This window comes from Pseudomonas sp. NPDC088414 (genome assembly GCF_044753325.1).
Lineage (GTDB): Bacteria > Pseudomonadota > Gammaproteobacteria > Pseudomonadales > Pseudomonadaceae > Aquipseudomonas.
This window is the reverse complement of sequence record NZ_JBIVMY010000021.1, coordinates 57,672-98,556: the sequence shown is the minus strand read 5'-3', so window position 1 is coordinate 98,556 and position 40,885 is coordinate 57,672. Positions and strand designations below refer to the sequence as shown.

Annotated in this window: 39 protein-coding genes (1 of these 39 running past the window's edge); 24 read left to right on the top strand and 15 right to left on the bottom strand. The window is 61.7% G+C overall.

Annotated elements, in window-relative coordinates:
- Nucleotides 1-292: 292 nt before the first annotated feature.
- Nucleotides 293-1,180, top strand: coding sequence for a threonine/homoserine exporter RhtA (gene rhtA / locus ACIP8I_RS18310; RefSeq protein WP_367085214.1), 888 nt, complete (start codon nucleotides 293-295; stop codon nucleotides 1,178-1,180).
- Between the two features lie 169 nt (nucleotides 1,181-1,349).
- Nucleotides 1,350-1,631 (top strand): hypothetical protein, encoded by a 282-nt coding sequence (locus tag ACIP8I_RS18305; RefSeq protein ID WP_007965435.1) that lies wholly within the window; start codon nucleotides 1,350-1,352, stop codon nucleotides 1,629-1,631.
- A gap of 1 nt (nucleotide 1,632) precedes the next feature.
- Here the strand turns inward: ACIP8I_RS18305 and ACIP8I_RS18300 are convergent, their stop codons facing one another.
- Nucleotides 1,633-2,211, bottom strand: a complete 579-nt coding sequence (locus ACIP8I_RS18300; protein WP_400762854.1) for a TetR/AcrR family transcriptional regulator — start codon at nucleotides 2,209-2,211, stop codon at nucleotides 1,633-1,635.
- Nucleotides 2,212-2,303: 92 nt separating this feature from the next.
- On the opposite strand from ACIP8I_RS18300, the gene ACIP8I_RS18295 reads away from it, so the two are divergent.
- Nucleotides 2,304-3,032: an SDR family oxidoreductase gene (locus ACIP8I_RS18295; RefSeq protein WP_400762852.1), complete on the top strand. Its 729-nt coding sequence runs from the start codon at nucleotides 2,304-2,306 to the stop codon at nucleotides 3,030-3,032.
- Nucleotides 3,033-3,072: 40 nt separating this feature from the next.
- A complete protein-coding gene (locus ACIP8I_RS18290) occupies nucleotides 3,073-3,669 on the top strand; it encodes a 2-hydroxychromene-2-carboxylate isomerase (protein WP_400762850.1) in 597 nt (198 codons plus the stop codon).
- Between the two features lie 47 nt (nucleotides 3,670-3,716).
- On the opposite strand, the gene ACIP8I_RS18285 is transcribed toward ACIP8I_RS18290, so the two are convergent.
- The 4 genes from ACIP8I_RS18285 to ACIP8I_RS18270 form a co-directional block, all read right to left on the bottom strand.
- A complete protein-coding gene (locus ACIP8I_RS18285; protein WP_400762848.1) occupies nucleotides 3,717-5,525 on the bottom strand; it encodes an aminopeptidase P family protein in 1,809 nt (602 codons plus the stop codon).
- Nucleotides 5,526-5,581: 56 nt separating this feature from the next.
- A complete protein-coding gene (locus ACIP8I_RS18280) occupies nucleotides 5,582-6,748 on the bottom strand; it encodes an aminotransferase class V-fold PLP-dependent enzyme (RefSeq protein WP_400762846.1) in 1,167 nt (388 codons plus the stop codon).
- A gap of 205 nt (nucleotides 6,749-6,953) precedes the next feature.
- Nucleotides 6,954-7,568, bottom strand: a complete 615-nt coding sequence (locus ACIP8I_RS18275; protein WP_367085220.1) for a LysE family translocator — start codon at nucleotides 7,566-7,568, stop codon at nucleotides 6,954-6,956.
- A 101-nt stretch (nucleotides 7,569-7,669) separates the two neighbouring features.
- Nucleotides 7,670-7,927: a hypothetical protein gene (locus ACIP8I_RS18270; RefSeq protein WP_333989066.1), complete on the bottom strand. Its 258-nt coding sequence runs from the start codon at nucleotides 7,925-7,927 to the stop codon at nucleotides 7,670-7,672.
- A 392-nt stretch (nucleotides 7,928-8,319) separates the two neighbouring features.
- On the opposite strand from ACIP8I_RS18270, the gene msuE reads away from it, so the two are divergent.
- The 4 genes from msuE to ACIP8I_RS18250 all read left to right on the top strand — a co-directional run bounded on the left by msuE (nucleotide 8,320) and on the right by ACIP8I_RS18250 (nucleotide 12,477).
- On the top strand, nucleotides 8,320-8,883 hold the full coding sequence (msuE, locus tag ACIP8I_RS18265; RefSeq protein WP_047599911.1) for an FMN reductase: 564 nt from the start codon (nucleotides 8,320-8,322) through the stop codon (nucleotides 8,881-8,883).
- A gap of 10 nt (nucleotides 8,884-8,893) precedes the next feature.
- Complete coding sequence (gene ssuD / locus ACIP8I_RS18260; protein ID WP_367085221.1) at nucleotides 8,894-10,033, top strand: FMNH2-dependent alkanesulfonate monooxygenase; 1,140 nt, start codon at nucleotides 8,894-8,896, stop codon at nucleotides 10,031-10,033.
- A gap of 128 nt (nucleotides 10,034-10,161) precedes the next feature.
- The gene (locus tag ACIP8I_RS18255; RefSeq protein WP_400762843.1) at nucleotides 10,162-11,349 is read left to right on the top strand and encodes an acyl-CoA dehydrogenase family protein; all 1,188 of its coding nucleotides are present in this window, start codon (nucleotides 10,162-10,164) and stop codon (nucleotides 11,347-11,349) included.
- 24 nt (nucleotides 11,350-11,373) lie between these two features.
- Nucleotides 11,374-12,477, top strand: coding sequence for a sigma-54-dependent Fis family transcriptional regulator (locus ACIP8I_RS18250; RefSeq protein WP_003226649.1), 1,104 nt, complete (start codon nucleotides 11,374-11,376; stop codon nucleotides 12,475-12,477).
- Here ACIP8I_RS18250 and ACIP8I_RS18245 read toward each other — a convergent pair.
- Nucleotides 12,474-12,839: an antibiotic biosynthesis monooxygenase gene (locus ACIP8I_RS18245; RefSeq protein WP_400762841.1), complete on the bottom strand. Its 366-nt coding sequence runs from the start codon at nucleotides 12,837-12,839 to the stop codon at nucleotides 12,474-12,476. The two genes, ACIP8I_RS18250 and ACIP8I_RS18245, sit on opposite strands and share 4 nt — an antisense overlap.
- 95 nt (nucleotides 12,840-12,934) lie before the next feature.
- On the opposite strand from ACIP8I_RS18245, the gene soxR reads away from it, so the two are divergent.
- The 4 genes from soxR to ACIP8I_RS18225 all read left to right on the top strand — a co-directional run bounded on the left by soxR (nucleotide 12,935) and on the right by ACIP8I_RS18225 (nucleotide 16,035).
- A complete protein-coding gene (gene soxR, locus ACIP8I_RS18240) occupies nucleotides 12,935-13,384 on the top strand; it encodes a redox-sensitive transcriptional activator SoxR (protein ID WP_367085225.1) in 450 nt (149 codons plus the stop codon).
- A gap of 103 nt (nucleotides 13,385-13,487) precedes the next feature.
- Nucleotides 13,488-13,946, top strand: coding sequence for a VOC family protein (locus tag ACIP8I_RS18235; protein WP_007965461.1), 459 nt, complete (start codon nucleotides 13,488-13,490; stop codon nucleotides 13,944-13,946).
- Nucleotides 13,947-14,185: 239 nt separating this feature from the next.
- Complete coding sequence (locus ACIP8I_RS18230) at nucleotides 14,186-15,061, top strand: alpha/beta fold hydrolase (protein ID WP_400762839.1); 876 nt, start codon at nucleotides 14,186-14,188, stop codon at nucleotides 15,059-15,061.
- Between the two features lie 23 nt (nucleotides 15,062-15,084).
- On the top strand, nucleotides 15,085-16,035 hold the full coding sequence (locus tag ACIP8I_RS18225) for a LysR substrate-binding domain-containing protein (RefSeq protein ID WP_400762837.1): 951 nt from the start codon (nucleotides 15,085-15,087) through the stop codon (nucleotides 16,033-16,035).
- A gap of 123 nt (nucleotides 16,036-16,158) precedes the next feature.
- Here ACIP8I_RS18225 and leuD read toward each other — a convergent pair whose 3' ends face one another.
- Together leuD and leuC are read right to left on the bottom strand one after the other, a co-directional pair.
- A complete protein-coding gene (leuD, locus tag ACIP8I_RS18220; RefSeq protein WP_400762835.1) occupies nucleotides 16,159-16,773 on the bottom strand; it encodes a 3-isopropylmalate dehydratase small subunit in 615 nt (204 codons plus the stop codon).
- The gene (gene leuC, locus ACIP8I_RS18215) at nucleotides 16,770-18,188 is read right to left on the bottom strand and encodes a 3-isopropylmalate dehydratase large subunit (protein WP_400762833.1); all 1,419 of its coding nucleotides are present in this window, start codon (nucleotides 18,186-18,188) and stop codon (nucleotides 16,770-16,772) included. Before leuC ends, leuD begins: the two co-directional genes overlap by 4 nt.
- 408 nt (nucleotides 18,189-18,596) lie before the next feature.
- On the opposite strand from leuC, the gene ACIP8I_RS18210 reads away from it, so the two are divergent.
- From ACIP8I_RS18210 to ACIP8I_RS18175, 8 genes are read left to right on the top strand one after another with little or no spacing between them, the layout of a single operon-like run.
- Entirely contained in the window at nucleotides 18,597-19,787 is a 1,191-nt protein-coding gene (locus ACIP8I_RS18210; RefSeq protein WP_225135786.1) for a PepSY domain-containing protein, read from the top strand.
- Nucleotides 19,784-20,326 carry a thiamine pyrophosphate-binding protein gene (locus ACIP8I_RS18205; RefSeq protein WP_400762831.1) on the top strand — a complete coding sequence of 181 codons (543 nt, stop codon included), beginning with the start codon at nucleotides 19,784-19,786 and terminating at the stop codon, nucleotides 20,324-20,326. Before ACIP8I_RS18210 ends, ACIP8I_RS18205 begins: the two co-directional genes overlap by 4 nt.
- Entirely contained in the window at nucleotides 20,323-20,664 is a 342-nt protein-coding gene (locus ACIP8I_RS18200; protein ID WP_400762829.1) for a hypothetical protein, read from the top strand. The genes ACIP8I_RS18205 and ACIP8I_RS18200 overlap by 4 nt, the downstream gene beginning before the upstream one ends.
- On the top strand, nucleotides 20,661-21,236 hold the full coding sequence (locus tag ACIP8I_RS18195) for a DUF6162 family protein (RefSeq protein WP_400762827.1): 576 nt from the start codon (nucleotides 20,661-20,663) through the stop codon (nucleotides 21,234-21,236). The genes ACIP8I_RS18200 and ACIP8I_RS18195 overlap by 4 nt, the downstream gene beginning before the upstream one ends.
- A gap of 35 nt (nucleotides 21,237-21,271) precedes the next feature.
- Nucleotides 21,272-22,201 (top strand): metal ABC transporter substrate-binding protein, encoded by a 930-nt coding sequence (locus ACIP8I_RS18190; protein WP_400762825.1) that lies wholly within the window; start codon nucleotides 21,272-21,274, stop codon nucleotides 22,199-22,201.
- Nucleotides 22,198-23,046, top strand: coding sequence for a metal ABC transporter ATP-binding protein (locus ACIP8I_RS18185; RefSeq protein WP_400762823.1), 849 nt, complete (start codon nucleotides 22,198-22,200; stop codon nucleotides 23,044-23,046). Before ACIP8I_RS18190 ends, ACIP8I_RS18185 begins: the two co-directional genes overlap by 4 nt.
- Nucleotides 23,046-23,945, top strand: a complete 900-nt coding sequence (locus ACIP8I_RS18180) for a metal ABC transporter permease (protein WP_003226663.1) — start codon at nucleotides 23,046-23,048, stop codon at nucleotides 23,943-23,945. Before ACIP8I_RS18185 ends, ACIP8I_RS18180 begins: the two co-directional genes overlap by 1 nt.
- Nucleotides 23,946-24,851: a metal ABC transporter substrate-binding protein gene (locus ACIP8I_RS18175; protein WP_400762821.1), complete on the top strand. Its 906-nt coding sequence runs from the start codon at nucleotides 23,946-23,948 to the stop codon at nucleotides 24,849-24,851.
- Between the two features lie 176 nt (nucleotides 24,852-25,027).
- Here the strand turns inward: ACIP8I_RS18175 and ACIP8I_RS18170 are convergent, their stop codons facing one another.
- The 5 genes from ACIP8I_RS18170 to ACIP8I_RS18150 all read right to left on the bottom strand — a co-directional run bounded on the left by ACIP8I_RS18170 (nucleotide 25,028) and on the right by ACIP8I_RS18150 (nucleotide 29,603).
- Nucleotides 25,028-25,252, bottom strand: a complete 225-nt coding sequence (locus ACIP8I_RS18170) for an MbtH family protein (RefSeq protein WP_003226665.1) — start codon at nucleotides 25,250-25,252, stop codon at nucleotides 25,028-25,030.
- A gap of 83 nt (nucleotides 25,253-25,335) precedes the next feature.
- Entirely contained in the window at nucleotides 25,336-26,748 is a 1,413-nt protein-coding gene (locus tag ACIP8I_RS18165) for an aspartate aminotransferase family protein (protein WP_400762819.1), read from the bottom strand.
- A 143-nt stretch (nucleotides 26,749-26,891) separates the two neighbouring features.
- Nucleotides 26,892-27,377, bottom strand: a complete 486-nt coding sequence (locus ACIP8I_RS18160; protein ID WP_400762817.1) for a GNAT family N-acetyltransferase — start codon at nucleotides 27,375-27,377, stop codon at nucleotides 26,892-26,894.
- A gap of 223 nt (nucleotides 27,378-27,600) precedes the next feature.
- On the bottom strand, nucleotides 27,601-28,923 hold the full coding sequence (locus ACIP8I_RS18155; RefSeq protein ID WP_098964858.1) for an ATP-binding protein: 1,323 nt from the start codon (nucleotides 28,921-28,923) through the stop codon (nucleotides 27,601-27,603).
- Nucleotides 28,923-29,603 (bottom strand): response regulator, encoded by a 681-nt coding sequence (locus ACIP8I_RS18150; RefSeq protein ID WP_007969056.1) that lies wholly within the window; start codon nucleotides 29,601-29,603, stop codon nucleotides 28,923-28,925. Before ACIP8I_RS18150 ends, ACIP8I_RS18155 begins: the two co-directional genes overlap by 1 nt.
- 294 nt (nucleotides 29,604-29,897) lie before the next feature.
- Between ACIP8I_RS18150 and ACIP8I_RS18145 the strand changes: the two genes are divergently transcribed.
- From ACIP8I_RS18145 to dsbG, 4 genes are all read left to right on the top strand, one after another.
- Nucleotides 29,898-30,581, top strand: coding sequence for a hypothetical protein (locus ACIP8I_RS18145; protein WP_400762816.1), 684 nt, complete (start codon nucleotides 29,898-29,900; stop codon nucleotides 30,579-30,581).
- Between the two features lie 124 nt (nucleotides 30,582-30,705).
- On the top strand, nucleotides 30,706-32,439 hold the full coding sequence (gene dsbD, locus ACIP8I_RS18140; protein ID WP_400762814.1) for a protein-disulfide reductase DsbD: 1,734 nt from the start codon (nucleotides 30,706-30,708) through the stop codon (nucleotides 32,437-32,439).
- Nucleotides 32,440-33,309: a prolipoprotein diacylglyceryl transferase family protein gene (locus tag ACIP8I_RS18135; RefSeq protein ID WP_400762812.1), complete on the top strand. Its 870-nt coding sequence runs from the start codon at nucleotides 32,440-32,442 to the stop codon at nucleotides 33,307-33,309.
- Nucleotides 33,285-34,055, top strand: coding sequence for a thiol:disulfide interchange protein DsbG (dsbG, locus tag ACIP8I_RS18130; RefSeq protein WP_367085242.1), 771 nt, complete (start codon nucleotides 33,285-33,287; stop codon nucleotides 34,053-34,055). Before ACIP8I_RS18135 ends, dsbG begins: the two co-directional genes overlap by 25 nt.
- An 83-nt stretch (nucleotides 34,056-34,138) precedes the next feature.
- On the opposite strand, the gene ACIP8I_RS18125 is transcribed toward dsbG, so the two are convergent.
- Nucleotides 34,139-34,951: an alpha/beta fold hydrolase gene (locus tag ACIP8I_RS18125; protein ID WP_400762810.1), complete on the bottom strand. Its 813-nt coding sequence runs from the start codon at nucleotides 34,949-34,951 to the stop codon at nucleotides 34,139-34,141.
- Between the two features lie 228 nt (nucleotides 34,952-35,179).
- A protein-coding gene (locus tag ACIP8I_RS18120; RefSeq protein ID WP_400762808.1) for a non-ribosomal peptide synthetase crosses the window boundary here: on the bottom strand, nucleotides 35,180-40,885 show its 3' end. 7,293 nt of this gene lie beyond the right edge of the window; only the last 5,706 of its 12,999 coding nucleotides appear in the window; its start codon lies off the right edge, out of view; it ends in the stop codon at nucleotides 35,180-35,182.

The following is a 40,885-nucleotide window of genomic DNA, read 5'->3' as shown; positions in this document are numbered from 1 at the left end:
AAAGAGCCAAACATCACCGCCCTTCCAACCCCTTCCAGGCTTCGATGAACTGAAGCAAACCGCTGCCGAAAACTGCGTAACTCATTGAATCTCAAGGAGTTTTCCGTTTCGACTGCGCCGGAAGTGGGGCGAATTATAGACCTCCTGAATCTGCCGTCAACCGTTAATTTCAGTTTTCTATCAATGCACCGAAAAAGCCCGCTTCTATATAGACGCAACGGCAGCGAATGCGCAGTATATTGCCCAATAGGTAAAACATTACCCTGATCTCACCTTCGGATGATGCCTCGCAATGACAGACCAACCTCGCTCTCTGGCCTCAACGCTGTTCCCGGTTGGCCTTTTGTTAATAGCCATGGCATCCATCCAGTCTGGTGCCTCTCTGGCCAAGAGCATGTTCCCGGTGGTTGGCGCTCAAGGGACGACAACCCTGCGCCTGATCTTCGCCAGCGTGATCATGCTGTTACTGCTACGTCCGTGGCGCGCCAGGCTGACCGCTCAGTCCCTGCGCACGGTGATCGTTTACGGCATGGCGCTGGGCGGGATGAACTTCCTCTTCTATATGTCATTGCGCACCGTGCCGCTTGGCATTGCAGTTGCGTTGGAGTTCACGGGCCCGCTGGCCGTCGCCATCTACGCCTCTCGCCGCGCAATCGACTTTCTCTGGATTGCCTTGGCGGCAGTTGGCCTGCTGCTGTTGATCCCGACCGGAGCGACATCTGCGGGAATTGATCTGGTCGGTGCCGGTTATGCCTTGGGTGCCGGCGTATGCTGGGCGTTGTACATTCTGTTTGGCCAAAAAGCCGGTGCCGACAACGGCGTAACGACTGCGGCCCTGGGCGTGATGATTGCCGCACTGTTTGTCGCTCCGATCGGCATCGTGCATGCCGGCGCGGCATTACTCACCCCGTCGCTGATCCCGGTGGCCATCGGAGTCGCCATCCTCTCAACCGCTTTACCCTACACGCTGGAGATGGTCGCCCTCACCCGCATACCAGCCCGTACCTTCGGGACTTTGATGAGTATCGAACCGGCCTTTGGCGCGTTGTCCGGGCTGCTGTTCCTGCAGGAGTACCTCACGCTGTCACAATGGATGGCGATCCTGTGCATTATTCTGGCCTCTGTCGGAGCAACCATGACCATGGGCAGTAACGCCAAACCCGTTGTTGCGGCAGATTGAAACAGGATTTGACGAAGGTCTGGCAATTGGCGTTCATTTAGGCCATGTTTAGGCCCCTTAACTCAGTGCCAGGCATGGATTTTTTCGGACAGGGATATCAAACCGCTTAAAGCGCAGGCGAATACAGGCAGACCCGAGCGCCAGACTCGTGGCTACCATAAGGACGGTAATGAAACGAATTTTGATACTGATCGCTGTATTGGCAGTAGCGGGGTGCGCAGCCACCTCCAAGACTCAAGTGAAGCACGGTAAAAAAGGGCTGCACATCAACTGTTCCGGGCTGTCGTCCTCTTGGGACAAGTGCTACACCAGCGCCGCCAATGCTTGCGCCCCAAAGGGCTACAAAGTTATCGCCAAATCAGGGGACGCCGTGGAAGAGCCCGGCGACTACCCATTCGGGCTCAATCCGGCCGGTTATACCAGCCGCAGCATGATCGTCATTTGCAAATGAATCACTCTGGCTGCTCGCCTTGTCGAGCAGCCAGCTGACGCCCGATTTCCGCATGACTGGACTTCAATACCGTCCGTTGAATGTCCGGCGTCACCAGCATCCGCGCCACCACCAATGCGCCGACGCATTGCGACAGAATGGCCCACGCCAGGCTGTCGCTCTCCAGAATGTGTGCCCAACTGGTATGCAGCCGACAAATCCACAACTCCGCCTGCTCACGAACCTGATCATCTGAACGGGCGATTTCCGCACCCAGTGTCGGCAAAGCACAGCCCGATTCAGGCTGCTCCACGTGAGCCATGCTCAGGTACTGTTTAAGACAGCGTTCCAGCCGTTCACGGTCCTGCGCTCCCTGCCCTCCCAGTCGCTCAAGGCTCTGACACAGTTCGCGCTCGACGATGGCGGTGAACAGCTCGTTTTTCGACGAGAAGTGACTATAGAACGCCGCGCCACTCAGGCCGATAGCCTTCATCAAGCCATCAACACCAACTGTGGAAAAGCCTGAACGCTTGGCTGACAACGCGCTGCTGTTCAGCAATTTTTCTCGGGTTTCCAGTTTGTGACCGGCGGAATACCGCATGTGCTTACCCTCTTGATCGACCGCCTTGACGTTGTCCGGATCCTAGCATAACGTTCGTTCACTTAACGATCGTTTACTAAAGGGATCTACCCATGAATAACAAGAAGGTCGTGTTGGTGGTGGGTGCTGGCGATGCCACCGGTGGAGCGATTGCCAAGCGCTTTGCCAGAGAAGGTTTTATCGCTTGCGTCACCCGGCGCAGTGCCGACAAATTGCAGCCGCTGGTCGAGGCGATTCAGGCCGAGGGTGGCGAAGCTCACGGCTTTGCCTGCGATGCGCGCAAGGAGGAAGACGTCATTGCATTGATTGAAGAGATCGAAACCCGCCTCGGCCCGATCGAGGCGTTTGTCTTCAATATCGGCGCCAACGTGCCTTGCAGCATTCTTGAAGAAACTGCGCGCAAGTATTTCAAGATCTGGGAAATGGCCTGTTTCTCGGGTTTTCTCAATGCCCGCGAAGTGGCCAAGCGCATGGTCATGCGCCAGCGCGGCACCATTCTGTTCACTGGCGCCACCGCCGGGCTGCGCGGTGCTTCCGGATTTGCCGCGTTTGCCGGCGCCAAACACGGTATCCGTGCACTGGCACAAAGCATGGCGCGCGAGTTGGGCCCGATGAACATCCACGTCGCCCATGTAGTGGTCGATGGCGCGATCGATACCGACTTTATCCGTAACAGTTTCCCCGAGAAGTACGCGACCAAAGATCAGGACGGTATTCTCAATCCCGAACACATCGCCGAAAACTATTGGTATCTGCACAGTCAGCCACGGGATGCCTGGACCTTCGAGCTGGATCTGCGCCCATGGAACGAACGCTGGTAAACCCCGCCCCCTCCATAACAATAAAGAGAGCGCAGCGAAGATGACGAAAACCGTGGAGTTCTATTTCGACCTCGGCAGCCCTGCCACCTATCTGGCTTACACCCAGTTACCGAAAATATGTGCCGCAACTCAAAGCGAGCTGATCTACATCCCGATGCTGCTGGGCGGCGTGTTCAAGGCGACCGGCAACGCATCACCGGCAATGATTCCGGCGAAGGGCCGCTACATGTTTCAGGATCTCGATCGCTACGCCAAGCGCTATGGCGTTCCGCTGAAATTCAATCCGCACTTTCCGATCAACACGCTGATGCTGATGCGCGCGGTCACCGGCATCCAACTGCGCCAGCCGGAACGCTTTCACGCATTTATCGATTGTCTGTTCAAGGCATTGTGGGTGGAGGGACGACCTCTCGATGAGCCGGCAACTGTCGCTGCGGTATTGAGCGAACACGAATTCGATCCCAATGAAGTCTTGGCCCTGACTAACGACGAGTCGGTCAAGGCTGTACTCAAAGAGAATACCGAGACGGCGGTTAAACGCGGTGTGTTTGGTGCGCCGAGCATGTTTATCGGCAATCAGTTGTTCTTCGGTCAGGACCGCCTCGATTTCGTCGAAGAAGCCCTGCGTCAGGCTTAGAAAAAACAAAACCCGGACGCTGCCAGCAGCGCCCGGGTTTCAGCCTCTCAGATCGCCGCTGTGCGCGTGTTCAGCCACTCCAGCGCAGCGCCTTCCAGCAACGGGCTCAGACGCTCACGCACTTCGGCGTGATAGGCGTTGAACCACTGTTTCTCTTCCTGCGTCAGCAAGGACGGCTCCAGGCAGCGCGTGTCGATCGGGCACAGGGTCAGCGTTTCAAACTTGAGGAACTCACCGAACTCGCTGCTCCCCGCCTCGCGGTTCATTGCCAGGTTCTCGATGCGCACGCCCCAGCGACCCGGACGATAGGTGCCCGGTTCGATCGAGGTGATCATCCCCGGTTGCATCGCCGTTTGCGGTGCCGGTGCGGCCTGATAGGCGATCACCTGCGGGCCTTCGTGGACGTTGAGGAAATAGCCGACCCCATGACCGGTGCCATGACCGTAATCCACGCTTTCCGCCCAGATCGGTGCACGGGCAATGGCGTCGAGCAGCGGCGACAGAATGCCTTTGGGAAACTGCGCCCGCGACAGGGCAATCACGCCTTTGAGCACACGGGTGCAGTCACGCTTCTGTTCAGCCGTCGGCGTACCCACCGGCACCATTCGAGTGATGTCGGTCGTGCCGCCCAGGTACTGGCCGCCCGAGTCAATCAGCAGCAGGCCGTCGCCCTCGATCACCGCGTGTTCTTCTTCGGTGGCGTGATAGTGCGGCATCGCGCCATTGGCGTTAAACGCGGCGATGGTGTTGAAGCTCAGCGACACGTAATCCGGACGACGTTCGCGGGCAGCAGTGAGTTTTTCGTCGATGGTCAGCTCGGTGATACGTTCACGGCCCCAGGCCGATTCCAGCCAGGCGAAGAATTCGCACAAGGCCGCACCATCCTGCTCCATGGCCTTGCGAATGTGCTGTGCATCGGCCTCGCTCTTCTGCGATTTGGCGAGAGTGGTCGGGTTCAGCCCTTCAACCAGTTTCACCGCGCTGTCGAGGATATCCAGCAAACCCGTGGTTACCCGCGCCGGATCCACCAGCAGGCTCGCCCCGCTCGGCACGGCACGAAGGGCGTCGGCCACTTCGCGGTAATCGCGCAGGGTCACGCCGTCCTGCTCCAGCACCGCACGCAACTCGGCATCGACTTTGCTCAAGGCCACAAACAACGTTGCTTGCTGTTGATTGATCAACGCAAAAGAAACAAATACCGGGTTGAACGATACGTCGCCGCCGCGCAGGTTGAACAGCCAGGCGATGTCATCGAGGGTAGCGATGAAATGCCAGTCGGCACCGCGCTCGCGCAAGGTCTCACGCAGTTTGGAGAGTTTCTCGCCACGGCTGACCGTCGCTTGCGGTGGCAGATGCTGATAGATCGGCGCATTCGGCAGGCTCGGGCGGTCCGCCCAGACTTCATTCAACAGGTCGATGTCGGTGCGCAGACGCGCGCCGCGAGCCTCAAGCTTGCTGCTCAGCGTCCGCGCCGAAGCCACGGCCATCACCGCACCATCGACCGCCACCACACCACCTTCCGGTGTCTGCTCCGCCAGCCAGTCCAGCGGGCTCGGCTGCCCCGGTTGCAGCTTGACCAGCTCGATGCCGCTGCCCTTGAGTTCCTTGGTCGCTTGTTCCCAATAGCGACTGTCGGCCCAGACCCCGGCGAAATCAGCGGTGACAATCAAGGTACCGACCGAACCATGAAAGCCCGACAGCCATTGCCGCCCTTGCCAGTAACCCGGCAGGTATTCCGACAGATGCGGGTCGGCCGATGGCACCAGCAACGCATGAATGCCTTCGCGGCGCATCAGTTCACGGGTGTGCGCCAGGCGCTGGGGAACCGATCCTTCGGTCAAAGTCTGGGTACTCATCATGTCTCCTGCCAATCACTTCATCGTTATTGTTCGTAGCCGTGGAATTCGGCTGGTTAAAGCCCTGTCGCCCAGAATGCCGGGGCACTGGCGCAGGCGCCTTTGATCAGTGCTGCCGCCTGATCGACATCGTCGGCGGTGGTGAACCGGCCGAGGCTCAGGCGAATGGTGCGACCGGCCAGCCGGGCGTCGTGCCCCAGTGCCAGCAACACGTGAGAAGGCGTGTTGCTCGCCGAGTTGCAGGCCGAGGTCGCGGAAAAGGCGATCGACTGGCTCAAGGCCGCACTGTTGAATTCACCTTCGCTGAAGGTCAGGCTCAACGTGTGTGCGATGCGCTGGCTGGCGCTGCCGTTGAGGCGTACGCCCGGCAGACTCAGCAACTGTTCGAGCAGCCGTTCACGCAGCGCCACGATGGACTTTTTCTCGGCATCGAATTCAGCTGCGGCCAGGGCGAATGCCGCACCCATGCCGGCGATCTGATGCGTCGCCAGAGTCCCGGAGCGCAGCCCGCCCTCGTGACCGCCGCCATGAATCTGCGCCTGCAAACGCTGCTGCGCACGCGGGCCGACATACAACGCGCCGATCCCCTTGGGGCCGTAGAGCTTGTGCGCCGAAAACGACATCAAGTCCACTGGCCACTGCTGCAGATCAATCGCCACTTTGCCCGCACCCTGCGCGGCATCGACATGGAACAGCGCGCCACGGCCGCGCACCACTTCACCGATGGCCGGGATATCGTTGAGGGTGCCGAGTTCGTTGTTGACCAGCATCAGCGACACCAGAAAGGTGTCGTCGCGCATGGCTTCGCTGACCGCCTGCGGGGTGATCAGGCCATCGGCGTCCGGTACCAGATAGGTCACCGCGACGCCGGCATCCTGCAATTGCCGGGCGGTATCGAGAATGGCTTTGTGTTCGATCTGACTGGTAATGATGTGGCCGCCGGCAACGCCGCGGGCCTGGGCCACGCCCTTGAGGGCAAGGTTGTTGGACTCGGTGGCGCCGGAGGTCCAGACGATCTGCGCGGCCTCCGCACCGACCAGTTCGGCGACTTGCCGACGGGCGTGCTCGACCGTGTGCCGGGCCTGCTGGCCGAAAGCATGGGAGCTGGACGCCGGGTTGCCGAAGTTACCGTGAAAACCCAGACAATCGATAATCACCTGGATGACCCGCTCGTCCACCGGAGTGGTGGCGGCGTAATCGAAATACAACGGACGTTTATTCATAAAAGACTCGCAGAGCGTGTTCCGGGATCAGGAGGCTCGTGTCTGCAAACGGCACAGCGCAGCCTTGTGAGCTGCGCCTGGGTTCGAGACCGTCATCAATACCTGATCGGATGCCGTTAAAGAAGAACAACTTCATTTAAAAGTGCGTAGGAACGCTCCTGAAGCCGAGCTTAACAGGCATCGGGCCGGCGATTGAAGCAATGCGTCAGTGAAAGCTTTCGAGAAGTAACGGGTACAGCGAAATCACCAACAGCGCCGCCATGCCCCAGTTGAACACGCGCAACCAGCGCGGGTCCTTCAGCACATTACGCAGCAGCGTGCCGCACGCTGCCCAGACGCCGACGCTGGGCAGGTTGATGATGGCGAACACGGCAGCGATCACCACCACATTGGTGAAATAACCCTGCATCGGCGTGTAGGTGCTGATGGCACCGATGGCCATGATCCAGGCTTTGGGATTGACCCACTGAAACGCGGCGGCACCGAGATAACTGATCGGCTTGGCCTCGCCATCCACGCCATCGCCCACCGGGCCCGAATGAGCAATTTTCCACGCCAGATACAAAAGATACGCGGCGCCGAGATAGCGCAACACCGTGTAGAGAATCGGGTAAGTCTGGAACACCGCGCCCAGGCCAAAGCCCACCGCGACCACCAACACGAAGAAACCGCAGGTGATGCCGAGCATGTGAGGAATGGTGCGGTTGAAGCCGAAGTTCACGCCCGACGCCAGCAACATGGTGTTGTTCGGCCCCGGTGTAATCGAGGTGACAAGGGCAAACAGGGCAAAGCCCAACAGCAGGTCAAGCGAGAGGGTCATGGGAGCAATCCGTCAGGGGTCATTCAGGTGTTGACCCTATCGCACGGCGGCCCGCGAACCCACGGACAGTTACGCGAAAATTCGAGCAGTACAGTTTTCGATTAACTTGGACGACCGTGCAGCTGTATTGCACGCCCGGCGCTCATTTCAGCTTTCTTGTCGAATTGCGATTCGCCCAGCAGTGCGGCTTTCTTCGCGTGATATTCGTCGAAAGACAAGCCGCTGCGGTTCAGCGCTTCCATCGCCAGTTCGCGGGATTCTTCGGCGGTGTACGGCCGTTGTTCGGGGGAAACGTGGGTCGCGCAACCGGCGAGTACGGAGACAGCGAGCAGCAACGAAACAGTCAGTAAACGATTCATGGGGAGCGTCCTGGCGGGCGGTGGTAGTCGATGAACAAAGGCTACGCCCGCGCCCGTCCGGGCAAAAATCAACGCTCTCAATAGTGGCTATCAGGATTTCAGCTTGATCGGCGCTATATCTCCTAACGATCTATAAATATCGATTAACGTTCTTTTACGGAATAACCAGCAGCCGCTATAAATCCCTGCACACGGCAAACAACTGTTGCTCCAGCAACTGTTGCCCAGGCAACAGCAGATCAACAAACCCGCCTGATATCCGCACCACCGGCTCACGGCACAATGCTCAAGCCCAGGTAAACCGGGCCTCTCAGGAATTGGTACAGCGCTTGCTCAAGCCTTGGCACTGACCCACTGCTCGCTGAGCAACTGTTGATAAAAAGGAACTCATCATGTCGCGTCCCCTGAAAGTCGTCGCCCTCTCCGGTGGCACCTGGCGTCCATCGCGCACGCTGGTGCTGACCCAAGCGCTGTTGGCCGAACTGGCCGGACACTTGCCGGTCGAGAGTCATCTGATCGAACTCGGTGACATCGCCCGACCGTTGGGTGGCGCCCTGTCGCGTCAGGAGCTGAGCGCCGAGGTCGAGGCCGAACTGCAAGCCATCGAACAGGCCGATCTGCTGATCGTCGCCGCGCCGGTGTATCGCGGTTCCTACCCGGGCCTGCTCAAGCATCTGTTCGACCTGATCGACCTCAACGCGCTGATCGACACCCCGGTGTTGCTCGCCGCCACCGGTGGCAGCGAGCGCCATGCGCTGGTGCTCGATCACCAGTTGCGGCCGCTGTTCAGTTTCTTCCAGGCGGTGACCCTGCCGATCGGGGTCTACGCCACCGAGGCCGATTTCGCCGACTACCAGATCACCAGCGAACCGCTGAAAGCGCGGATTCGCCTGGCCGCCGAACGCGCCGCGCCGCTGTTCGGCACGCAAATCAAACCGTTGCTGAAAATCGCATAAGGAGCTGTTCATGGATGTTTTCTGGTTCCTGCCGACCCACGGCGACGGACATTACCTGGGCACCACCCAAGGCGCCCGCCCGGTCACCCTGAATTATCTGAAGCAAGTGGCGCAAGCCGCCGACAGCCTCGGCTACCACGGCGTGCTGATTCCCACCGGGCGCTCCTGCGAAGACTCGTGGGTGATCGCTTCGGCGCTGGTGCCGCTGACCGAACGCCTGCGTTATCTGGTGGCGATCCGTCCGGGGATCATTTCGCCAACCGTTTCGGCACGTATGGCGGCGACGCTCGATCGACTGTCCAACGGCCGTCTGCTGATCAACGTGGTGACCGGCGGCGACCCTGACGAAAACCGTGGCGACGGCAGCTTCCTCAGCCACAGCGAACGCTACGAAGTCACCGACGAATTCCTCAGGATCTGGCGCCGGGTGCTGCAGGGCGAATCGGTGGATTTCGAAGGCAAGCACCTGAAAGTACAGAACGCCAAGGCCCTCTATCCGCCAGTGCAGAAACCGTATCCGCCGCTGTATTTCGGTGGCTCGTCCGACGCCGCGCATGACCTCGCTGCCGAGCAAGTCGACGTGTACCTGACTTGGGGCGAACCGCCCGCCGCCGTCGCCGAAAAACTCGCCGATGTGCGTGAGCGCGCCGCACGCCATGGACGCAAGGTGAAGTTCGGCATTCGCCTGCACGTCATCGTCCGCGATACCGCCGAAGAAGCGTGGAAAGCCGCGGACAAACTGATCGAACACATCAGCGACGAAACCATCGAGGCCGCGCAGAAATCCTTCTCGCGCTTCGACTCCGAAGGCCAGCGGCGCATGGCGGCGTTGCATGACGGGCGTCGCGACAACCTGGAAATCGCTCCCAACCTGTGGGCCGGCGTCGGTCTGGTACGCGGCGGTGCCGGTACCGCGCTGGTGGGCGATCCGCAGCAAGTGGCGGCGCGGATCAAGGAGTACGCCGACCTCGGTATCGAGAGTTTTATCTTCTCCGGCTATCCGCATCTGGAAGAGGCTTACCGCTTTGCCGAACTGGTGTTTCCGCTGCTCCCGGAACCCTACGCAAGCCTGGCTGGACGCGGCGTGACCAACCTCACCGGGCCGTTTGGCGAAATGATTGCCAACGATGTGTTGCCCACCAAGTCCTGACCCGACACAAACTCTGTAGGAGCTGCCGCAGGCTGCGATCTGTTGATCTTGCTTGTAAAAATCAAAGTCAAAAGATCGCAGCCTGCAGCAGCTCCTACACGGACGTTGTAGAACATAGGAGATTTGGTGTGACCGCCAAACCACAAAGCACCCTGCTCTCCCCGCTGCAAACCGCCCGCCAACTGGCCGCCGAATTCGCCCTGACCGCTGTCGAGCGTGACGAGCGCGGCGGCACACCGAAGGCCGAGCGCGATGCCCTGCGCGACAGCGGCCTGCTGGCCCTGAGCATTCCCACCCGCTACGGCGGCCTCGGCGCGACATGGAGCGAAACCCTGCAAGTCGTGCGCGAGTTCGCCAAGGTCGACAGTTCCATCGCCCACGTTTTCGGTTTTCATCACCTGATGCTCGCCACCGTGCGCCTGTTCTCTCGCCCCGAACAATGGCAGCCGTGGTTCGAACAGACCGCGCGGCAGAACTGGTTCTGGGGCAACGCGCTCAACCCGCTCGACACCCGCACCGTGGTCAAGGACTTCGGCGGTTGGCGCGAGTTTTCCGGGAAAAAAAGCTTCTGCTCCGGCGCCAGCGATTCGCAGATGCTGATCGCTTCGGCCGTCGACGAAAGTGCCGGCGGTAAGTTGCTGATCGCGGCGATTCCCAGTGGTCGCAGCGGCATCACCCTGCACGATGACTGGAACAACATCGGCCAGCGCCAGACCGACAGCGGCAGCGCCACGTTCGAGCGTGTGCGGGTCGAAGAATCCGAGTTGCTGCTTGACCCCGGTCCGTTGAGCACACCGTTCGCTTGCCTGCGTCCGCTGATCGCGCAACTGACCTTCACTCACATGTTCCTCGGCATCGCCGAAGGTGCGTTTGAGGAAGCGCGGCAGTACACGCTGAGCGAAACCCGGCTGTGGCACAAATCCACCGCCCGCAATGTGCGTGAAGATCCGTACGTGCTCGCGCATTACGGTGAATTCTGGGTGGCGCTGGAAGGCATCCGCCTGCTGGTCGAACGGGCCGCCGCGCTGCTCGACGAGGCCTGGGCCAAAGGCCCGAGCCTGACTGCAGAAGAGCGCGGACATCTGGCCACGGCGATTGCCACCGCCAAGGTCGCCGCCAGTCGTCAGGGGCTGGAGATTTGCAGCCGTTTGTTCGAAGTCACCGGCGCACGTTCGACCCACGCCTCGCTGCGTCTCGACCGACACTGGCGCAACCTGCGCACGCAAACCCTGCACGACCCGCTCGATTACAAACTCCACGAGCTGGGCGACTGGGCGCTGAACCAGGCGCTGCCGGTGCCGACGTTCTATTCCTGATCTTGCCTTTAATGGAGCGAGCCCATGCAACTGCTGACCCTTCCGCCCTCACCCGCTCTGGCGACGTCGATCCGCGCCACCGCGCAGGTCTTCGAAGACCCCAAGTCCCAAGCCCTGCTGGCGCATCTGCAACAAGTCGCGCCGAGCGAAGCCAGCGTGCTGATCATCGGCGAGACCGGCACCGGCAAGGAACTGGTGGCGCGGCACATCCACAACCTGAGCCACCGTCGGCATCGGCCGTTTGTCGCGGTCAACTGCGGCGCGTTCTCCGAATCACTGGTGGAGGCCGAGCTGTTCGGCCATGAGAAAGGTGCTTTCACCGGCGCGCTCAGCGCCAAGGCCGGCTGGTTCGAAGAGGCGGACGGCGGCACCTTGTTCCTCGACGAAATCGGCGATTTGCCGATGGCGATTCAGGTCAAGTTGCTGCGGGTGTTGCAGGAGCGCGAAGTGGTGCGCCTCGGCTCGCGCAAGAGCATTCCCATCGATGTGCGGGTGCTGGCGGCGACCAACGTGCAACTGGAAAAGGCGATCAATGCCGGCAACTTTCGCGAAGACCTGTTCTACCGGTTGAACGTGGTCAATCTGGAACTCAGTCCGCTGCGCGAGCGGCCCGGCGATATCCTGCCGCTGACCCGGCATTTCATCGAGGCCTACAGCCAGCGCCTGGGTTACGGACGGGTCAGCATCAGCCCCGGCGCCGAACAGAAACTGCGCAGCTACAGTTGGCCGGGCAATATTCGCGAACTGGAAAACGTCATCCATCACACCCTGTTGATCTGCCGCAACGGCGTGATCGAGCGCGACGATTTGCGCCTGTCGAACCTGCGCATCGAGCGCCCGGACGATCAGCAGTCGAACGCCGACGATTCACCGGAAGCTTTGCTGGAGCGGGCCTTTCAAAAGCTCTTCGAACAACAGGCCGGCGCCCTTCACGAAAAAGTCGAAGACGCCCTGCTGCGCGCCGCTTATCGCTTCTGCCATTACAACCAGGTGCATACCGCCGCGCTGCTCGGTCTGAGCCGCAACGTCACGCGCACGCGGCTGATCAAGATCGGCGAACTGGCGGTGAACAAGCGGCGACTCACGGAGAACCTGCACGGTGAACGCCTGATCCAGTTGTCGATCTAGCCGACCAGGCTGCAGTGCAGCGCATCGTCATGACTGCGGGCGATGCTGCTCAACACCTGGAATGAATTGAAGGTCACGGTTTTCGCCTGATGGGCGCGGATCAGTTGCCAGAAATCCTGCTCGCCGCTTTCATAGCGACCGAACGCCGCCTCCCCGGCCTCGCGGCTCTGCCACTGCAGCAAGCTCAGCACCCGCCGACCGTCGTCGCTGACCTGGACGCTGGCGCTGACAAAACCTGCATAGCGCTGCGCCAGATGTTCGCTCTGCTGCGCCAGCGCCGAAACCAATGCCGGTTGCTGGCGTGGTTCGATCTCAAATTCGATCAATTGGGTAAAGCTGCGATTTTTCGCTGAGGTTTGCATGAGAAGTCCCCACTCATCGTAAGCCGAGTCTTGCGACTCGAAGGCCTGCAGGGTAAAACCTCTAGTTAAGTCAAGGTCAAGAGCCCTTTTGCAAAATGATCACCCCGGAAAACCTGCACAAACAGCTCACCGTCGGTGAAGTCGCCGCGCGCAGCGGTGTGGCGGTCACTGCCCTGCACTTTTATGAATCGAAAGGCCTGATCACCAGCCAGCGCAATGCCGGCAATCAGCGCCGTTACCCACGGGCGGTCTTGCGCCGTGTGGCGTTGATCAAGGTCGCGCAGCGTCTGGGCATTCCGCTGGCGGAAATCGGTGAGGCGCTGAAAACCCTCCCGGACGACCGCGCGCCGACAGCGGCAGACTGGAAAATCCTGTCCGAGCAGTGGCGACGGGAGCTGGATGAGCGGATCAACCAATTGACCCTGTTGCGCGACCGGCTCACCGGTTGCATCGGTTGTGGGTGTCTGTCGATGGAAGCCTGCCCGCTGCGCAACCAGGGCGATGTGCTCGGTGAGCAGGGGCCGGGGGCGCATTTCCTCGGCTGACTGCTCGTCGGGGAAAAATCCTGGCCGCGCAGACAGTTCTATAGTGAATCTTCCACAAATCCGGTGGAGCCATACCTCGCAAAACAAAAACAGGGAGAACGTCATGAGCGTCAAACCCATTCCCGAGGGGTATCACAGCATTACCCCGTACCTCGGTATCCTCAAGGCTGCCGAAGCCATCGAGTTCTACAAGAAAGCCTTCGGCGCCACGCAGGTCATGCGCCTGGACATGCCCGACGGGCGCGTCGGCCACGCCGAACTGCGCATTGGCGACAGCGCGATCATGCTCGGCACGCCGTGCGATCAAGGGCCGTTGAGCGATCCGGACAACGCCGTGGCCGTTGGTCTGCATCTGTACGTCACCGATGTCGACAAGTCCTTCCAACGAGCCCTGGATGCCGGGGCGAAAGCGGTGTCGGAGGTCAAGGATCAGTTTTATGGCGATCGCAGCGGGACGCTGAAGGACCCGTATGGGCACCTGTGGTTTCTGGCGACGCGCAAGGAGGATCTGACGGAAGAGCAGATCAAGCAGCGGGCGATGGAGATGTTCAGTCAGGGTTGAGATCTTCAGGGTTTGGGCTGGCCTCTTCGCGGGCAAGCCCGCTCCCACAGGGATCTCTGGTGTTTATACGATGGGTGTCACACAGAAAAACACTGTGGGAGCGGGCTTGCCCGCGAAGGGGCCAGCCCTGACGACACACATCACACTTCATGAACCACCACACCACGCTTCAACCCTTGCCCCGAATGTCGAACACTTTCAGGATGCATCCCACCCGCACCTGAACAAGGATCAGCCCGATGTTTGCCGGATTCGACAAAGACCAGCGCCACGTCAACGGCGTCGACATCGCCTATCGCCTCGGCGGCAGCGGCCCGGGGCTGTTGCTGTTGCACGGGCACCCGCAGACCCACGTGATCTGGCACAAGATTGCCGAACTACTGGCCGAGCACTTCACCGTGGTCGCCGCCGACCTGCGCGGCTACGGCGACAGCGCCCGACCGGCCGCCGATGAACAACATCGTAATTACTCAAAACGCGAAATGGCCAGGGACAACCTCGAGTTGATGCAGACGCTGGGCTTCGAACAGTTCTCGATTCTGGCCCACGACCGTGGCGCGCGGGTCGCCCATCGCCTGGCCCTCGACCACCGCACTGCGGTGCAACGGATGATGCTGCTGGACATCGCCCCGACCCTGGCGATGTACACCCAGACCAACGAAGCGTTCGCCCGCGCCTATTGGCACTGGTTCTTCCTGATCCGCCCGGCGCCGTTGCCGGAAACCCTGATCGAAGCCGATCCCGCGGCCTATCTGCGCAGCGTGATGGGCAGCCGCAGCGCCGGACTTGCGCCGTTCACCGAGCCTGCGTTCAGCGAATACCTGCGCTGCCTGCAACGTCCCGGCAGTGCCCGGGGCATTTGTGAGGATTACCGCGCCAGCGCAAGTATCGATCTGGAGCATGACCGCGCCGACATCGCTGCCGGCCATCATCTTGACCTGCCGTTGCGGGTGTTGTGGGGCGCCGAAGGCACGGTCGGCCGTTGCTTCGATCCACTCAAGGAATGGCAGCACGTGGCAACCGACGTCAGCGGCAAGGCGCTGCCGGCCGGGCATTATCTGGCCGAGGAAGTGCCCGAACTGTTGCTCGCCGAGGCGCTGGATTTCCTGCGCTGAATCGAGCGTTCCCCGCCGATGCTATGCTGGCGGCTTGTGCCGCCAGTGCCCGTTCCGCCATGTCCCAGAACCAAGACCCCGTGCCCCTGCCCGAAGACCTGCGCGTGCTGCTGACCGTGATCCGCAAGAACGGTTTCGCCGCCGCTGCCGATGAGCTGGGCCTGTCCCCGGCCTACGTCAGCAAACGCATCCAGATTCTCGAATCGACCCTCGGCACTCGCCTGCTGCACCGCACCAGTCGTCGCGTGTCGCTGACCGAGGACGGCGAGCGGGTGCAGCGCTGGGCCTTGCGTATTCTCGATGACTTCCAGCAACTGCGCGACGACCTCGCCGACGCCCACGACAGCCCGCGCGGGCGCCTGCACATTTGCAGCAGTTTCGGTTTCGGCCGTAACCATGTGGCGCCTGCGGTTTCACGGCTGGCCGAGCTTCACCCGCAATTGCAGATTCGCCTGGACTTGTTCGACCGCGCGGTGGATATCGTCAACGAAGGTTTTGATCTGGAAATCCGCGTCGGCGACGACCTGCCCGGTCAGCACATCGGCCGGCAACTGGTGAGCAACCGCCGGGTGCTGTGCGCAGCGCCCGAATACCTTGAGCGCCGCGGCACACCGCAAACGCTGGACGATCTGCAACAGCATGACTGCCTGGTGATCAAGGAGCGCGACAACGCCTTCGGCATCTGGCATCTGGATCGCGACGGCACGCAGGAAAGCGTGCGGGTCAGTGGGCCGTTATCCTCCAACAACGGCGAAATCGTCCTGCAATGGGCGCTCGACGGACGCGGCGTGTTGCTGCGTTCGTTGTGGGATGTGAAACCGTTGCTGGATCAGGGCCGACTGCTGCCGGTGCTGGCCGATTACAGCCAGAGCGCCAATGTCTGGGCGGTGTACCCGACACGGCTGGCCAACTCCGGGAAGCTGCGGGCGTGTGTGGAGTTTTTGCAGGGGCATTTCAAGGATCTTTCTCTGTAACCCAAACACCACAAAACCTTGTGGGAGCTGGCTTGCCAGCGAAGGCGTCAGCCCAGCCGATATAAATGCTGGATGTGCTGGCCTCATCGCTGGCAAGCCAGCTCCCACAGGGTCAAAGGTGTGTCAGGTCAGCCATGGGTTGGCCGCCAGGTACTCGCGCTCGAACGCCTCGATCTGCTCACGCCGCTGCAAGGTACTGCCAATCGCATCCAGCCCCAGCAACAGTGCGGTCTTGCGCAAGCCATCAATCTGGAAATCGATGACTTCACCGTCCGCCAGTCGGATCTGCTGCGCCTCCAGATCCAAATTGATCCGGGCCGTTTCAGGCTGACTCACCAGCCGGCCGATACGCTGCACCTGCGGCTCATCCAGCGTGATCAGCAACACCCCGTTGCGCTGGCAGTTATCGTAGAAAATTCCGGCAAAGCTGCTGCCGATCAGCGCGCGAATGCCCATTTGCTGCAACCCCCACACCGCGTGTTCGCGGCTGGAACCGCAACCGAAATTCGCCCCGACCACCAGGAAACTCGCGCCCTGCCAGGCCGGTTGGTTCAGCACGAATTCCGGGTTGGGCGTACCGTTGGGGAGAAAGCGCAGATCGAAAAACAGCCCACGATCCAGCCCCTGACGGTCGATACCCTTGAGAAACTGCTTGGGCATGATCACGTCGGTATCAACGTTGGCCGCGAGCAGCGGCGCGGCCTGGCCGCTGACTTGCGTGAAGGGTTGCAGGCTCATGGGCGTTCTCCGAAGTGGCGGATGTCGGTGAGGTGGCCACTGATCGCGGCGGCAGCCACCATCGCCGGGCTCATCAGATGGGTGCGAGCTCCGGCGCCCTGCCGGCCTTCGAAATTGCGGTTGGTGCTGGAGGCGCAACGGTCGCCGGGCGCGAGTACGTCATCGTTCATCGCCAGGCACATCGAGCAGCCGGACTGACGCCATTCGAAACCGGCCTCGATGAAGATCTGCGCCAGTCCTTCGGCCTCGGCCTGAGCGCGCACTTCGCTGGAACCGGGCACGATCATCGCCCGCACATGCCCGGCCACCTGCCGACCGCGCACCACGCTGGCGGCGTCACGCAGATCCTCGATCCGCGCGTTGGTGCAGGAGCCGATAAAGGCATGACTGATAACGATATCGCGCAGCGCCATGCCCGCTTCCAGCCCCATGTATTGAAGGGCGCGACGCATGTCCTGACGCAGGATCGGATCGTCGATGCGTTGCGGATCCGGCACCTGCGCACCGATCGGCGCCGCCTGATCGGGGCTGGTGCCCCAGGTGACCATCGGTTCCAGCAGACTGGCGTCGAGGTGAATTTCGCGGTCGAACACCGCCCCGGAATCGCTGCGCAGTTCACGCCACTTTGCCACGCCGCGCTCCCACAACTCACCTAGCGGCGCCCGGGGTTTGCCCTTGAGATAGGCAAAAACTTTTTCGTCCGGCGCCATGAACGCACCGCGTGCGCCGGCCTCCACCGCCATGTTGCAAATGGTCATCCGCGCTTCGACGCTCAGCGCATCGATGGTCGAACCGCAGAACTCGATCGCATAGCCAGTGGCGCCCGACGCACCGATGCGGCCGATCAGCGCCATGATCACATCCTTCGACGTCAGCCCCGGCGCCAGTTCGCCATCCACCGTCACGCGCAGGCTTTTCAGGCGTTTGTAGACCAGCGTCTGCGAGGCCAGCAGGTGCTCGATTTCCGAGGTGCCAATGCCAAATCCGAACGCCCCCAGCGCGCCGTACGTGGTGGTGTGGCTGTCACCGGCAGCGATGACCATGCCCGGCAGAATGAAGCCCTGCTCCGGGGCGATCACATGTTCGATGCCCTGACGCTTGTCGAGGATATCCAGCAGTTCGATGCCGAAGTCCCGGCAGTTTTCCGCCAGATACGACACCTGCCGCGCACCGCCGGCGTCAGGCATCGCCGCCACTCGTTTGGGGGTGGTCGGGTTGACGTGATCGACCACCGCCAGCGCCGTGCCGGGCCGCCAGACTTTGCGCCCGGCGGCGCGCAGACCGCTGAACGCCTGCGGGCTGGTGTATTCGTTGATCACCTGGCGATCGATATACAGCAGCACATGGCCCTGATCGTCGAGGCGGCACACGGTGTGCGAATCGATGTGTTTGTCGTAGAGGGTTCTGGGGCTCATCAGGGCGCTCGCTCGGGGAATCCAGTGATTTCCATCATAAGGAGCGCGAACCGGCCATCAATTGCCTGACAGTGAGTGCCACATTCATGAATCGTGTTTGATCTGACGACCCGCAAAATCCTGTAGGAGCTGTCGAGTGCAACGAGGCTGCGATCTTTTGATCCTGTTTTTACAGACCAGGATCAAAAGATCGCAGCGTGCCGCAGCTCCTACAGAGGGATCTCGTCGCTCCCTGCGAAGTGCGAAACATTTACTTTCATATAAGCCATCGGGATTTGTCCGGCTCATCCGTCCTATAAAGATGCAGGCCGTTCGCACAGGCAACAGCCACGACCGCGCCTTTTGCGGACACCCGCGCTGCGAAGCCCGTAGCCGCGTGCCCTTTCATCGAAATCAAGACGCGCAATCATGTCGAAGAAATCCCGTTCCAAACTGTGGTTCCTGGTGCATAGCTGGCTCGCGCTGCCGATCTGGTTTTTTGTCCTGATCGTCTGTGTCACTGGCACGCTGGCGGTGGTCAGCCAGGAAATCGTCTGGCTGGCCAACCCGCAAATGCGCGCCAGCCAGCCATCGGATGACGCACCACGGCTCAGCTACGATCAGGTGCTGGCCGCGATCAAACAGGCCGAACCGCAGACGCTGGTGGAAAGCATCAGCCGCCCCGACGAATCGCACTTCGCCCTCGACGTCGAAGTCAGCTACCCCGACGGCCGCTCGCAGACGGTCTACGTCAACCCGTACACCGGGGTTATCCAGGGCCCGGCGCCTGATTTCAACTTCAAGGCGTTCACCCGTGCCCTGCACGGCTGGTGGCTGGTGCCGTTCACCAACGGTTTCAGCTGGGGCTGGTATCTGGTGTCGTTCCTCGGCCTGCCGATGCTCGCTTCGCTGGTCACCGGGCTGGTGGTGTACAAGCGCTTCTGGAAAGGCTTCTTCAAACCCACCCTGCGTTTTCGCCACGGCGCGCGGATCTTCTGGGGCGATTTCCATCGACTGAGCGGCATCTGGTCGATCTGGTTCATCGCGGTGATCTCGATCACCGGCACCTGGTTTCTGATTCAGGCCATTCTGGCCGACAACCAGGTATCGATCAGCAGCGAGCCGATCATTCCCGCCATGTCCCGGGAAAGCGTACCGATGTCGAGCGACGCCAGTCCTCCCCCACGGATCAGCCTCGATCGCGCGGTACAGATCGCCGAACAGCACATCCCAGGTCTGGAAGTCAGCTTCGTCAGCCTGCCGGGCAATGCCTACAGCCACTTGAGCCTTGGCGGGCGAGGCTGGTACCCACTGATGTTCCAGACCGCCACGCTTAACCCGTACAACGGTGACATGGCCGCCACGCGACTGCTGACTGACCGCTCCTCGCTGGAGTTTGTCACCGAGTCGATGCGCCCGCTGCACACCGGTGATTTCGGCGGACTGTGGATCAAACTGATCTGGTTCTTCTTCGGCCTGCTGCTGAGCATGATGGTCCTCAGCGGCCTGTTGATCTGGACCAAGCGCACCGCATTGGCCACCGCCAACGCCCTCAAGCGCGAAAATAAAAAGGCCCGCAGCCCTCGCGTCAGCCGTGAACCGGCGGAGGTCAGCCTGTGAGCCCGTCCAACCGCACTGCCCAACCGTCCGCCCTGCGCCGCTTCTGGCACAAATGGCGCTTTCATCTGAACGCCCTGTTGCTGCTGATTCCGTTGGGCTTCATGCCCAAGTACTTCGCCGATGCCGCGCTGTTTCGCGGTGACGTCGGCCTCGGTGAGCATGAAGTCGGCGAGATCCAGGTCGGCCCGTGGAGCCTGCGCCTGGCCGAACTGCGCAACGAAGCGCCGCGCCTGAGTGGCCCCGCCGGCTACATGAAGGACTTCAATGCCGCCCTCTGCGACGCCTGTGTCGAACAGGTCAAGGCCACCTACCTGCGCATCGGCAAACCGCGCAGCCTGCGCGCCGCCGGGGTGATTTTCTTTGGCACGCCGTATCGGATGGGCGCGCAATTGCCAGTGGCGGAAAAAACCAAAGCCGATGCCGAACTGTGGATCACCATGGAGGGCTGGGACGGCAGCATGCACCAGGCCTTGATTCCCCTGAGCCAGGCCTCCCCCGCCACCCTCGCCTGGCTGAACCAACAAGGAGCCAAACCATGAACCGCGTTCAACGCTCTTCCCGCCTGCGGTTGCGTGCCGCGTTGCTGATGCTGTGCGCAGGTTTCAGCGCCGGCGCCCTGGCCCATAACCCGATGTGCGAATGCAAAGCCGTCGATGCCGAGCAGATCAAATGCACCGGCGGCTTCTCCGACGGCAGCGGCGCGCCGGGGGTGACCCTCGATGTGATCGGTTACGACGAAACCATTCTGCTGCCGGGCAAGCTCGGCGCCGACTCGACCGTGACGTTCAAGAAACCGGCGGCCGAGTTTTATGTGCTGTTCGACGCCGGCCCCGGCCACGTCGTGGAAATCGACCAAGCCGACATCGAGGCCCCATGAGCACGCCCACCATCCAAGTTGTACGCCCGGCCGGTGCCGGCCATGAAACCCTTAACGTTCTGCTGTTGTGCTTGCTGATCCTCGCGGTCGCCGGCTCGGTGGTGGCATGGCGCGGGGTGTCCCATGAACCGGAACCGGTCGCCAGCCATCAGCTCGATGCACGGCGCGACCTCAGTGCCGCCGAGCAAGGCATCTATGCCGACCTGCGGGTGACCCTCGACGAGATCCGCCTGCTGCGTGAAGAGCAGCAAAGCCTGCCGACCCCGCAAAATCTGGCCGAGGAAGGTTTCGCCCCGTTCGCTCAGGACGCCAGCTCGGTCAGCCGTGGCGGGCATGCCTGGCAGTTACTGGCGGACAGCGCCTATTTCGGCCACAGCCAGGCGCCCGCCGTCGCCGGTTCGTTCGTGATGTTGCTGAGCGCCGACGCCAATGCCGCGCCGGACATCTGGCTTAACCGCGCCGCCGATCTGAAAACGCCCGCCGAGCTGACCGATGCCGCGCTGTCCGCCGCTGGCTGGAAACAGATCGTCGCGCAGTTCGATGCCGGTGTAACCCGCGAGCATCGCCACTGAACCTTCGCCTTCACCCGAGAGAAGACCGCTTGCCCATGCTTATTTCCCTGACTCGCCGTCCCCTCCTGCGCACCCTGCTGTTAGGCCTGTGCGCGTGCCTGCTGAGCCCGCTGGCCAGCGCCGATCCGGGCAAACGCCTGCGCATCGGCATCACCCTGCACCCGTATTACAGCTATGTGGCGAATATCGTCGGCGACAAGGCCGAGGTGGTGCCGCTGATTCCCGCCGGTTTCAACCCGCACGCCTACGAGCCACGTGCTGAAGACATCAAGCGCATCAGCGGCCTGGATGTGATCGTGCTCAACGGGGTCGGCCATGACGACTTCGCCGACCGGATGATCGCCGCCAGCGAAACGCCGAACATCAAGACCATCGAAGCCAACGAAAACGTGCCGCTGCTGGCCGCCACCGGTACCGCTGCGCGCGGCGCCGGCAAAGTGGTCAACCCGCACACCTTCCTGTCGATCAGCGACTCGATTGCTCAGGTCAACAACATCGCTCGCGAGCTGGGCAAGCTCGACCCGGACAACGCCAGGACCTACACCCAGAACGCCCGCGCCTACGGCAAACGTCTGCGGCAGATGCGCGCCGATGCTCTGGCGAAACTGACCCAGGCACCTAACGCCGAATTGCGTGTTGCCACTGTGCATGCGGCCTACGACTACTTGCTGCGCGAATTCGGCCTGGAAGTGACGGCCGTGGTCGAGCCGGCCCACGGCATCGAACCGAGCCCGAGCCAGTTGAAAAAGACCATCGACCAACTGCGCGAGCTCGACGTGAAGGTGATTTTCTCGGAGATGGATTTCCCTTCCACCTACGTCGAAACCATCCAGCGTGAGTCCGGGGTGAAGCTGTACCCGCTGTCGCACATTTCCTATGGCGAATACAGCGCCGACAAGTACGAAAAGGAAATGACCGGCAACCTCGACACCGTAGTGCGGGCGATTCAGGAGTCCGGGGCATGACCTCGAAAGAAACTATCCGGAACGAACTCGAATCCCCTGTAGGAGCGAGCCTGCTCGCGATAGCGCCCAGCCAGTCAACCACATCGCTGAATGACACTCCGCCATCGCGAGCAGGCTCACTCCTACAGAGGGTAGGCGGGCCTACCCTGGAATTTTCTGAGGTTTGTCTGACGCTGGGGCGCACGACGATTCTCGACAACGTCACCTTCCAGGTTCAGCCCGGCCACGTGCACGCACTGGTCGGCCCCAACGGCGGCGGCAAGAGCTCGCTGATCAAGACCCTGCTCGGGCAGATGCCGCATCAGGGTCAACTGAGCCTGCACTGGCCCGGCCAACCCGGCACCATCGGCTACGTGCCGCAGGCGCTGGAGTTCGATCGTGGCCTGCCGATGACCGTCGACGACTTCATGGCCGCCATGTGTCAGCGCCGCCCGGCGTTTCTCGGACTGAGCAAGCATTACGCCAAAGCCATCGGCGAGGCGCTGGAACGGGTCGGCATGCAGGACAAACGCAAGCGGCGCATGGGCGCGTTGTCCGGTGGCGAACGGCAGCGCGTATTGCTCGCCCAAGGGTTGATCCCGGCCCCGCAATTGCTGGTGCTGGATGAGCCGATGTCAGCCCTCGACGAAGCCGGGATCCAGGTGTTCGAACGCCTGCTCTGCGACTGGCGCGCGGCCGGCATCACCGTGCTGTGGATCGAGCACGATCTGGAAGCGGTCAAGCGTCTGGCCGACCGGGTCACCGGCCTCAACCGCCGCGTGCTGTTCGACGCCACGCCGCAACAGGCGCTGACCCCGGATCGGCTGCTGAGTCTGTTTTCCACCCATCCACGGAGCGCGGTCTGATGAGTTACGAAGCCTTTCGTTTGATGGTTCAGGGCTGGGCGTCGTCCGGTTACCTGCCGGAGGCGCTGGCCTACGGTTTTGTGGTCAACGCATTGCTCGCCGGCCTGTTGATCGGCCCGGTGCTCGGCGGCCTCGGCACGCTGGTGGTGGTCAAGCGCTTTGCGTTTTTCTCCGAAGCGGTCGGGCACGCAGCGCTGACCGGCGTGGCCATCGGCATTCTGCTCGGCGAACCCTACACCGGGCCCTACGGCAGTCTGTTCGGCTACTGCCTGCTGTTCGGCATCCTGCTCAACTACCTGCGCAATCGTACCGGTCTGGCGCCGGATACGCTGATCGGTGTGTTCCTCTCGGTGTCGCTGGCGCTCGGCGCGAGCCTGCTGCTGATTCTGGCCGGCAAGATCAACGTGCACATTCTGGAGAACGTGCTGTTCGGTTCGGTGCTCACCGTCAATGGCAACGACCTGCTGGTGCTGGCCATCGTCGGTTCGCTGGTCATGGCCCTGGCGCTGCCGCTGTACAACCGGATCATGCTCGCCAGTTTCAACCCGCAACTGGCGGCGGTGCGCGGCGTCGCGGTGAAGACTCTGGATTACTTGTTCGTGATTCTGGTGACGCTGATCACCGTCGCGGCGGTGAAGGTCATCGGCGCGATTCTGGTCGGCGCGTTGCTGGTGATTCCGGCGGCGGCCGCGCGTTTGCTCAGCCAGTCGCTCAAGGGCTTCTTCTGGTGCTCGGTGCTGATTGCTACCGTCAGCACGCTGTGCGGGATTCTCGCGCCGATCGTCTTCGATCTGCCAATCCCGTCCGGCGCCGCGATCATCCTGGTCGCCGGCATTGCCTTCGCCCTCGCCGCCATTGCGCGCGGGGTTGTCCCGAGTCTGAAAGGGAACCTTGGATAAATGACTTTCTCACTGCGAAAACTGACCCTGGCCATGGCCCTGTGCGGCGTGGTCGGCAGCCCGTTGCTGGCGGCTGAAAACCCCAAACCATTGCGCGTACTGGCCTCGCTGCCCATCACCTACGGCCTCGGCGAAGTGCTGCTCAAAGGCACCGACGTCAGCCTGGAACGAGCGGCCCCGGCGAATCTGCCGGGCAGCCGTCAGACCGCGTACTTCATCGGTCGCGGCGCGCCGGCGCTGGGCAAACTGGCAAGCGATGCCGACGCGGTGATCGGCGTGCGCTCGCTGTGGGCGGATGATCCGCTGTACCCGATCGCGCGGCGCAGCAACATTCGCATTGTCGAAGTCGACGCGGCGCGCCCGGTGGACGGCGCCCTGCCGGGGATTGCCGTGCAATCGGGCTTGAAGGTCGATGGCTTGAACAGTCAGCCGTGGCTGGCGAGCAACAACATGGGGCGCATGGCCGACGTGATGGCGGCGGACCTGGTGCGCCTGGCGCCTTCGGCCAAACCGAAGATCGAGGCCAATCTGGCAGCGCTGAAACAGCGCCTGCTCAAACTCAGCGCCGACAGCGAAGCGCGCCTGGCCGAGGCCGACAACCTGAGTGTGATGAGCCTCAGCGATCACTTCGGTTACCTGATCGGCAGCCTGAATCTGGAGCTGATTGGCCAGGATCCACGGCCTGATAGCGAGTGGACGCCGCAAGAGCTGAAGCAACTCACGACGACGCTCAAGGACAACGATGTGGCGCTGGTGCTGCATCATCGTCAGCCGTCGGAAGCGGTGAAAGCGGCGATTGCCGAATCGGGGAGTCAACTGCTGGTGTTGAGCACCGATGCCGAAGATCCGGTGGCGGAGCTGGAGGGGAATGTCGATTTGTTGCTCAAGGGGTTGAGCGGAGCGTAGCTTCAGTTACACCGCGTTATCGTTCATCGCGAGCAGGCTCACTCCTACAGGGGAATGCATTTCAAATGTAGGAGTGAGCCTGCTCGCGATGAGACACTGCCAGGCAACACAAATGCCAGCCATGAAAAAACCCGCTGCCTGTCACCAGTCCAGCGGGTTTGTTTTTGGCCGACGAATTACTGAGCAGCCGCCTGCCCTTCCATCTTCTGCCGCAGGCTCAGCGGACGCATGTCGGTCCAGACTTCTTCGATGTAGGCCAGGCATTCCTTCTTCAGGCCGCTCTTGCCCACGGTGCGCCAGCCCTCCGGCACGGCTTTGTAATCCGGCCAGATCGAGTATTGCTCTTCGTGGTTGACCACGACCTGAAAGAGGATGTCCTCGCGGTCGAATACTGACGTCATGCTGGTTCTCCATCAATGTAAGGGTGGGCTGCACCGGGGGTGCAGCCGGGTATGTAGTAAGAACGTTCGGCGCTGCGAAAAATTTACAAAGCGGCGGTGGCAGCGGCCAGGGCCCGGCCGAAGATCTCGGCGACGCGGTCGATTTCGGCGGCGGTGATCACCAGCGGCGGCAGGAAACGCACCACCGCACCATGGCGGCCGCCCAGTTCGAGAATCAGTCCGCGCTTGAGGCATTCACGCTGCACCAGCGGTGCCAGACGGGCGAACGCGGGTGGGTGACCAAGGGCGTCCGGTGCGCCGTTCGGGTCAACCAGTTCGACGCCGAGCATCAAGCCACGACCACGAATGTCGCCCAGTTGCGGGAAGTCGCGTTGCAGTATGCGCAGGTGTTCGCTCAGGCGTTCGCCCATCGCCGCAGCGTGTTCGCAGACCTTGTGTTCGAGCAGATAACGCATCACCGCGGAACCGGCGGCCATCGCCATCTGATTGCCACGGAACGTACCGGCATGGGCACCGGGTTGCCAGGTGTCGAGCCAGTCGCGATAGACCACCACCGCCAGTGGCAGGCTGCCGCCGATGGCTTTGGACAACACCACCACGTCCGGGACGATATCGGCGTGTTCGAAGGCAAACATCTTGCCGGTGCGGGCGAAACCGCTCTGGATCTCGTCGACGATCAGCGCCACACCGGCCTTTTCGGTGATCCGACGCAAGCCGCGCAGCCACTCGACGTCGGCCGGAATCACCCCGCCCTCGCCCTGCACCGCTTCGACAATCACCGCTGCCGGCAATTGCACGCCGGCTTCAGGATCGTTGAGCAGGTTTTCCAGATAACTCAGGTTGGCTTTGACACCGGCCGCGCCACCGAGGCCGAACGGGCAACGGTAGTCGTAAGGGAACGGCATGAATTGCACACCGTTGCTGAGCAAGGCGCCCAGCGGCTTTTTCGGCCCCAGGCTGCCCATCAGGCTCAAGGCACCCTGGCTCATGCCGTGATAACCGCCGGAGAACGACAGCACGGTGCTGCGCCCGGTGGCGGTGCGCACCAGTTTCAGCGCGGCTTCCACCGCGTCGGTGCCGGTCGGGCCACAGAACTGGATTTTCGCCTCGGCCGCCAGTGCTGGCGGGAGCAAACCGAACAGGTCCTGGACAAACTGATCCTTGACCGGCGTGGTCAGGTCGAGGGTGTGCAGCGGCAACTCATCCGTCAGCACTTGCTGAATCGCCTCGATCACCACCGGGTGGTTATGGCCCAAAGCCAACGTGCCGGCACCGGCCAGGCAATCGATGAAGGTCCGACCTTCGACATCTTCGACGTACAGGCCCTTGGCGCGCTTGAGTGCTAGCGGAATGCGTCGCGGGTAGCTGCGGGCATTGGATTCCTGCTGACTCTGGCGGGCCAGCAGCGGTGATTCGTTGAACTGATACAGGGTTTCCGCCGGCGCGGAGGTGATCCGGGCCGACGACTCTTCGATAAGGCTGGTGGCGACTGACATCTCTCGACCCCTCAATACGCTATGGATAGTGACCAAAACAGCACACCGCACAGGTGCGCGTTCCGGTCGCGGGGCGCACATGCAGGTTTTCCTGTTCTGGAAACGCTTAAGCGGGGCGAGGATTTAGACCCTTGATCGAGTTGTCAGTCGGGCACCATCAATGGCTTGTGCAGCGCAACACGGTGCAAGCCCTGATCGCTGGCGGATAGCGCCGAATTGCAGTAGCCCAGATGTCGATAAAAAGCCGCGCCGGTGCGTGTGCTGGCGATGCACACCTGCGGCACACCACGAATCCGCAGCCAGCCTTCAAGGTCCATCATCAGTGCGCGGCCTGCGCCACGACGAAACCATTCGGGCTGCACATGGCAAAAGCCGATCTCACCGCTGGCCGTGGCCATGCCGACACCCACCGGCTTGTCCTGCATTAAGGCGATATTCAGGTAGCAATGCGCGTCGGCAAGGTGCGCGCTGATGACATCGGCAGATTGCCGGCCGATCCAGTGGCTGACCTGCTGCGGATCGTTGCGGTGATCGAGCACACATCCGACGCGAATCGAACGCTCGATGATGCGACTGATGAGGCCAGCGTCGGCGGGTTTCGCCGGGCAGATGCAGATCGATGCTTCCATGGCACGTTCCCTCAATCCATTGAGTCAGAGCAGCCCCGACCTTAACGCCGCAATTGCCAAAGCACCAACGCACAGACGTTACATTTGATGTGGACCTACACAAATCCCCTGTAGGAGCTGCCGCAGGTTCGGGCCGCGTTCGGACGATCTTTTGATTTTGTTTTTCAAGATCAAGATCAAAAGATCGCAGCCTGCGGCAGCTCCTACAGGGATGGTGGTGAGTTCAGACGGGTTGCAAGGGCATCGTCAATTCGACGCGCAAGCCATCCGGCCGGCTGTCGAAATGCAGGGTGCAAGCGCAGCGCTGGACGATGGCTTGCACAATCGCCAGGCCCAGTCCGCAGCCGGTGCTCTGGCCGTTGCGCCAGAAGCGTTGGGTCAGGTGTTGCAGATCTTCCGCCGCAATTCCGGGACCATGGTCGCGCACCACAAAGCGGGCGCGCTGGCCGACGGTTTCCAGACTCAGCTCCACCTCGGCGTCTGCCGGGGTATGGCGCAGGGCGTTGTCGAGCAGATTGCGCAACGCGGCAATCGACAGCACCGCCGGCATTTGCACGGGCGCACTGGAGAGCTGCTTGGGCAATTGCAACTTGATGCGCTGGCGTTCACCACCGGCCGCATCCTGCATCGCCAGTTTCGCCACCTGTTCGGCGCTGCATTGCACGCCGTCGTCAAACGACAGGCTGCCCTCGACCCGCGCCAGCAACAGCAGTTGCTCCAGGGTGCGGTGCATGCGGTCGGCGCCCTCCTCGGCCCGGGCCAGCGACTGATCGCGGGCACTGCCTTCGGTCATCCGCGCCACTTGCAGGTGGGTCTTGATCGCCGTCAGCGGGCTGCGCAGTTCGTGGGCGGCGTCACCGGTCAGGCGGCGTTCGCGCTCGATGGTCTTGCCGATGCGCTGGAACAGCTGGTTCTGCGTATCCAGCAGAGGTTTCAGTTCGCTGGGAAACGACTGCAATTGCAGCGGCTCAAGCGAGTCGGCGTTACGTCGCATCAGTGCTTCACGCAGACGATTGAGCGGCGCCAGGCCCTGACCGATGCCCAACCACAGCAGGCACAGGCAACCGAGCAATGCCACGCCGACCGGCACCGAAGCCGCCAGCAGGATCGACATGTTCAGCGCTTCGCGTTCGATCTGCCGGTCGGCAGTGGTGATCCGCACATCACCTCGCGCGAGCGTAAAACTGCGCCACGGCGCGCCATCGATCATCTGGTCGTGGAAGCCCATTTTTTCCGCTTCCAGGGTTTGCTCAGGGCTGCTGTGGCTGCGGGCCAGGATTTCCCCGCGCAACGAACTGACCTGACAGGCCATGCCACCGGGAATGTTCAATTGTTCGGCACTGAAATGGGTGCCCTCGCCCTTGCTCGGCAACGCCGGCAGTTGCTCCAGCAGTCCGGCGACCATGCGCGCCGAAGCCACCAGCCGCTGGTCGAGGGAAAACATCATCTGATTGCGCAAGTCGCTGAGCATCCAAGCCGCGGCCAGCGCCCAGATCAGGGCGAACGCGGCGCCGAGGGTCAGACTCAGCCGCAGACGCAGACTCATCACTTCTGTTGTTCTCCACCATCGGCCGGCCCGAGGCGATAGCCCAGACCGCGCACGGTTTCGACGATGCCCTTGCCGAGTTTGCTGCGCAGGTGATGGATATGCACGTTCAGCGCGTTGCTCTCCAGCTCGTCGTTGAAGCCGTAGACGCTGTCCTTCAACTGCTCGGTGGACAGCACCCGGCCACGGTTGTGCAGCAGCGCCTGCAATAGCGATTGCTCGCGCCGCGACAAGTCCACCGGTTGCCCGGCCAGAGTCGTTTCACGGCTGCTCGGGTCGTAGGTCAGCGCGCCGTGTTCGATCAGGTTGACACTGCGCCCGGCGACCCGGCGCAGCAGAGTTTGCAGACGCGCGAACAGTTCACGCAGATCGAACGGTTTAAGCAGATAGTCATCGGCCCCGGCCTGCAAGCCATCGACCCGGTCGGTCACCGAGTCACGCGCGGTCAGGATCAGCACCGGAATTTCCAGGCCCTGCTGACGCAGTTGTTGCAGCAACTTGAGGCCATCTTCGTCAGGCAGGCCGAGATCGAGCACCATCACGTCGAATTCAGCGACCTTGAGCATCGCTCGTGCTTTCGAAGCCGTGTTGACGTGTTCAACCGTCAAGCCTTGGGCTGTCAGGCCGGCGACGATGCCACTGGCGATCAACTCATCGTCTTCGCAAACCAGTACGTGCATGGCGGTTCCCTGAGAAAAAAGGCAAGTCGAACAGAACAGGATTAAGCCGCAATTATGGCAGGGCGACAACCAACACGGCAGAGACTCGCTCGTTCGCCAGGTCCGGACTCAAAACTGCCAACGGACAGTTTGCGCAAGAACAATGTTTAATCAACATAAAGCCAACTAGCCGACATGAAATCAAACACCTGCAAACTATACAAAAACACCATCAAAAATTAATCTCAATCTCGCAACTTTCACACAACTAACCAAAACTTTAAAACATAAATCAACCTATTAAAGGAACCATGAATGAGCCTTACAAAAAACTTTGTTGCGGTTGACTGGCGCACCGGCCCCGACCGTATTTACTTTTTCTTCCCAGAGAAAAACAGTTATTCCCGTTTCGACTTCGAGGATAACAAAGTACTTTCCGGATTCCCCAAGCCGGTGGATGGTAGATGGGAAGGCTTCGACAAGACTGCTGCAGACCTGCGCTTTGGCTTTACCACGACGACCACCCGCTGGAACGGTGGCGTCGACACGCTCTGGCTGTTTTACGACGAAGGAACGACACCATCCGTTTGTGAGTTCAGCCAACAAACCGACAAGGCACTCTCCAAAACCTCCATCGCAAAATCAAGGTGGGAAAAAATATTGCCTTACTACAACAAAATCGTTGGCGTTATGTGGGCTGAAAGCACTGCACAAAGAGAAAGTTACTGGTTCTTGTTGAATGACGGAAACTATCTGATCTACGAAATATACTCAAAAACCGTGGAAGTACTACCTTTAAAAGGTTCGCCCTGGGCAGCGCTGGAAGAATATAAAAGCCAAATGATGACAGCCGTCTCCAACGACTATCCGACACTCGACACTTACTTTTATGTGTTCCTGAACGACAACCGTTACCTGCGTTATGAACAGGGCGCGAAAAAAGTATTTGGCCCGTATACAATCTCTGACACAACCTGGCCCGGGCTGCTGAAGGACTGAGCCACTCGCAGGCACCAGTGAATCGGCGTCGGGTCGCCCATCCGACATCGTGCGGGGCGGTTAATCATCGGTTAATCGACACCCGCCACTGTGCACCACAATTGCACAGGGACAAGGCTCCTCCATGCGTCATTTTTTTCTTTTGTTTGCACTGCTGATCTCCGGCCTGGCCCAGGCGGGAAACAATCCATTCGAGACCAAACCGGAGTTTCTGCCGGTCGACAAAGCCTTCGTGCTCACCTCCGAACGCCTTGAGTCCGGGGAAACCCAGCTGTTCTGGCAAATCACCGACGGCTATTACCTGTACCAGAAACGCCTGAAATTCGACGGTTTGACGGCAGAGCAGCAGCCGGCGTTGCCCGAGGGCGAGTCGCACAGTGACGAATTCTTCGGTGAACAACCGGTGTATCGCCAGGGGCTGGAGGTAAAAATTCCGGCCTCGGCCAGCGGTCAGATCAAGGTCAGTTACCAGGGCTGTGCCGATGCCGGCCTGTGTTACCCGCCGCAGACCCGGGTCATCGATCTGGGCGGCAAAGCAACGCCAACGACCAGCGCTGAAGCGCCGGATCAGGCCTTGGCGAGCAGCCTGCAACAACGGGCGCTGGGCTGGAGCCTGCTGGTGTTCTTCGGCCTCGGCCTGTTGCTGGCGTTTACCCCGTGTTCGTTGCCGATGCTGCCGATTCTGGCGGGCATGATTGTCGGCAGTGGTGCCACCCCGCGCCGTGGGTTCGCCCTGGCCAGCAGCTATGTGATCTGCATGGCGCTGGTGTATGCCGCCATGGGAGTGATCGCCGCGCTGCTCGGCGCCAATCTGCAGGCGTGGCTGCAGAATCCATGGCTGCTCGGTGCCTTCGCTGCAGTGTTCGTGCTGTTGGCGTTGCCGATGTTCGGCTTCTTCGAATTGCAATTGCCGGTGGCCTTGCGTGATCGCCTCGAGCACGCCTCGCGCAGTCGCAGCGGTGGCAGCCTGATCGGTGCCGGGGTGCTCGGTGCGTTGTCCGGTCTGCTGGTCGGCCCGTGCATGACCGCGCCACTGGCCGGCGCTTTGCTGTACATCGCGCAGAGCGGCAATGCGCTGCACGGTGGATTGATTCTGTTTGCGTTGGGCATCGGTATCGGGGTGCCGCTGTTGCTGTTGGTGACCGTCGGCAATCGCTTCCTGCCAAAGCCTGGCGCGTGGATGAACCTGCTCAAGGGCATCTTCGGTTTCCTGTTCCTCGCGACCGCGCTGCTGATGCTGCGCCCGGTGCTGGACTCGTCGCTGTGGCTGGGCCTGTGTGGCGCGCTGCTGCTGATCGCTGCGTTTTGTGCGTGGAAGCAATCGGAAGGTTTCGGCCGCGTCGCCCAGTTGTTCGGCGCCAGTTCGCTGTTGCTCGGTCTGTGGGGCAGCTTGTTGCTGATCGGTGCCGCCGGTGGCAGCGACGACCCGTATCAGCCACTGCAGGTGTACAGCGCCGGCCGCGTCGCCAGCGCCACACCGAGCGGGCATGACGCGTTCACCACGATCAAGGATCCGGCAGCCCTGCAGCGCGAACTGGATAGAGCCAAGGCTCAGGGCCAGTGGGTGCTGCTCGATTACTACGCCGACTGGTGCGTATCGTGCAAAGTCATGGAGAAACAGGTGTTCGGCAAAGACAAGGTCATGCAGGCGCTGAGCGATGTGCGCCTGCTGCGCCTCGACGTCACTGCCGACAATGCCGCCAGTCGCGAGCTGCTCGGCCGCTACAAAGTACCGGGGCCACCGAGTTTTGTCTGGATCGGCACCGACGGCGAAGAACGACGTAACCAGCGCATCACCGGTGAGGTGGATGCCGAGACGTTCCTGCAACGCTGGGCCACTACCCGAGACGCCAATTAAATGCTGACGTTCACCCTCGGCACCTTCGCCATCGCGCTTAACCACCTGCTGCTGATCAGTGCCTTGGCGCTGGCGACCTTTGTCGGCTGGCAGGTGGCCAAGCGTGGTGGCGATAATCCCGAGTCGGCGCTGTTCAGCCTGTTCCTGCTGGGCATGCTCGCGGCGCGCGTGGCATTTGTCGCCCTGTACTGGGGGCACTATCGCAACGATCCGTGGCAGATCATCGACCTGCGCGATGGCGGTTTCCTCGCCTGGCCGGGGGTGATCGTGCTGCTGCTCGCCGCTCTCTATCGCGGCTGGCGCCGCCCCGGCCTGCGTCGGCCATTGGGTTTTGGCGTGGCCAGCGGTGTGCTGTTCTGGCTGTTGGCAACCCTGTCGCTGAACATCTACGAACAAGGCACGCGCCTGCCGGAAATCACCCTGCGCAACCCCGCCGGCGAGACCATCCAGCTCAGCGACTATCAGGGCGGTCCATTGGTGATCAACCTGTGGGCGACCTGGTGCCCGCCGTGCCGGCGCGAGATGCCGGTGCTGGAAAACGCTCAGCAACAACGCCCGGACCTGACCTTTCTGTTCGTCAATCAGGCCGAAAGCATGCAAAGCGTTGCCACCTTCCTGGAAACCCAGGGCCTGAGCCTGAACAACGTGCTGTTTGACCGCAGCGGTCGACTGGGTCAAGCCGTGGGTTCCATGGCGTTGCCGACTACGCTGTTCTACAGCCCTGACGGTCGCTTGTTGAGCAGTCATCTGGGCGAACTGTCGAACGCCAGTCTGGCCCGCGTCCTGGAAAACTTCGACATCCCGAATCCAACCGCCGCACCGGCCACCTCTGCAAGGAAACTGCCATGCCCCGCCTCCGCCACCTGCTGACGCTGACTCTGGGCACTGCCCTGCTGCACCTGCCGTCGGTGCAGGCCGCCGAAGAATTGCCCGCCGCGATCAAGCAGATCGAAGCCAAGGGCGCGAAAATCGTCGGTCAGTTCGACGCCCCGGACGGCTTGCGCGGTTATGCGGCGCAGTACCAGAACCGTGGCATGGCGCTGTATCTGACGCCAGACGGCCAACACGTGCTGCTCGGCAATCTGTACGACGCCGACGGCAAGGATCTGAGCAGCGAGCCATTGCAGAAAATGGTTTATGCGCCGATGGCCAAGGAAATCTGGGGCAAGTTCGAAGCCAGCAACTGGATTCAGGACGGCAACAAGGATGCACCACGCACCGTGTACCTGTTCAGCGATCCGAACTGCCCGTACTGCAACATGTTCTGGGAACAGGCGCGACCATGGGTCAAGGCCGGCAAGGTGCAGCTGCGGCACATCATGGTCGGGATCATCCGCGAAGACAGCCCGGCGAAATCCGCTGCGCTGCTGGCGGCGAAAGATCCGGCCAAGGCCCTGGAAGATCACGAGAAGGCCGGCAAGGCCAGCACCCTCAAGCCATTGAAAGACATTCCAAAAGCGGTGCAGACCAAACTGGCCGCCAACATGCAGTTGATGGAAGACCTGGAACTGCAGGCGACACCGGCGATTTTCTACATGGATGACAAGGGTGAGCTGCAACAGCAGCAAGGGGCGCCTTCGCCGGAGAAACTGACGAAGATTCTCGGGCCGAAATAAGCCAGATCAAAAGATCGCAGCCTGCGGCAGCTCCTACAGGGAAACGGGTTTTCTGCAGGAGCTGCCGCAGGCTGCGATCTTTTTCAATGGCGCTCAGCCAGGAAGGCGAACAACACCTCAGTGACAAACTCTGGGTTCTCCAGATTGGAAATATGCCCCGCCTCCGGCACCAGCACCCACGGGCAACCGATCAACTCAGCCATTTCCTGTGCTTCCGACGGCGGTCGCGGTTTGTCCTGATCGCCGCACAGCACCAGGGTGGTCGCGGCATTCAGCTGACCCAGACGCGGCAACAGGTCATCCCGACTGAAGGTGATGCGCCCCATTGGCACGATGCTTTCGCGCAAGCGATCAGCGGTGTAGGCCGCGAGTTTGGCGCGGAAGTCCTGATACAGCGCCGACTGCGGATCGATGCCCGGGCGGAAGAAGATCGGTACCACGATGTCGAGCAATTGTTCGGAAATCTCGCCGCTTTCCTCGATCTGCCTGAACAGCGAGAAGTAGTACTGCCGGGTCGGCTCAGGCTCGACGCCGACGTAGGTGTCGAGCAGCACCAGACCGTTGATCCGTTGCGGTGCCGACAACGCCAGACGCACGCCCCACATGCCGCCGACCGACAGGCCCACCAGCGTGACCCGTTCGATCTGCAGATGATCGAGCAAGGCCTCGACCTGCCGCGCGATGTCATCCAGCGAGGTGGTGCCTGGCGGCAAGCGCCCGGATTCGCCATGGCCCCACAGGTCCAGCGCAATCACCCGATAGTGCGGCGACAATGCAGCGATCTGCGGCGCCCACATGGCCGTGTCCCACAGATAACTGCCCGCCAGCAACACGGCCGGGCCGGTGCCTTGATCAATGTAGTGCAGCGCTTGTCCGTCAACCGTGAAGAAAGGCATCGACCACCCCCCGAGACAAAAAAGAGAACCGGCAGACTGAGCTGCCGGTGGTCGATCGTCAACCTTGGAAATGTACGTGAATATGCCGGTTTATTTGTGTTGAATTCACTGACGCCATCGCTGGCAAGCCAGCTCCCACAGGTTCTACGGTGAACACAAAATATGTGGACACATGGATCACTGTGGGAGCTGGCTTGCCAGCGAAGGGGCCGGTACAGACGCCGAAGATTACAAGCCTTCAAGCTCCGCCATCAGATCATTCAAGCGATCCACCTTGTCCTCGGTCATGTCACCGGCCGCCAACCCTTCAATGTACTCGGCCAGCTCCTGCACCGTGCTGCACTCGAACATCGCCCGCAGCGGCACATCGCGTTGCAGGGTTTTCTGCACCCGCGAGGCGATCTGCGTGGCCAGCAGCGAATGACCGCCCAGCTCGAAGAAGTTGTCGCACACCCCAACCTTGTCGACCTTGAGCACCTCGGCCCAGATGTCGGCCAGGGTCTGCTCCAGCTCGTTGCGCGGGGCCAGGTAATCCTGACTCTGCAACTGGCCGATCTCCAGCGCCGGCAAGGCCTTGCGGTCGAGTTTGCCGTTGGCGTTGTGCGGCAACTGATCCAGCCACAACCAGTGCAGCGGCACCATGTATTCCGGCAGTTCGCTGCGCAGGCGTTGCTTGATTCGCTCCAGACGTTCGCTCGAGTTGAGCGCCGAATCCGCCGCGACCAGATAGCCGACCAAGTGCTTGCCATTCACGCCTTCCTGCACGCCGACCGCCGCATCGCGGACTTCCGGCTGTTCGTGCAGACGCGCTTCGATTTCACCCAGTTCGATGCGGTAACCACGAATCTTCACCTGATGGTCGACCCGGCCAACGTACTCCAGCACCCCGTCACTGCGGCGCCGCGCGAGGTCACCGGTGCGATACAGACGCTCGCCCGGCGCGCCGAACGGGTTCGGCACAAACACCGGCGCGGTGCGCAACGGATCGCTGACGTAACCGCGACCGACGCCGGTGCCGGCCACGCACAACTCACCCACTGCACCCAACGGCACCAGCTCCAGCGCGCCATCGACCAGGTACAGCAAGTTGTTGTCGGTCGGCGTACCGATCGGCAAGTAACTGCCGCGAGTCGAGGCCATGTCCACCCGGAAGAACGCCACGTCATCCGAGCATTCCGCCGGCCCGTAGGCATTGACCAGACCGATGTCCGGGTAGCGCAGCAGCCATTGGTGCGCCAGTTCCGGCGGCATCGCTTCACCGGTCGGCAGCATCCAGCGCAGGCCGTCGAGGCTCAGGCGATCAGAAGCGAGCATGCCCTGAATCAGCGACGGCACGCTCTCCAGCACGGTGATGCCCTGCGCCTGTACATGCACCAGCAACCCCTGCGGATCGTGGGCGATGGTGTTTGGCACAATGTCCACCCGCGCCCCGAACAGCGGCGCGGCGAGGAACTGCCAGACCGAAATATCGAAGCTTTGCGAAGCGGTCTGCGCGATCACGTCGGCGTCGGTCAGTTGCAGGTACGGCACCTTGCTCAACTGGTTGTTGAGCATGCCGCGCTGCTCGACCATCACGCCTTTCGGCAAGCCGGTGGAACCCGAGGTGTAGATCACGTAGGCCAGGTTGTCCGGGCCGCTGTAAATGCCGAGGTTTTGCGCGGAGGTCGCCAACTCCTGCACCTCTTCCCAGACCAACAGCCGTGGGCGGTTGGCGCAGCTGAACTCATCGAGCAAGGTCTGCGCCTGGTCGCGGCAGGCTTCGCTGCACACCAGCACCGGCGTGCGGCTCAACTCGATGATGCGTTGCAGACGCTGGCTCGGCAGGCCCGGATCCAGCGGCAGGTAACCGGCACCGGCCTTGAAGCTGCCGATGATCATCCCCAGCAGATCAAGATTACGCTCGGCCAGCAACGCTACCGGTTGATCCAGCTGCACCCCGGCCGCAACCAGCGCATGACCGAGACGGTTGGCGTTGTGGTTGAGCGCGGCATAGCTCAGTTGCTGATCAAGGCACGTAGCGGCGATGCGCTGTGGATGCGCCGCAACCTGCGCTTCGAACAGCGCCACGTAGCTTTGCTCCAGCGGATAATCGTGGGCGCTCTGATTGCAGCCGTGCAGCAGGAAGTCCTGCTCCTCGGCCCCCAGCAGCGGCAGGTCGGCCATGTCGCCGTGGAAACCATCGACCAGCGCCAGCAGTAAGCGCTTGAACTCGCCGAGCATGCGCTCGATGGTCGATTCGTCGAAGTAGCGCTGGTCATACGACAGGTGCAGGCCGAGGTCATCGCCCGGGTAGCACACCGCCGTCAGCGGGAAGTTGGTATGGGTACGGCCCGAATCCGAGGTCGCGTTGAGGCTTTGCGCACGGTCCAGCACCGAGACTTCCACCGGCGCGTTTTCGAACACGAACAGACTGTCGAACAGCGGCTGGCCTTTCGGCAGTTCGCTCTGCTCCTGAATGTTCACCAGCGGCAGGTATTCGTACTCGCGCAGTTGCATGTTGCTGTCGAGCAGAGCACTCAACCACTGGCGCACACTGGCGCGCTGATCGTCCGCCGGGATCTGCACCCGCAACGCGATACTGTTGATGAACAGGCCGACGGTGCGTTGCATCTCCGGCATCTCCACCGGACGGCCGGCCACGGTGACGCCGAACAGCACGTCGCGATCACCGCTCAGACGGCGCAACACCAAGGCCCAAGCGGCTTGAGCGAAGGTGTTGATGGTCAGTTGATGGGCCTGGGCCAGCTCACGCAGACGGGCGCCGTCCTCGACATTCAGTCGCGTGTAGCGGTCGCCAACGATCATGCCGCCGCTTTCGCCAGCGTGTTCACGAAGGAACGGTCGGTCGCTCGGGATCGGCGTGGTGCGTTCGAAACCTTGCAGGTTCTGTTGCCACCACTGCCGCGCCTCGGCCAGGCTCTGGCGTTGCAGCCAGCCGATGTAATCGCGGTAACGCGGCGGCACCGGCAACTGTGCTTCGCGACCTTCACCGAGGGCGGTATAGATCTCGAAGAAATCGTTCATCAACAGCGAACGGCACCAGGCATCGATGAGGATGTGGTGGTTGCTCATCATGAACCAGTAGCGCGCCGCACCGACCTTGATCAGGCGCAGGTGGAACGGTGCCTGATTGAGCAGATCGAAGCCGGCTTCGCGCTCGCTTTTCAGCAGCGCCTGCAGCTTCGGTTCTTGCTCGTCCTCGGCAACGGCGCTCCAGTCCAGGTACTCGATCGGCGTGCGACCCGGGGTGTGGATCACTTGCAGCATGTCCTCGCCGACGTTCCAGCAGAACGATGCACGCAGCGCTTCATGACGCGCGACCACCGCTTGCCAGGCCTGGGCGAAACGCTCGGGATCGAGCTCGCTGTTGATGCGGTAGCGATCCTGCATGTAGTACAGGCCGGTGCCCGGTTCGAGCAAGGTGTGCAGCAGCATGCCTTCCTGCATCGGCGTCAGCGGGTAGACGTCTTCGATGTGCGCCGCCGGTACCGGCAGTGCGTCGAGTTGCGCCTGGGTCAGTTTCGCCAGCGGGAAGTCCGAAGGTGTCAGGCCGCCAGCAGTGTCTTGCAGGCAATGGCCGATCAGGCTTTGCAGTTCGCCGAGGTAGGCATCGGCCAGATCGTTGATGGTCTGCGCGTCATAACGCTCGGCGCTGAAGGTCCAGCGCAGCAGCAATTCGCCGCCGTACACCTGACTGTCGATGCTCAACTCGTTGGGCAACGGCGCCTGCGGATCGTGGGCCGCACCGACCGATTCATCCAGCGGACGGAACAGCGCATCGCTGGCGAAACTCTGGTCGAACTGGCCGAGGTAGTTGAAGGTCACCGGTGCGTTCGGCAACGCCGCCATGCTGCGCTGGCTGAGGTCATCGGCCAGATAACGCAGCACGCCATAGCCGAGGCCTTTGTGCGGTACGGCGCGCAGTTGCTCCTTGATCGCCTTGATCGAAGCCACCTGCCCGGCGGCCTCTTCGATGTTGTGCGGGGTCAGGCGCAACGGGTAGGCGCTGGTGAACCAGCCGACGGTGCGGGTCAGGTCGATCTCGTCGAACAGGGTTTCGCGGCCGTGGCCTTCCAGTTGAATCAATGCCGACGGCTGCCCGCTCCAGCGGCACAGCACACGGGCCAGCGCGGTCAGCAGCAGATCGTTGACCTGCGTGCGGTAGGCGCGCGGCGCCTGTTGCAGCAGCTGTTGGGTACGCTCGGCATCCAGTCGTACGCTGACGGTTTGCGCGTGACGGTTCTGCTGTCCGCCCTGCGGGTTTTCGCAGGGCAGTTCGGCGTTCGGCCCGGCCAGTTGCGTCTGCCACCAGTTCAGTTCTTCACGCAACGATTCGCTGCCGGCATAGGCCTGCAAACGTGCCGCCCAGTCCTTGAAGGCACTGGTTTTCGCCGGCAGTTTTACCGACTGCTCGGCCTCGAGTTGGCGATACACGGTTTGCAGATCGTCGAGCAAAACGCGCCACGACACACCGTCGACCACCAGGTGATGGATCGCAATGAACAGGCGTTGCTGCCCTTCGGGACCATCGACCAGCAAGGCGCGCAGCAGCGGGCCGTTTTGCAGATCGAGACTGCGCTGGGCATCGGCGAACAGTGCTGCGCACTGGTCCATCGCCGCCACCCGCACCTGCCACAACACCTCGGCGTCGGACACCGGTTGATGCGTGGCTTGCCATTGATCGTTGGCCTGAGTGAAGCGCAGACGCAGGGCGTCGTGCTGTTCGATCACTGCCAGCAGCGCCTGCTCCAGACGATGCGGTTCCAGCGCCACGCTTGGCTCCAGCAGCAACGCCTGGTTCCAGTGCTGCCGCTCAGGAATATCAGTGTCGAAGAACCAGTGCTGAATCGGCGTCATCGCCGACTCACCGACCACCAGTCCCTGCTCGGCAGTCACCTGCTCGCTACGGCTGGCGACAGCGGCCAGGGTCTGCACCGTCTGATGCTGGAACAGATCACGCGGGCTGAAATGAATGCCCTGCTGTCGCGCACGACTGACCACCTGAATCGACAGAATCGAGTCGCCACCGAGTTCAAAGAAGTTGTCGTTGAGACCGACCTGCTCGACGTTAAGCACCTGGCACCAGATCTGTGCCAGAGTCTGCTCCAGCTCATTGCTCGGGGCGACATAGTGCTGACGGTTCAACTCCGGATCCGGTGCCGGCAAGGCGCGGCGGTCGAGTTTGCCGTTGGCGGTCAGCGGCATGCTCGCCAGCAGAATCAGGTGCGTCGGCACCATGTAGTCCGGCAATTGCGCCTTGAGGTGCGACTTCAGTGCTTCGCGCAATTCGGCTTGTCGGGCTTCGCCTTGTTCGGCGACGTCGCTGACCAGATAGCCGACCAGTTGCTTGCCGCTCGGCGCATCCAGCGCCAGCACCACCGCTTCACGGATCGAAGCGTGATCGAGCAGACGGGTTTCGATCTCGCCCAGCTCGATGCGGAAACCACGGATTTTCACCTGATGGTCGATCCGGCCCAGGTATTCCACCAGACCATCGGCGCGCTGGCGCACCAGATCGCCGGTGCGGTACATGCGCCCGCCATCGGCGGCAAACGGGTCTGCCACGAAACGCTCGGCGCTGATGCCCGGACGGTCGTGATAGCCCTGGGCCAGACCGGCACCGCCGACGAACAATTCACCGGTCGCACCTTGCGGCACCAACGCCAGATCGGCGTCGAGAATGTACGCCACGCGGTCACCGATCACGCTGCCGATCGGCACGCTGCCAGCGCCGTCTTCCAGCACTTCCGGTGCAAGACTGGCCAGCGGCATGACCACGGTTTCAGTCGGGCCATAGGCGTTGAAGAACAGGCTCGGTTTGAACGCGGCGCGAATCTGTTGCAGGTGTTCGCCGGTCAGCGCTTCGCCGCCGGTGATGATCATCCGTACCGGGAGAACCTGGTTTTGCGTGGCAAGGAACTGCGCCAACTGGCT

What these genes read in the sequence shown, in the direction of transcription:
- ACIP8I_RS18155 (WP_098964858.1), bottom strand. Translation starts at nt 28,923, where the DNA reads ATGAGTCTGCGTCTGCGGCTGAGTCTGACCCTCGGCGCCGCGTTCGCC.
- ACIP8I_RS18150 (WP_007969056.1), bottom strand. Translation starts at nt 29,603, where the DNA reads ATGCACGTACTGGTTTGCGAAGACGATGAGTTGATCGCCAGTGGCATC.
- ssuD (WP_367085221.1), top strand. Translation starts at nt 8,894, where the DNA reads ATGGATGTTTTCTGGTTCCTGCCGACCCACGGCGACGGACATTACCTG.
- ACIP8I_RS18175 (WP_400762821.1), top strand. Translation starts at nt 23,946, where the DNA reads ATGACTTTCTCACTGCGAAAACTGACCCTGGCCATGGCCCTGTGCGGC.
- ACIP8I_RS18250 (WP_003226649.1), top strand. Translation starts at nt 11,374, where the DNA reads ATGCAACTGCTGACCCTTCCGCCCTCACCCGCTCTGGCGACGTCGATC.
- ACIP8I_RS18290 (WP_400762850.1), top strand. Translation starts at nt 3,073, where the DNA reads ATGACGAAAACCGTGGAGTTCTATTTCGACCTCGGCAGCCCTGCCACC.
- rhtA (WP_367085214.1), top strand. Translation starts at nt 293, where the DNA reads ATGACAGACCAACCTCGCTCTCTGGCCTCAACGCTGTTCCCGGTTGGC.
- ACIP8I_RS18225 (WP_400762837.1), top strand. Translation starts at nt 15,085, where the DNA reads ATGCTGGCGGCTTGTGCCGCCAGTGCCCGTTCCGCCATGTCCCAGAAC.
- ACIP8I_RS18145 (WP_400762816.1), top strand. Translation starts at nt 29,898, where the DNA reads ATGAGCCTTACAAAAAACTTTGTTGCGGTTGACTGGCGCACCGGCCCC.
- ACIP8I_RS18160 (WP_400762817.1), bottom strand. Translation starts at nt 27,377, where the DNA reads ATGGAAGCATCGATCTGCATCTGCCCGGCGAAACCCGCCGACGCTGGC.
- ACIP8I_RS18125 (WP_400762810.1), bottom strand. Translation starts at nt 34,951, where the DNA reads ATGCCTTTCTTCACGGTTGACGGACAAGCGCTGCACTACATTGATCAA.
- ACIP8I_RS18195 (WP_400762827.1), top strand. Translation starts at nt 20,661, where the DNA reads ATGAGCACGCCCACCATCCAAGTTGTACGCCCGGCCGGTGCCGGCCAT.
- msuE (WP_047599911.1), top strand. Translation starts at nt 8,320, where the DNA reads ATGTCGCGTCCCCTGAAAGTCGTCGCCCTCTCCGGTGGCACCTGGCGT.
- soxR (WP_367085225.1), top strand. Translation starts at nt 12,935, where the DNA reads ATGATCACCCCGGAAAACCTGCACAAACAGCTCACCGTCGGTGAAGTC.
- ACIP8I_RS18135 (WP_400762812.1), top strand. Translation starts at nt 32,440, where the DNA reads ATGCTGACGTTCACCCTCGGCACCTTCGCCATCGCGCTTAACCACCTG.
- ACIP8I_RS18170 (WP_003226665.1), bottom strand. Translation starts at nt 25,252, where the DNA reads ATGACGTCAGTATTCGACCGCGAGGACATCCTCTTTCAGGTCGTGGTC.
- ACIP8I_RS18235 (WP_007965461.1), top strand. Translation starts at nt 13,488, where the DNA reads ATGAGCGTCAAACCCATTCCCGAGGGGTATCACAGCATTACCCCGTAC.
- ACIP8I_RS18210 (WP_225135786.1), top strand. Translation starts at nt 18,597, where the DNA reads ATGTCGAAGAAATCCCGTTCCAAACTGTGGTTCCTGGTGCATAGCTGG.
- leuD (WP_400762835.1), bottom strand. Translation starts at nt 16,773, where the DNA reads ATGAGCCTGCAACCCTTCACGCAAGTCAGCGGCCAGGCCGCGCCGCTG.
- ACIP8I_RS18185 (WP_400762823.1), top strand. Translation starts at nt 22,198, where the DNA reads ATGACCTCGAAAGAAACTATCCGGAACGAACTCGAATCCCCTGTAGGA.
- ACIP8I_RS18270 (WP_333989066.1), bottom strand. Translation starts at nt 7,927, where the DNA reads ATGAATCGTTTACTGACTGTTTCGTTGCTGCTCGCTGTCTCCGTACTC.
- ACIP8I_RS18165 (WP_400762819.1), bottom strand. Translation starts at nt 26,748, where the DNA reads ATGTCAGTCGCCACCAGCCTTATCGAAGAGTCGTCGGCCCGGATCACC.
- ACIP8I_RS18300 (WP_400762854.1), bottom strand. Translation starts at nt 2,211, where the DNA reads ATGCGGTATTCCGCCGGTCACAAACTGGAAACCCGAGAAAAATTGCTG.
- ACIP8I_RS18275 (WP_367085220.1), bottom strand. Translation starts at nt 7,568, where the DNA reads ATGACCCTCTCGCTTGACCTGCTGTTGGGCTTTGCCCTGTTTGCCCTT.
- dsbD (WP_400762814.1), top strand. Translation starts at nt 30,706, where the DNA reads ATGCGTCATTTTTTTCTTTTGTTTGCACTGCTGATCTCCGGCCTGGCC.
- ACIP8I_RS18280 (WP_400762846.1), bottom strand. Translation starts at nt 6,748, where the DNA reads ATGAATAAACGTCCGTTGTATTTCGATTACGCCGCCACCACTCCGGTG.
- ACIP8I_RS18230 (WP_400762839.1), top strand. Translation starts at nt 14,186, where the DNA reads ATGTTTGCCGGATTCGACAAAGACCAGCGCCACGTCAACGGCGTCGAC.
- ACIP8I_RS18180 (WP_003226663.1), top strand. Translation starts at nt 23,046, where the DNA reads ATGAGTTACGAAGCCTTTCGTTTGATGGTTCAGGGCTGGGCGTCGTCC.
- ACIP8I_RS18190 (WP_400762825.1), top strand. Translation starts at nt 21,272, where the DNA reads ATGCTTATTTCCCTGACTCGCCGTCCCCTCCTGCGCACCCTGCTGTTA.
- leuC (WP_400762833.1), bottom strand. Translation starts at nt 18,188, where the DNA reads ATGAGCCCCAGAACCCTCTACGACAAACACATCGATTCGCACACCGTG.
- ACIP8I_RS18200 (WP_400762829.1), top strand. Translation starts at nt 20,323, where the DNA reads ATGAACCGCGTTCAACGCTCTTCCCGCCTGCGGTTGCGTGCCGCGTTG.
- ACIP8I_RS18305 (WP_007965435.1), top strand. Translation starts at nt 1,350, where the DNA reads ATGAAACGAATTTTGATACTGATCGCTGTATTGGCAGTAGCGGGGTGC.
- ACIP8I_RS18295 (WP_400762852.1), top strand. Translation starts at nt 2,304, where the DNA reads ATGAATAACAAGAAGGTCGTGTTGGTGGTGGGTGCTGGCGATGCCACC.
- ACIP8I_RS18285 (WP_400762848.1), bottom strand. Translation starts at nt 5,525, where the DNA reads ATGAGTACCCAGACTTTGACCGAAGGATCGGTTCCCCAGCGCCTGGCG.
- dsbG (WP_367085242.1), top strand. Translation starts at nt 33,285, where the DNA reads ATGCCCCGCCTCCGCCACCTGCTGACGCTGACTCTGGGCACTGCCCTG.
- ACIP8I_RS18245 (WP_400762841.1), bottom strand. Translation starts at nt 12,839, where the DNA reads ATGCAAACCTCAGCGAAAAATCGCAGCTTTACCCAATTGATCGAATTT.